The 57,671-nt window shown below is 35.3% G+C and carries 59 protein-coding genes, 2 pseudogenes and 1 other annotated feature (1 of these 62 cut by a window edge); of the genes and pseudogenes, 22 read left to right on the top strand and 39 right to left on the bottom strand.

Going from position 1 to position 57,671, the window contains the following annotated elements:
* Nucleotides 1-88: 88 nt before the first annotated feature.
* From JFL43_RS04670 to JFL43_RS04630, 9 genes and pseudogenes are all read right to left on the bottom strand, one after another.
* Nucleotides 89-1,966 carry a dynamin family protein gene (locus JFL43_RS04670; RefSeq protein ID WP_200748139.1) on the bottom strand — a complete coding sequence of 626 codons (1,878 nt, stop codon included), beginning with the start codon at nt 1,964-1,966 and terminating at the stop codon, nt 89-91.
* 276 nt (nt 1,967-2,242) lie between these two features.
* A pseudogene (locus JFL43_RS04665) lies at nt 2,243-2,679 on the bottom strand (ATP-binding cassette domain-containing protein); the annotation flags it as partial.
* Between the two features lie 303 nt (nt 2,680-2,982).
* Complete coding sequence (lpdA, locus tag JFL43_RS04660; protein WP_200748138.1) at nt 2,983-4,365, bottom strand: dihydrolipoyl dehydrogenase; 1,383 nt, start codon at nt 4,363-4,365, stop codon at nt 2,983-2,985.
* A 161-nt stretch (nt 4,366-4,526) separates the two neighbouring features.
* Nucleotides 4,527-5,123 carry a TetR/AcrR family transcriptional regulator gene (locus JFL43_RS04655; RefSeq protein ID WP_200748137.1) on the bottom strand — a complete coding sequence of 199 codons (597 nt, stop codon included), beginning with the start codon at nt 5,121-5,123 and terminating at the stop codon, nt 4,527-4,529.
* A 228-nt stretch (nt 5,124-5,351) separates the two neighbouring features.
* A pseudogene (locus JFL43_RS04650) lies at nt 5,352-5,652 on the bottom strand (hypothetical protein).
* 185 nt (nt 5,653-5,837) lie between these two features.
* Nucleotides 5,838-6,065, bottom strand: a complete 228-nt coding sequence (locus tag JFL43_RS04645) for a hypothetical protein (protein WP_200748136.1) — start codon at nt 6,063-6,065, stop codon at nt 5,838-5,840.
* 219 nt (nt 6,066-6,284) lie between these two features.
* Nucleotides 6,285-6,815 carry a GNAT family N-acetyltransferase gene (locus JFL43_RS04640; protein ID WP_200748135.1) on the bottom strand — a complete coding sequence of 177 codons (531 nt, stop codon included), beginning with the start codon at nt 6,813-6,815 and terminating at the stop codon, nt 6,285-6,287.
* A 244-nt stretch (nt 6,816-7,059) separates the two neighbouring features.
* Nucleotides 7,060-7,251, bottom strand: a complete 192-nt coding sequence (locus JFL43_RS04635) for a hypothetical protein (RefSeq protein ID WP_200748134.1) — start codon at nt 7,249-7,251, stop codon at nt 7,060-7,062.
* A 79-nt stretch (nt 7,252-7,330) separates the two neighbouring features.
* Nucleotides 7,331-8,512, bottom strand: a complete 1,182-nt coding sequence (locus tag JFL43_RS04630; RefSeq protein ID WP_200748133.1) for an MFS transporter — start codon at nt 8,510-8,512, stop codon at nt 7,331-7,333.
* A 69-nt stretch (nt 8,513-8,581) separates the two neighbouring features.
* Between JFL43_RS04630 and JFL43_RS04625 the strand changes: the two genes are divergently transcribed.
* Together JFL43_RS04625 and metG are read left to right on the top strand one after the other, a co-directional pair.
* On the top strand, nt 8,582-10,177 hold the full coding sequence (locus tag JFL43_RS04625; protein WP_200748132.1) for an ABC transporter substrate-binding protein: 1,596 nt from the start codon (nt 8,582-8,584) through the stop codon (nt 10,175-10,177).
* Between the two features lie 205 nt (nt 10,178-10,382).
* Nucleotides 10,383-10,637 (top strand) — a binding site (T-box leader).
* Nucleotides 10,638-10,688: 51 nt separating this feature from the next.
* Nucleotides 10,689-12,332 (top strand): methionine--tRNA ligase, encoded by a 1,644-nt coding sequence (metG, locus tag JFL43_RS04620; RefSeq protein ID WP_200748131.1) that lies wholly within the window; start codon nt 10,689-10,691, stop codon nt 12,330-12,332.
* A 188-nt stretch (nt 12,333-12,520) separates the two neighbouring features.
* Here the strand turns inward: metG and JFL43_RS04615 are convergent, their stop codons facing one another.
* The 4 genes from JFL43_RS04615 to JFL43_RS04600 all read right to left on the bottom strand — a co-directional run bounded on the left by JFL43_RS04615 (nt 12,521) and on the right by JFL43_RS04600 (nt 18,129).
* Nucleotides 12,521-13,687 carry an endonuclease Q family protein gene (locus JFL43_RS04615; RefSeq protein ID WP_200748130.1) on the bottom strand — a complete coding sequence of 389 codons (1,167 nt, stop codon included), beginning with the start codon at nt 13,685-13,687 and terminating at the stop codon, nt 12,521-12,523.
* Nucleotides 13,688-13,979: 292 nt separating this feature from the next.
* Nucleotides 13,980-14,180, bottom strand: a complete 201-nt coding sequence (gene cspC / locus JFL43_RS04610; RefSeq protein WP_010331195.1) for a cold shock protein CspC — start codon at nt 14,178-14,180, stop codon at nt 13,980-13,982.
* Between the two features lie 866 nt (nt 14,181-15,046).
* Nucleotides 15,047-16,603 carry a Vga family ABC-F type ribosomal protection protein gene (locus JFL43_RS04605; RefSeq protein ID WP_200748129.1) on the bottom strand — a complete coding sequence of 519 codons (1,557 nt, stop codon included), beginning with the start codon at nt 16,601-16,603 and terminating at the stop codon, nt 15,047-15,049.
* 302 nt (nt 16,604-16,905) lie between these two features.
* Nucleotides 16,906-18,129, bottom strand: a complete 1,224-nt coding sequence (locus tag JFL43_RS04600) for a GNAT family N-acetyltransferase (protein WP_200748128.1) — start codon at nt 18,127-18,129, stop codon at nt 16,906-16,908.
* Nucleotides 18,130-18,249: 120 nt separating this feature from the next.
* Between JFL43_RS04600 and JFL43_RS04595 the strand changes: the two genes are divergently transcribed.
* The 3 genes from JFL43_RS04595 to JFL43_RS04585 all read left to right on the top strand — a co-directional run bounded on the left by JFL43_RS04595 (nt 18,250) and on the right by JFL43_RS04585 (nt 19,833).
* The gene (locus JFL43_RS04595) at nt 18,250-18,681 is read left to right on the top strand and encodes a hypothetical protein (protein WP_200748127.1); all 432 of its coding nucleotides are present in this window, start codon (nt 18,250-18,252) and stop codon (nt 18,679-18,681) included.
* A 142-nt stretch (nt 18,682-18,823) separates the two neighbouring features.
* Nucleotides 18,824-19,411 carry a TetR/AcrR family transcriptional regulator gene (locus JFL43_RS04590; protein WP_200748126.1) on the top strand — a complete coding sequence of 196 codons (588 nt, stop codon included), beginning with the start codon at nt 18,824-18,826 and terminating at the stop codon, nt 19,409-19,411.
* Nucleotides 19,408-19,833, top strand: coding sequence for a DUF5367 family protein (locus tag JFL43_RS04585; protein WP_200748125.1), 426 nt, complete (start codon nt 19,408-19,410; stop codon nt 19,831-19,833). The genes JFL43_RS04590 and JFL43_RS04585 overlap by 4 nt, the downstream gene beginning before the upstream one ends.
* A 164-nt stretch (nt 19,834-19,997) precedes the next feature.
* Here JFL43_RS04585 and JFL43_RS04580 read toward each other — a convergent pair whose 3' ends face one another.
* From JFL43_RS04580 to JFL43_RS04565, 4 genes are all read right to left on the bottom strand, one after another.
* Nucleotides 19,998-20,732, bottom strand: a complete 735-nt coding sequence (locus JFL43_RS04580; RefSeq protein ID WP_234447591.1) for a CPBP family intramembrane glutamic endopeptidase — start codon at nt 20,730-20,732, stop codon at nt 19,998-20,000.
* Between the two features lie 418 nt (nt 20,733-21,150).
* Nucleotides 21,151-21,423, bottom strand: a complete 273-nt coding sequence (locus JFL43_RS04575; RefSeq protein WP_200748124.1) for a hypothetical protein — start codon at nt 21,421-21,423, stop codon at nt 21,151-21,153.
* Between the two features lie 3 nt (nt 21,424-21,426).
* The gene (locus tag JFL43_RS04570) at nt 21,427-22,305 is read right to left on the bottom strand and encodes a helix-turn-helix transcriptional regulator (RefSeq protein WP_200748123.1); all 879 of its coding nucleotides are present in this window, start codon (nt 22,303-22,305) and stop codon (nt 21,427-21,429) included.
* A gap of 312 nt (nt 22,306-22,617) precedes the next feature.
* Nucleotides 22,618-22,818, bottom strand: coding sequence for a helix-turn-helix transcriptional regulator (locus JFL43_RS04565; protein WP_100797824.1), 201 nt, complete (start codon nt 22,816-22,818; stop codon nt 22,618-22,620).
* A gap of 271 nt (nt 22,819-23,089) precedes the next feature.
* On the opposite strand from JFL43_RS04565, the gene JFL43_RS04560 reads away from it, so the two are divergent.
* On the top strand, nt 23,090-23,623 hold the full coding sequence (locus JFL43_RS04560; protein WP_200748122.1) for a GNAT family N-acetyltransferase: 534 nt from the start codon (nt 23,090-23,092) through the stop codon (nt 23,621-23,623).
* 222 nt (nt 23,624-23,845) lie between these two features.
* Here the strand turns inward: JFL43_RS04560 and JFL43_RS04555 are convergent, their stop codons facing one another.
* The 3 genes from JFL43_RS04555 to JFL43_RS04545 all read right to left on the bottom strand — a co-directional run bounded on the left by JFL43_RS04555 (nt 23,846) and on the right by JFL43_RS04545 (nt 26,791).
* Nucleotides 23,846-24,262 (bottom strand): VOC family protein, encoded by a 417-nt coding sequence (locus JFL43_RS04555; protein ID WP_200748121.1) that lies wholly within the window; start codon nt 24,260-24,262, stop codon nt 23,846-23,848.
* Nucleotides 24,263-24,694: 432 nt separating this feature from the next.
* The gene (locus tag JFL43_RS04550; protein ID WP_200748120.1) at nt 24,695-24,991 is read right to left on the bottom strand and encodes a hypothetical protein; all 297 of its coding nucleotides are present in this window, start codon (nt 24,989-24,991) and stop codon (nt 24,695-24,697) included.
* Between the two features lie 450 nt (nt 24,992-25,441).
* Nucleotides 25,442-26,791, bottom strand: a complete 1,350-nt coding sequence (locus JFL43_RS04545) for an FAD-dependent oxidoreductase (RefSeq protein ID WP_200748119.1) — start codon at nt 26,789-26,791, stop codon at nt 25,442-25,444.
* 333 nt (nt 26,792-27,124) lie between these two features.
* Between JFL43_RS04545 and JFL43_RS04540 the strand changes: the two genes are divergently transcribed.
* Nucleotides 27,125-27,445 carry an ArsR/SmtB family transcription factor gene (locus JFL43_RS04540; RefSeq protein ID WP_200748118.1) on the top strand — a complete coding sequence of 107 codons (321 nt, stop codon included), beginning with the start codon at nt 27,125-27,127 and terminating at the stop codon, nt 27,443-27,445.
* 19 nt (nt 27,446-27,464) lie between these two features.
* Complete coding sequence (locus tag JFL43_RS04535) at nt 27,465-27,704, top strand: hypothetical protein (protein ID WP_100797831.1); 240 nt, start codon at nt 27,465-27,467, stop codon at nt 27,702-27,704.
* A 523-nt stretch (nt 27,705-28,227) separates the two neighbouring features.
* On the opposite strand, the gene phaC is transcribed toward JFL43_RS04535, so the two are convergent.
* The 3 genes from phaC to JFL43_RS04520 all read right to left on the bottom strand — a co-directional run bounded on the left by phaC (nt 28,228) and on the right by JFL43_RS04520 (nt 30,723).
* Nucleotides 28,228-29,316, bottom strand: coding sequence for a class III poly(R)-hydroxyalkanoic acid synthase subunit PhaC (gene phaC / locus JFL43_RS04530; RefSeq protein WP_200748117.1), 1,089 nt, complete (start codon nt 29,314-29,316; stop codon nt 28,228-28,230).
* 64 nt (nt 29,317-29,380) lie between these two features.
* Entirely contained in the window at nt 29,381-30,163 is a 783-nt protein-coding gene (fabG, locus tag JFL43_RS04525; protein WP_200748116.1) for a 3-oxoacyl-[acyl-carrier-protein] reductase, read from the bottom strand.
* Between the two features lie 50 nt (nt 30,164-30,213).
* The gene (locus JFL43_RS04520; protein WP_100797834.1) at nt 30,214-30,723 is read right to left on the bottom strand and encodes a polyhydroxyalkanoate biosynthesis repressor PhaR; all 510 of its coding nucleotides are present in this window, start codon (nt 30,721-30,723) and stop codon (nt 30,214-30,216) included.
* Nucleotides 30,724-31,333: 610 nt separating this feature from the next.
* Here JFL43_RS04520 and phaQ point away from each other — a divergent pair.
* The 6 genes from phaQ to JFL43_RS04490 all read left to right on the top strand — a co-directional run bounded on the left by phaQ (nt 31,334) and on the right by JFL43_RS04490 (nt 35,478).
* Complete coding sequence (phaQ, locus tag JFL43_RS04515; RefSeq protein ID WP_200748115.1) at nt 31,334-31,744, top strand: poly-beta-hydroxybutyrate-responsive repressor; 411 nt, start codon at nt 31,334-31,336, stop codon at nt 31,742-31,744.
* A gap of 79 nt (nt 31,745-31,823) precedes the next feature.
* The gene (locus tag JFL43_RS04510) at nt 31,824-32,327 is read left to right on the top strand and encodes a hypothetical protein (protein ID WP_200748114.1); all 504 of its coding nucleotides are present in this window, start codon (nt 31,824-31,826) and stop codon (nt 32,325-32,327) included.
* A gap of 94 nt (nt 32,328-32,421) precedes the next feature.
* Nucleotides 32,422-32,784, top strand: a complete 363-nt coding sequence (locus JFL43_RS04505) for a MaoC family dehydratase (RefSeq protein ID WP_100798244.1) — start codon at nt 32,422-32,424, stop codon at nt 32,782-32,784.
* 857 nt (nt 32,785-33,641) lie between these two features.
* Entirely contained in the window at nt 33,642-33,824 is a 183-nt protein-coding gene (locus JFL43_RS04500) for a hypothetical protein (protein WP_200748113.1), read from the top strand.
* Between the two features lie 500 nt (nt 33,825-34,324).
* Nucleotides 34,325-34,657, top strand: coding sequence for a DUF3862 domain-containing protein (locus JFL43_RS04495; protein ID WP_157813058.1), 333 nt, complete (start codon nt 34,325-34,327; stop codon nt 34,655-34,657).
* A gap of 395 nt (nt 34,658-35,052) precedes the next feature.
* Nucleotides 35,053-35,478, top strand: coding sequence for a YugN family protein (locus JFL43_RS04490; protein WP_200748112.1), 426 nt, complete (start codon nt 35,053-35,055; stop codon nt 35,476-35,478).
* A gap of 275 nt (nt 35,479-35,753) precedes the next feature.
* On the opposite strand, the gene JFL43_RS04485 is transcribed toward JFL43_RS04490, so the two are convergent.
* A complete protein-coding gene (locus tag JFL43_RS04485; RefSeq protein ID WP_200748111.1) occupies nt 35,754-36,596 on the bottom strand; it encodes a hypothetical protein in 843 nt (280 codons plus the stop codon).
* 266 nt (nt 36,597-36,862) lie between these two features.
* Between JFL43_RS04485 and JFL43_RS04480 the strand changes: the two genes are divergently transcribed.
* A complete protein-coding gene (locus tag JFL43_RS04480; protein WP_200748110.1) occupies nt 36,863-37,969 on the top strand; it encodes a PRK06851 family protein in 1,107 nt (368 codons plus the stop codon).
* A 395-nt stretch (nt 37,970-38,364) separates the two neighbouring features.
* Nucleotides 38,365-39,216, top strand: a complete 852-nt coding sequence (locus tag JFL43_RS04475) for a YitT family protein (RefSeq protein WP_200748109.1) — start codon at nt 38,365-38,367, stop codon at nt 39,214-39,216.
* 353 nt (nt 39,217-39,569) lie between these two features.
* Here the strand turns inward: JFL43_RS04475 and JFL43_RS04470 are convergent, their stop codons facing one another.
* From JFL43_RS04470 to JFL43_RS04445, 6 genes are all read right to left on the bottom strand, one after another.
* Nucleotides 39,570-40,349: a YqhG family protein gene (locus JFL43_RS04470; protein WP_200748108.1), complete on the bottom strand. Its 780-nt coding sequence runs from the start codon at nt 40,347-40,349 to the stop codon at nt 39,570-39,572.
* A gap of 331 nt (nt 40,350-40,680) precedes the next feature.
* The gene (locus tag JFL43_RS04465; protein ID WP_200748107.1) at nt 40,681-42,213 is read right to left on the bottom strand and encodes a DEAD/DEAH box helicase; all 1,533 of its coding nucleotides are present in this window, start codon (nt 42,211-42,213) and stop codon (nt 40,681-40,683) included.
* Nucleotides 42,214-42,894: 681 nt separating this feature from the next.
* Nucleotides 42,895-43,494: a hypothetical protein gene (locus JFL43_RS04460; protein WP_200748106.1), complete on the bottom strand. Its 600-nt coding sequence runs from the start codon at nt 43,492-43,494 to the stop codon at nt 42,895-42,897.
* Nucleotides 43,491-44,414 carry a S8 family peptidase gene (locus tag JFL43_RS04455; protein WP_200748105.1) on the bottom strand — a complete coding sequence of 308 codons (924 nt, stop codon included), beginning with the start codon at nt 44,412-44,414 and terminating at the stop codon, nt 43,491-43,493. The genes JFL43_RS04460 and JFL43_RS04455 overlap by 4 nt, the downstream gene beginning before the upstream one ends.
* An 801-nt stretch (nt 44,415-45,215) precedes the next feature.
* The gene (locus JFL43_RS04450; RefSeq protein ID WP_200748104.1) at nt 45,216-45,629 is read right to left on the bottom strand and encodes a hypothetical protein; all 414 of its coding nucleotides are present in this window, start codon (nt 45,627-45,629) and stop codon (nt 45,216-45,218) included.
* Between the two features lie 258 nt (nt 45,630-45,887).
* Complete coding sequence (locus JFL43_RS04445) at nt 45,888-46,091, bottom strand: cysteine-rich CWC family protein (protein ID WP_200748103.1); 204 nt, start codon at nt 46,089-46,091, stop codon at nt 45,888-45,890.
* A gap of 310 nt (nt 46,092-46,401) precedes the next feature.
* On the opposite strand from JFL43_RS04445, the gene JFL43_RS04440 reads away from it, so the two are divergent.
* A complete protein-coding gene (locus JFL43_RS04440; RefSeq protein ID WP_200748102.1) occupies nt 46,402-46,800 on the top strand; it encodes a hypothetical protein in 399 nt (132 codons plus the stop codon).
* 91 nt (nt 46,801-46,891) lie between these two features.
* Here the strand turns inward: JFL43_RS04440 and JFL43_RS04435 are convergent, their stop codons facing one another.
* Complete coding sequence (locus JFL43_RS04435) at nt 46,892-47,488, bottom strand: hypothetical protein (RefSeq protein WP_200748101.1); 597 nt, start codon at nt 47,486-47,488, stop codon at nt 46,892-46,894.
* A 124-nt stretch (nt 47,489-47,612) separates the two neighbouring features.
* Nucleotides 47,613-47,891, bottom strand: a complete 279-nt coding sequence (locus tag JFL43_RS04430; RefSeq protein WP_200748100.1) for a phage holin — start codon at nt 47,889-47,891, stop codon at nt 47,613-47,615.
* A 249-nt stretch (nt 47,892-48,140) separates the two neighbouring features.
* Between JFL43_RS04430 and JFL43_RS04425 the strand changes: the two genes are divergently transcribed.
* Nucleotides 48,141-49,337: a YbfB/YjiJ family MFS transporter gene (locus tag JFL43_RS04425; protein WP_234447589.1), complete on the top strand. Its 1,197-nt coding sequence runs from the start codon at nt 48,141-48,143 to the stop codon at nt 49,335-49,337.
* Between the two features lie 238 nt (nt 49,338-49,575).
* Here JFL43_RS04425 and rnz read toward each other — a convergent pair whose 3' ends face one another.
* The 6 genes from rnz to mce all read right to left on the bottom strand — a co-directional run bounded on the left by rnz (nt 49,576) and on the right by mce (nt 55,878).
* A complete protein-coding gene (gene rnz, locus JFL43_RS04420) occupies nt 49,576-50,523 on the bottom strand; it encodes a ribonuclease Z (RefSeq protein ID WP_200748099.1) in 948 nt (315 codons plus the stop codon).
* Between the two features lie 11 nt (nt 50,524-50,534).
* Complete coding sequence (locus JFL43_RS04415) at nt 50,535-51,788, bottom strand: DNA polymerase IV (protein ID WP_200748098.1); 1,254 nt, start codon at nt 51,786-51,788, stop codon at nt 50,535-50,537.
* Between the two features lie 109 nt (nt 51,789-51,897).
* Entirely contained in the window at nt 51,898-52,152 is a 255-nt protein-coding gene (locus JFL43_RS04410; RefSeq protein WP_200748097.1) for a chemotaxis protein CheW, read from the bottom strand.
* A gap of 28 nt (nt 52,153-52,180) precedes the next feature.
* On the bottom strand, nt 52,181-53,299 hold the full coding sequence (locus JFL43_RS04405) for a M20/M25/M40 family metallo-hydrolase (RefSeq protein WP_200748096.1): 1,119 nt from the start codon (nt 53,297-53,299) through the stop codon (nt 52,181-52,183).
* A gap of 614 nt (nt 53,300-53,913) precedes the next feature.
* Entirely contained in the window at nt 53,914-55,461 is a 1,548-nt protein-coding gene (locus JFL43_RS04400; protein ID WP_100797860.1) for an acyl-CoA carboxylase subunit beta, read from the bottom strand.
* 6 nt (nt 55,462-55,467) lie between these two features.
* Complete coding sequence (mce, locus tag JFL43_RS04395; RefSeq protein WP_200748095.1) at nt 55,468-55,878, bottom strand: methylmalonyl-CoA epimerase; 411 nt, start codon at nt 55,876-55,878, stop codon at nt 55,468-55,470.
* A 124-nt stretch (nt 55,879-56,002) separates the two neighbouring features.
* On the opposite strand from mce, the gene prli42 reads away from it, so the two are divergent.
* From prli42 to JFL43_RS04375, 4 genes are all read left to right on the top strand, one after another.
* Nucleotides 56,003-56,098, top strand: coding sequence for a stressosome-associated protein Prli42 (gene prli42 / locus JFL43_RS04390; protein ID WP_157813061.1), 96 nt, complete (start codon nt 56,003-56,005; stop codon nt 56,096-56,098).
* Between the two features lie 139 nt (nt 56,099-56,237).
* Complete coding sequence (locus tag JFL43_RS04385; protein ID WP_200748094.1) at nt 56,238-56,507, top strand: hypothetical protein; 270 nt, start codon at nt 56,238-56,240, stop codon at nt 56,505-56,507.
* Nucleotides 56,508-56,807: 300 nt separating this feature from the next.
* The gene (locus JFL43_RS04380; RefSeq protein ID WP_200748093.1) at nt 56,808-57,110 is read left to right on the top strand and encodes an MBL fold metallo-hydrolase; all 303 of its coding nucleotides are present in this window, start codon (nt 56,808-56,810) and stop codon (nt 57,108-57,110) included.
* Nucleotides 57,111-57,125: 15 nt separating this feature from the next.
* Nucleotides 57,126-57,413, top strand: coding sequence for a hypothetical protein (locus tag JFL43_RS04375; protein ID WP_200748092.1), 288 nt, complete (start codon nt 57,126-57,128; stop codon nt 57,411-57,413).
* Nucleotides 57,414-57,659: 246 nt separating this feature from the next.
* On the opposite strand, the gene JFL43_RS04370 is transcribed toward JFL43_RS04375, so the two are convergent.
* Nucleotides 57,660-57,671 carry the end of a GyrI-like domain-containing protein gene (locus tag JFL43_RS04370; protein WP_200748091.1) on the bottom strand. The gene runs 471 nt beyond the window's last position, so the window shows 12 of its 483 coding nt (coding positions 472-483); its start codon lies beyond the right edge, outside the window — the gene reads right to left on this strand; it ends in the stop codon at nt 57,660-57,662.

The raw sequence follows: 57,671 nt of genomic DNA, 5'->3' as shown, positions 1-57,671 counted from the left end.
TGAAGATTTCATCAACTGATTGAAACTAAGTACATACAAAAAAGATACTTACGACCAGCTAATCCTGGGGTAAGTATCTCTTGTCTAGTTATTCTGTTATTTGGATTAATGCAGGGGGGGGTTCTATTTCCGACTTCATGTCATCTGGAGTCAACTTTAATAACTGTAAATGATATTTCGCATATAATTTTGCTTGCGTTTTTGATACTTCATCATTATTTTCTTCGATTTGAGCACTAGCGATTAGCGTTTGATGTGATAATCGGATGCCTTTAATCTTCACTAATATTTCAATTAGCGATGCACGCTCCCGTTTTGTTACAATAAGATGCTCCTGCCCGATGAGTTGCTCTACAAATGTTTCTACGAATTCTTTTGCCTCTACAATATTATTAAAGCTGTTCAGCTGCACAACTGCTGTTTTTAGCTGTTGATGCTTGTTCTTACGCTCTGTATGAATCCAACTAACCTTATTTAGTATTCGAACTAGCTGATTATTTGCCACATTGTTTAAATGCTTATGTACTTCTACATATTCGTTGAATAATTGCGTCTCTAATTCTAGAATTTTTTTGTATTGCTGCTCGATTGACGCTTGTAATGCCTGGAGTTTTTCAATCGATTTACTAAGTTGCTCGTTTTGTTGTTCATGTGCGAACATATTTTTCAACAAGCCAATGCCTGTTAAATGACGCTGTTGGGCATCGCTTTGGTTATATTCATGTTTATAAGCTTGATGCATTGTACGATATTCTCTGACTGCTTTCAAGTAGTCATTTGCATATTCGACAAAGACAATGACATCATAGCTTTTAAAATGCTTATTGTTAGAAATTACTTGAAGCAATTGATAAAGTGTTTGCACATCTTTAAATACAAGACTTGCCTCGCGATATTCCTTTTCATAAGTGCTTAACTTTTGATTTTCGATTTGTTTTCTTGAAGATTCCGTATGCTTCGCTAACTGATGCTGTACTAATAAGTTATAAGCTGAAAGATACGGCTCTCTTTGTGGTATTAACTCAACTTCAGTTTGGAACCTCTTTAACCACTTAATAAACCGCTCTATTATTAAATACACACGGTCAGTTTGGCTATCCTGTGATTTTTCTATTTCCTGCAACAGAGAGTCAAACTGGCTTTGTTGCCATTTTTCATCATTATATGACGATACTATAGCCTCTTCCGCATTCTTTACAGAGATGCCCAGCATTTTACGGAAATAGGGTGATAACACGTCACTTTGCTCAGCCATAAATTGGTCATAAGCTGTCTCATTAATATCTATTGCATTAATGATAGCAAGGGGTTTGACTTTACGTTTTTGTAATTTTTCAAGTAGCTTTAATTCGCCTTCTGTCGGCTTCGTTTCGCAGTGGAAAATCCAATACAAATCATCAGCGCGATTTAAAATAGATTCTTTTACATAAGCTGATTCATCCGTTATAGGCTCTAGAGGAGTTGTATCAATAAAGATGACCTTTTTTAGCAGATCATTATTCACATAAACTTCTATATAATCAAGGTGTTCGCGTAAAATTTCCGCGCTGAAAGTATCCGATGTCGTAAACAGCTCCACTTGATTAAGGTCAAAACTCGCTACTTGTCCATCAAGAAAATAAGCCTTTACTTCTTCTTTTTGACCGTATCGGATCATTGTATTGGCAGCTGTTGCCTTTGCCATTTTTGTCGATAAAACGGTTCTTTTAAGAAGGGCATTCACTAGGCTTGTTTTGCCTGTGCCAGTCATACCTATAAGTAAAATCATCGTCTGATTTTGGGCATCTTCTATTATTCGTGCCAAAACTTTATTTGTGCCTTTAACATATGTATTAGTAGAAAGGATCATATTCAAACTTTTTAGCTTCTCAACGAACTGTTGTAAAAACTCATTTGGCTCATTTTTGTTCCAACGAATAAGCGGTGTCTCTTCTATATGCTGTATTTTTCTTAGGTCCTTATCCATATTAACAAAACCCCATTTCTAATAGTTCTAATTATACAGCAAAATATTATCATAAGAATTAAAGAAAATAAATTCTAAAAAAAATAGGACGAAACATCGCCTGCACATTTCCATAAGCAAGACTAATGAACAATGAAATGAAATTAATAATAATAAAATTTTATCAAAATATCGTATTTCGACAAATTTATACTAAAAATAAGCTAATACCTCTTTATGTTAAATGATAAATAACTGCTAATAGGTAATAACGACTAAAATTATTCTCATTTCAATTTAAGATGATGCTGGTTGGATATCTAATTTCCTTTGTAATTCAGAATAAAACCCTTTTTGTTCTATAAGTTCTATATGATTTCCACGTTCTGTTATTTCACCGTTTTTAATTACAAGTATCGTATCGGCATTTTCGATCGTTTTTAAACGGTGAGCGATGACAAAACTAGTACGGCCGGTCATTAAATGCAGTAACCCCTTTTGAATTTGCACTTCCGTACGCGTATCGACACTTGAAGTTGCTTCATCAAGAATCAAAATATCCGCATCTTCTAAAATGGCTCTAGCAATGCTAACAATTGGCGTTGTCCTTGACTTAAATTCGTACCACTTGAGACAATTTCCGTATGATATTGCTGTGGTAAATATTTGATAAACGAATGGGCATATGCCACCTTGGCCGCTTGTATAACTTCTTCATCTGATGCATCAAGTCTATGTATTTGTTAGTGTAAAGATCGCATCTATGTCAAGTATTAATATTTGTTCATTCATATTTATCTTTCCTCTCTATGTTGGAAGTAGTTTGGTATAAAAAAAGAATCATTCTTTTAAAGAATGATTCCAGATTATCTCTGTATAATTAAGGAATTTCCCCCTACCATGAACTAAAATCTTTCCGCCTTTAATAGACAGTTGAATTTGGCTCAAGATGCCGTAAGATTACTTTTTAACTATTTATTAATCTCTACAAAAAAGACAGAAAAACTATCAAAATTTCGCTATTTATATAGATATATCTATTTTAATTTATAAAGTAATGCTTCAGCAGCATCCATAGTAATCTCACCTAATGTCGGATGTGCATGAATCGTCAATGCAATATCTTCCGCAGTCATTCCTGTTTCAATTGCAAGACCAATCTCAGCAATAATATCAGACGCATTTGGACCAGCAATTTGGCCACCAATTATTAAACCATCTTCTTTACGACTTACAAGTTTTAAAAAACCATCAGCATTATTTAATGCAAGTGCACGTCCATTAGCTGCAAATGGGAATTTAGCAGCAACTACATCAATTCCTTCTTCTTTCGCCTGTTTCTCATTATAACCAACAGTGGCTAACTCTGGTTCAGAGAATACAACTGCAGGAATTCCAAGATAATCTATTTCAGAAGGGTGACCAGCAATTGCTTCAGCAGCTCTTTTTCCTTCATATGATGCTTTATGTGCTAATTGTGGACCATCTACGATATCACCAATTGCATAAATGTTAGGTACATTTGTACGGCATTGTTTATCAATTTTAACAAGACCACGATTAGTCATTTCAATACCAACTTGTTCTAATCCAATTTCATCTGTATTTGGACGGCGACCAATTGTTACGAGTACATAATCAGCTTCAATGGTTTTTACTTCACCCTTAGCTTCATATTTTACAATTACACTGTCTTCGTTTTCTTCTACATCTTTTGCCATTGTATTTGTCACAATTTCTGCACCTTTTTTCTTTAAGTTACGCGATACAAGTGAAGACATTTGTTTTTCAAAGCTTCCAGCAAATAGTTCTGAGCTACCTTCAAGAATGGTTACTTTAGTCCCAAAATTAGTGTAAGCAGTACCTAGTTCAACACCAATAACTCCACCGCCAATAATCACTAATTTCTTAGGTATTTCAGGTAGATTTAGTGCACCAGTTGAATTAAGTACACGTTTTGAGTATTTAAATGTTGAAATTTCAACTGGACGAGAGCCAGTAGCCAGAATAGCGTTTTCAAATGTGTAAGTTTGAGTTGAATTTTCATCTATTACACGTAATGTATTCGCATCAATAAAGGATGCTTCACCTTTTACAATATTCACTTTGTTTCCTTTTAAAAGATCTTGTACATTACTATTTAATTTTTTTACAACTTTTCCTTTCCATTCTTGGACTTTAGAAAAGTCAACTTCAACATTTTTTGCAGTAATACCGATATCGTCAGAATGTATTGCTGTTTCGTAACGATGTGCAGCGGTAATTAGAGCTTTTGAAGGAATACAGCCAACATTTAAACATACTCCCCCAAGATCACCTTTTTCAATAATTATTACTTTTTGCCCTAATTGAGCAGCACGTATAGCAGCGATATATCCCCCAGGGCCAGAGCCAATTACAATCGTTCCAATTTCTTTCATATTCTATTCTCACTCCTCTATAAATTTAAGCTTTTTACCTTCAATAATTGGATTCACAACTTGATTTTCTCCTTTTCATGGTTTCATCTTAAGTTCTCTAAAAAACAAAGATCCCCTCAAAAGAAACCATTCAGTCTCTTTTTTGCGATAAAAAGAACGGCTCAATTGGCCGTTAATTGTTTTTTTATCTCAAAAAGAAGCTGAGAAGATACGGTATCAATATAGATCATATCTTGATATAAGCGTGACAAAGCAAGTGCGCCTTCAAGAGTAGAGATCCAGACTATAGCGATTTGCTTTACCTTAGTATCTGGTTTTAACTCTCCTTGTTCAACTCCATTTGTAATAATCCATTCAATCATTCCCAGTAATTGATTCATTGCTATCCGTGCTTGCTCTGCCAAAAGAGGATGGTAATCATCCGCTTCTAACATTACGTTCATGATAGGGCACCCTCCGGGAAATGGCTCTTTATGGACAAGAGTTTTAAGAACTGAAATAAATGCTTTTAATTTATCAATCGTATTGGAAGCATTTTTTATCTCTTCGACATAACGCTCAGCCAATTGTGAAGTAGCGTACTGGAATGCTTGAATAGCTAAATCATCTTTACTTTTAAAATGGCGATATATCCCTCCTTTTCCTAATCCCGTCTCCTGCATAATATCAGAAATCGAGGAACCACTATACCCTTTTATATTAAAAAGAGCAGAGGAACGTTCGAGAATCTTTTTTTTTGTTAATTCACCTTTGCGCATGATAGCCTCCTACAAAAAACCAATCGGTCTCTTTTGATTATAAACAAATAAAAAAAGATTAGCAAGATAAAAACAATAGCGATTTTTTATCAATCTTTTTTAAAATTATCGAACTTTATCACAAATTATCAACCTTTACTTAAGAGCTACAATTCCCGATAAAAAAAGACCTAACCCCACTTTAATAACTATTGCATGTGGAATCTGACCTTTTTTCTCATGTCATCATTATTTTTTCAATATACCTAAATATTCTTTCCAAGGGCCAACGTCCGCCCTGTATCTCTCCGCCATTACCCGTACGATTTGAGCAATATGCGTTAAATCATGAACAACCCACGTAGAAAGCAATTCTCTTAACTTAACTACACCAAATGCAGGATGTGACCCCGTCAATTCAAGATGCAATTCAGGTTCCTTCCCCTTCATTGCATTGCAACCATTCAACAGATAAACCAGATAAAAAACACTCCAATGTAGGTGGTGTACGCTCCAGAACCTCAATGGCTTCTTTCAAATTAAAATTCATATAACTGCTCCTTTCTATGATTAATCACGAACTACTCTCCCTACTCCTGTTGTTCAATCACACCCGTTGGTAACAAGTACGACAGCGCCTTTTTGTAATGCTTCTTAAATTTCTAACCACGTCAAATCAACGACATAATCTTTAAAAATTGAATACAGGAATCCTCCGCTTCTTCTTCATGGTTATTATTTTCGATACCTTTCCGGAATGGCTAAGCCAATTTTTTCATCATCCCAAGCTATTGAGCTTATCTTCCAACCACAGGGTGTGCGAATGAACTGCATCGTTTTCATGCCCATTGTATCAAATGCTTCGCCAGCCAACACACCTATTTTTCGATACAGGCTGAAGCGATGAGCGATATTTCCAAAAATCTCTGTAATTTCGTACACTTCCTCTTCCTTGAAATTCATCAAGTTTCCTTCTCTTAATAGTTTCTCTCGGGATTCGATAAACTGCTGGAGACTGTATATAATAGGAGCGCAATCTGTATTTTTAATGATCAGTGCCTCTGGAATAAATAATTCGGAGAGCGCGCGTACATTCAGTTTATTTCCATTTTTATTGGTAAACGCATCAAAAAAGGAGGAGGTTAATCGATCTAGAATCACTTCTGTTTCTGCTGATTCCCACTATTTTTTGATGTGGTTTTCTGTTTTATCAAATACCAAAAGCTTAAGCTCTTCGGGGTCATTGGCCAGCTGAATCAATCTCTCAAATCGAAACCCTAATTTTTCGAGTAGACTGGTTGAAGCTTGATTCTCTTGAGCAGTGATTGCTACAACGCGAGTTAGTCCTAATGTGTCTTTTCCATATGACATTACTGCGGAGGCTGCTTCATAGGCGTAGCCTTTTGACCAATACTTTGGTAGAAAGGCAAACCCAATATCCACATCTTTCAAGGAATCTCTTTTTATCAGACCGCAAATTCCAATCTGGGCATGATCCTCCTTTCGTTCCACCAAATAAAGGCAGAAACCAAATTGTTCATACATGCGAACAGGTCCATTCAAAATATAGGCCCTTGCGTCATCCAGCGTTCTCACACAGCGATCGCCTATGAACCGCAACCAGGAAGGATCGTTCAAAAGCTCAAGGATAAACGCCGCATCGTCGGTTGTTTGCAGGCGAAGGATAAGTCGATCAGTTTCAAGAATTTTCAATAAAATTCACCATCCTTTAGTATTTTTCCGATTTTCTCGTGTAAGAAATAGATGGATTCATCAACTTCAAATTTGTTACTCGTTTGGGATTCACTTTTCTTTTTGTTGCATACTGATACCTCTACTACTTTTTTCTGTTGTAATATCCGTCTTAGCCCTCTACTTGCAGCCTAATCTTGTTCAATGGCGCATTTTAAATACCCAACAACTTTTTAATGCTCCCCATGTCAATCCGCCCTTGCGTTTAATCTATGTTCGATTGAATACGTTCTTCAGAATAAGACTCAATTAATGAATCAGAAGTTTTTTCATTAAGTCCCCAACCTATTAAAATGCTCTTAATTTTAAATTGAAGTTCGATATACCCTCTCACGTCAATAACTGGATTTTGTTCACTCTCAATAACATTTAGAGGGATAATAGGTTCGGCCTTCATATGGCGTAATGGGCCAGCTTCACATTCTTTTGGCTGGGTGTATTCGAGCGTTTCATACTGTTTATATTAAATAAGCTCCCTAAATTTCAACTTTAAGTAGGCTAATATTCTTTAGTGTAAAGCTAAGTACCACCAAAACAAGTATACTAAAACTAATTAATACACCACCTGTTCCTAACACCCCAATTAGTACACCCGTACTTAATGCACTTGCAACTTTAACCAATGAAGCCAAGATTGTTCGAACCCCCATCACACGCCCGATTACTTTTTTCTCAGTATACAGTTGAATAAGGGTTTGAATGCTCGCTAAATGTGCCATCGTACTAAGCCCCAAAATGAAAATACAAAAGAAAAAAAGGAATGGACTTGAACTAATTGATAAGCATAAGCTGGAACTCGTCATACCAAACATCGTCATATAAACGACTTTATGTTTATAGTTTTTTAGTAACTGAACGACAACCAATCCTGCTGTAATGCCACCAACCGCAAAGGTAATTTCAAAAGCTGCATATAGCTTACTCCCACCATCAAATGTCTCTGCTAATGGTAAAAATAAGGTTGTTGCCATTTGAATGCTTATACTATTGATGACAGAGAGTAAAAGCAAATAAGATAAGCCGTTTGTCTCCCTTACATATTGCAAACCGCTTTTGATTTCCTCAAAATAGTGAAAAGATACTTTCTCCTGCTTCGGCAATCCGTCCATCGTTTTCATAAAAAAAATCAGCACGGAGGAAAGGCAAAACAGCAATGCATTTATGATAAAGCAAAGCGTCAGTGATAGATTAATGAACAACAAACCTGCTGCACCGATACCTAAAATCAAAGCAAGCTCACTTAATGATGTCGATTTTCCGAGCACATTGGGAATATCTTGATTCGAAAAAGTTTCTTTTATAAATGACTGTGAAGCTGGCTTATAGACGCTATAACAAAACGCCAGGCATAGCTGAAGGGCACAATACAGAAGAAATGATTGCCACTGAAAATACATGGACAATGCCATTATGAATAAAATGGCTGCAAAACATACCTCTATTATCAACACCAGTTTTTTTGCTTCATGATAGTCGACATACACCGATGCGAACGGCGTAATTAGCATACTCGGTAAATAATAAAGAGCTAACAAAAGCCCAATGGAAGCGGCACTTCCGGTTAATCGATAAACAAGCCAAATCATTGTGACTTGGCGAATGCCTTCTCCAAAATTACTACAAAAAATACTCCATAAGTAAAGCGATTCATTTTTCATTTTGTCACCTCTTGCTTAGAAGTATATACTGGACATATGAATCTAAAAATAGACAGTTGAGGGGATATAATGTCTACCTTTTTTTCGCAGCATAAGCAGCTCTATTATCTATTACACCTTTATCAGCTATACCAGAAACAGCAACCGTGGAATCACCACCAGTTAGCAGAACAGCTGGAGCTTAGCACAAAGCAATTCTCTCGTTATTTAAAGCGATTTAAAGCACAAGGCTACTTCCACTATACACCAGGAAACGGTCGTTCCAATACCTCGCAGATCCATTGGAACAAAAATATTCATGAAGTTCTTCTAAACGCTTTAAAACGAGCCATACAGCAATTACCGATTGAAGAGGTGAATGCATTATTTGAAGATGATTTCTTAATATCAACATTCAAGTCTGAGCTTGCTATTCACTATTTTAAACAATTCAGTTCGCCTAGTAATCCCAATGAAACCCTTCTCATCCCTATTCATAAGCCTGTTCACACGATCCATCCACATCAAGCGAAGGATATTTATTCTATGCAGCTTATTTACAATGTGTACGATCGATTAGTATCCATTGAACATCATGAAACTGTGCCCGGTCTCGCTCACCGCTGGGAAACAAAAGTAGGTGGTACACGCTTTTATTTACGCAAACTAATCTATTTACATAACGGAGTAATATTAACCGCTGAACATGTTAAAACATGTGTAGCTCCATTATTAAACCGAAACAGCTGGCGTTTTATTCACGACATCGTTGTAGAGAGTGAAACCGTCATTTGGTTAATGCATGACGTTTCTGAAACCTATTTACTACATCTACTAAGCACGCTTGAAGCAAGTATTTTTGTGGAAGGTGAAAAGCTTACTGGTTCAGGACCGTATGAAATTGTCAGCTTTTCGGATGAACAAATTCGGTTACAAGCCTTTCCCCATTATTTTGGCTATACTGCCTTTATCGAAAATATTGAGCTGAAGCTTGTGCCATCATCGATCCAACGTATATTAACGATGGACAATCAGCCTCCTTCTGATATAAAGGTCTTATCATATCCAAATGGCGATTGTATGCTATTATTTAATCCTAATCGGCCTTATTTTTCGGCTAAGCAACATCGTCAACTATTTAAACAACAGTACCATTCTTATTTACGGGGCGTAGCGGACGCACTACCAAATGCGATTGCACCGCTTCATGAGGAACCTTTTCATTTGAATATTGGCATCTCAAAAAATAAAGTTGTCCTAAACGCTCGACTAAAAGAAGTCTTTGAACATTTAGCCATTCCTTATAAGCTAACTCAATTAACATTAAATGATTATATTGAAATGGATTCGATTGAAGCATATGATGCAATTATTTACACAAATGTATCGTTTGAGCAGTCGCCATTTCATCAGCTACGTGATTTACTGGATGAATATTCGTTTTTTTCCCATTTCCACCAACATAACGGCCTATTTCAAATGATTGAACAGTCGATGATGGTAAACGATTCTCCTAAATGGCAAAATGATTTCGATACCCTCTCTCAATTTTTACAACATGAAGTATATGCTTTACCTTTATTCACACATATTGAACAATTGCCATATAGTCACGCGTTGCAAAATCTATATACACTCGACTATTCGCTCATTCCCTTTGCACAAATTTGGTATAACGAAAAGTAGCTAGCTTGTATAACAATCCCTAATTTCATCGCATATAAATTGTGAATATCTCTTTTAAACATCAAATTAGGAATTGCATAATATTACTTAGTTTCCGTAAATTAGATAATTATATCATATTGATGAAGAGTGTTTTTACACTACAAGTAATTATTTTATACTTGATTTTCCATTAGTACTGTTTTATACTAATTTTCAGCATAAGAAATTAGCGTTGATGAGGAAAAGTAAAATAAATTAAGTTGTCTAGAGAGCTTCTGTCGGTGGAAATGAAGCGAACTTAACTATTTGAAAATGACCTCTGAGCTTCGTACCGAACAACTTGTTTAGTAGGCTACGACGAGAACGGCACTCGTTACAACAGCTGCAGTATCCCTTACATGGCGTACTGATGAAGGCAAATAGTGAGAGCTATTTGTAAATGAAGGTGGTAACACGGGTATATATCCTCGTCCTGATCAATTATTTTGATTAGGGCGAGGTTTTTTTGTATTTTAAGGAGGATTTATTCATGAGTATTGTTATTGGGGGAGCTTGGCCATATGCCAATGGTTCATTGCATCTAGGACATATTGCCGCATTATTACCGGGAGATATTTTGGCTAGATATTATCGGTTAAAGAAAGAAGAAGTTCTTTATGTATCCGGTAGTGATTGTAATGGAACACCTATTTCCATTCGTGCAAATCAAGAAGGCGTAACGGTAAAAGAAATTGCTGATCGTTATCATGATGAATTTACAGCAAGTTTCAACAAACTCGGTTTTACTTATGATCTCTATACGCGAACGGACACCGAGCATCACCACGTGGAAGTTCAGAATATCTTTTTAGCGCTTTTAGATAACGGTTTTTTGTATAAAAAATCGATTGAACAAACGTATTGTGAAAATGATAAGCAATTTTTACCTGATCGTTTTGTGGAAGGTTTCTGCCCTGTATGTGGTAGTAAAGCACGTGGAGATCAATGTGATCACTGCTCGACGATATTAGATCCACTCGATTTAATCGATAGACGATGTAAAATTTGTGGTAATGAGCCCATCGTGAAAGAAACTGAACATTTTTACTTTGCACTAAGTAAGCTGCAAAACGCACTAGAACATTACGTTGAAAATGCAAAAGAACAAAAAGTATGGCGTCAAAATGCCATCGATTTATCACAGCGATACTTGGCAGATGGAGTCCCTGACCGCGCTGTTACTAGAGATTTACTAAATGGCGTTGATGTTCCAATTGACGGCTTCGATGGTAAGAAAATTTATGTCTGGATTGAAGCGGTATCGGGCTATTACACAGCCAGCTTAGAATGGGCCAAGCAAAACCAGAAGAGTGTGCAAGACTATTGGCACCAAGATACTATCTCTTATTATGTTCATGGGAAAGATAATATCCCCTTCCACACTATCATTTGGCCAGCTATTTTAATGGGCATAAACAACCCTGCCCTACCTACGCATATTGTGTCAAATGAATATTTAACTTTAGAAAAACGAAAGCTCTCTACAAGCCTAAACTGGGCGGTTTGGGTGCCGTATATAATTGAAAAATACGATGCCGATACTATTCGCTATTTTTTAACGATTAATGCGCCCGAAAACCGTGATACAGACTTTTCATGGCGCGAATTTATTTATAGCCATAATAGTGAATTACTCGGGGCTTACGGAAATTTTGTCAATAGGACTTTAAAATTCATCGAAAAATCGTTTGATAAACAAATACCAAAAGGAATTGTCAATCCATTGATTCAACTACAAACGAAAAAGCTCTATGATGAGGTAGGCTTTGCGATTGAACAAAGTCATTTCAAAGCACCACTTGAAGAAATCTTTTACTACATCCGCTCTGCCAATAAATACTTCGATGAGCAGCAGCCGTGGTTACAAATAAAAGAGAATACAGAGGCATGCGCTAACACACTGACAACATGTGTCTATATTATTGCGAATTTATCACAACTACTAGATCCATTCATACCTTTTTCAACGAAGAAAATACGCGACATGCTCGGAATTACAGATATTACATGGCATGAATTAGTAGATTTACCTGTCTCTATTCACTATGTAGAACCGCTGTTTCAGCGATTAGATGTTGCTTTAATTGAAGAGGAATTTAACCATTTAGTAACACAAAGTAATACAAATGTATAAACAATAGCGTAGAGCGCTAGTATACACCCGACACCACTTAGTGAGAGTAATCAGAGCTGGATGCAGCCAATACCTTGTAGAATTGTTATCCACAATGCAAGTTTTTAATTTCCTTAACAACAAAAAAGCTTTCGATAAATGGCTAATCCATTGGTCGAAAGCTTTACTCTGTAAAAATATAGTTACGATCACTCTTTTTGCACCTTGCCATACTTCCCTCCGCCGCCAACTTCTATTAATAATTCCCCTTTTCGAGCCTGATCAATATAATTCACTAATTTTTCGGGCACTACTTCAGCTAGCTCTTTATAAGATGCCTTATGTAAAATATTCATCTCTGTACCAACTGCAAGTAGCAATTTTTCTAACGATTTCGGACCAAGCCCTGGAATGAAATCGAGAGGAACTTGATGAATATACGGTGGGCGCGAGCGCAAGTTCTCCCCTTCTTCGGATAACTCTTTAATTCTCGTTGCAACACCTTTAATAATATGGTGCCCATGACAGACAGGACATTCCGTGATACCATCATTTACTTGCACTGCACAGCCGCCACAAACCGTTTGATGGTATTTACCTAGCAATGGATTCAAGCCATAATTAGCAATAACAGCACGTCCATCTTGTTCTTGAAGGGCTTTTTGCAATTCATTAAAACTCGCATGATCAAGCCTCATTTTTTGGTATTCCCTTGCAATTTTGCCTACTGAATGAGCATCTGAATTTGTTAAAAAGGTATACTGCTGCAATTCTCTTATGCCCCTTACCATATACGTATCAGAGCTTAAGCCAAGTTCTATTGCATCGATACCGTCCGGATCAAACACCTCACTTAAGCTCGATAGAACACCTTTCCCATAAAGACTTTTAAAAGGAGTAAAAACATGGGCAGGGATAAACAAACCACCAAGCGATTTCACCTTATTTTGAAGCGTAATGCCATCACAATATATACGTTGAGAGCTTAAATTAATATTCTTCACATAGCCACTCATCCACTTCGAAAAAGACTTCATAATTTTAATTGTAGGAAAATAAGCGAGAACATGAATCGGTCCGTGACAATGCTCATCATAAATTTCAATTTCAGCCCCAGGAATCAAAGTTGTTTGCTCAAAACGCAAGCCACCATCCTCAATTTCTTCCACCTCACCAAGTTGAATCAGCTCTTCAATTTCCTCGATTACTTCCGGAGAATGACAGTCAATGATCCCAATCAAATCAATGCCCTTCCGCTCACTAGCGGCTTCCAAAATACGATGTAATGTTAATCTTTTACTACCTGTAATTTTAACCGGCCTACCACTTTTTGTTCGACCGATATGAATATGTAAATCTGCGTAAAATTCCCTCACTGATTTTCACCCCCTTTTTAGTTAGGTTTTTCATTCTGCAATTGGAATCGCTTTTTTACAGACAAAAGAATTCGTTGAATTTGCCATTTTTTACGGTATTCATATGTTTCACTTATCTCATACATATTATACATATGCTAGCTGGAGCAACCAGAAATGCTCTAAAGCTCGTAATATCGATTTGTGAGCTATCTAGTAAATGCACCATTGCAATCCATACTATGGATAATAAAAAAGACAATAAAAAAACCGACTCTAATTAAAGAGTCGATTTTTCGACAGCTAGTTCAAATTAAGCTTTTTGAACGTTAGCAGCTTGAGCGCCACGAGCGCCTTGCTCAACGTCGAAAGTAACTTTTTGACCTTCGTCTAAAGATTTGAATCCTTCACTTTGGATTGCTGAGAAGTGTACGAATACGTCATCTCCGTTTTCGCGTTCGATAAATCCAAAACCTTTTTCTGCGTTAAACCATTTCACTGTACCTTGTTCCATTATTGTTGCCTCCTAGTGTGATATCCACACATTGTATTACTATCCTTGTCCAAAGTGATGGTCCAGACGACAAGTCAAACTTATACTGCCCTTTGCACCGAACAAAAATAACTAACTTCATAATACCATGCATATTTAAGATAAGCAAGCGTTGTAACGAATAAAAATCAAAATAACTAAATTCCACCGTGCTTTTCTAAGTTTTATAAACGCACAAACATTGATACAGCAGCCTTTTCATCAAAAATTACTTTATTTAAAAATTTTTAAAATAAATTAAAATATTCCTCTTTTAAAAGTTATTTCCTGTATTTTGAGACTTTATCTGTGTATAAACATTTTGAAATCCTACTATTTCAGCATTCCTTAGTTGAAAACTTCTGCAAATATAGTATGGTTTTTTCCTTCTTTATCATACCAATTTCATACGTCCATAAGAATCTGTTGAAAATTATTCCACTTCTTTAAGCATTCTTTCTATATTTATGATACGTTCATTCATATCTGCTAACATTTTCTTTTACATATGTAGATTTTCAGGTTCTATTTGTAATTATTTCATTACAGATATACACCAAAATCAACTTCAAATAAAATATCTACACAGGTGTGTTGATTAGGGGAATATTAGGATGTTATTTACCGTTAAAATGGTTTTTTTATGTGCAATACTAACGTATGTTACTACTTTTTTTTGATTGTAGCGGAGGAAGCCGCTCGGTGCTTGACCGCGGAAAGCGAGCATCCCGTAGCGGAAATCAACCTACCACTTTAATAGTAATAGTTTAAATTGGTTGATGAACACACCTGATATCTACAAATAAAACCTCAAAAAGGAATCCCATTATCCTTTTTGAGGTTCTTCTTTATAAGTTACGTTTCGCTTCCACTAACCGTTGAAATTCACTCTCTAGTTTCTGATTAGGCTCTATGCTGAGTCGGCCTAACACTTCAGAAATCTTTAAATTTAATATTAGTAATTCATTTTCTTTGCTATCAGGCTTTTCCTTTTCCTGCGCTCTTTCTTTTAAGGGTCCTTCAAATAATTGAATTTGCTTATTTTCAATCACTAACTGGCGAGTTGAAATATTTTCTACAAAACGTCGATCATGTGAGACGAAAATAATCGTTCCTTCATATTCTTTTAAGAGTGATTCAAATGCTTCAACTGCCCCTATATCTAGAAAATTAGTCGGTTCATCTAATATCAACGTATTAACATCGCTAACGAAAATTCTGGCAAGTGCTACCTTTACCCGCTCGCCTCCACTAAGTATAGCTACTTTTTTATACACATCTTCTCTTTTAAAGTGGAGCCTTGCTAGCACGGTTCTTATAAACGTCTCATCTTGTATAGACTTTTCACTCACATTTTCTAAAATGGATTTCTCAACATTTAGTACATGCAAGTTCTGACTAAAATAACCGACTTTCACTGCAGGTGAGATCGTAACTCCTTTTTCTTGTTGGAGGATTTTCTTCAATAAAGTTGTTTTTCCACTACCATTATTCCCTGTAATTGCGAGTTTATCTCCTCCACGAATTTGGAAGTTGCTTTTCTGCCAAAGCATACGCCCTCCGATTCGACCTTCAACACCTTCAACTCGAATAGTAATTTTCCCTTTCACTGTTTCGCCGTTTGGTAACGCCATTTTAATCGCTGCCGATTCTCTTACTTTCTCCACTTTTTCAAGTTGCTCTAATCTCGTTTCAATCGCCTTAGCCGTTTTTTGTAATTTCTTTTGTTTTTTTGCGAAATACGGTTTTGCTCCAGTAATGGACGCTTCCGATCGACTTACCGTTTTCGGAACTTTTGTTGCTTTTGCTGCTTTCTTTTCTTTTAAAACTAAGGCGTCTTCTAATTGTTTTTTCTTTCGTTCATATTTTTCATAAGATGCTTCCTGCTGTTTTTTCTCTATTTTCTTTTGTTCAGCATAGTCGGAGTAATTCCCTTTATACTCTTTTAAAATGCCATTTTCAAGCTCCCATATTTTCGTACAAACTGCATCTAAAAAGGCACGGTCATGAGACACGATTACGAATGCTCCTCCCTTTTTTAATAGCTCCCCTTCAAGCCATTCCACATGATGCGTATCTAAATGGGTCGTTGGTTCATCTGTTAATAGTAGGCGGGCATTTTTTGATAACGTTCCTTGTATATATGCCTTTGTTACTTCCCCACCGCTTTTAGTTGACGTCGATTCCTTTAACTGCGGCATAAGTTCCAACGTACTGTAAGTTTTCACATGCCCGCTCTCTGGTTCTTTGATCCCTGCTAACACTTCAAGCAAAGTCGTTTTCCCACAACCATTCCCACCAATTAAGCCAATGCGGTCTTGGTCGTTGATTTGTAACTTTTCTATGTTCAAAATTTCTCTATCCTTGACTGAATACTGCAACTTGCTAGCTTCTAATAACATCATAATAATCTCTCCCCTCATGTATCGGGGCAAAAAAAATGCCCCCTATTACAATCAGAATAGGAGACATGGGTGCACTGAAAAAAGAGTCCTCTCTTTTTTGTCCAACACATGAATGACAATCCTATTCTGAAAACACAGGAATGAAGGCATTTTGAAAAAACAGAGTAATTCCTCTGAATTTTAAATACGATTCATTCTTAGCTTTCGAAAAAATAGGATTAGTACTTCATGTAATTGGGTCACCCTTTCGTTTTTAGTTAGTCTTAATATACAAAATTTTACTCAAAATGTCCATTTGTAATCTAAAAATAATCGATAAAACTTGGCACTGCATTTGGAATGATGCCCTCAAGTAAGGAAACTGATGCTACGCCACCTTTTAATCTTTCTATACTATGCAAATACGTTGGACGCTTATACCCTAGGAACATCGTAACGAAAGTTTGAACCGTCATCTTGACTGTACCTGGCTCAATTTCCTTACATATTTTTGCTACCATTACTTCACCAGCTTGAGCAGTAATTTCAAATGTACCATGATTCCATTCAAGAAGTGAGTCTGTGATTGCTAGTCGAATATGGAAGGAAGCCTTTGTAAAAGGAAAACGCTCGAGAAACTTTTCGACGTCAATAATTCTTGCCATAAAGTAAGGCGAGACATTTTGTTTGATCTCACTATCTTCCATTAAGAAAGCAATGGCCTCATTACCCGAAGTTTTGCCGAACACATTATAGACCATTGAGCTATGAGCATGTACAAAATTCCATAGTGCCTTTCGTGCAACCTCTTTCAAATAGACGAGCTCATCGATATAAAAATTCTCCTCCATAATCCGGTAAAACATATAGCCAAGTGCTAATCCATCATCGTCATAATATACGGCTGCTTGTAATTTTGTATCACTACCTTCAAACTTCTCTTCCCAGTAGGATTCTTGAAATTTCTCATTCCAAGCAATAGCATTCCGCACCATTGCACCGTGTACGTTGCTTGCATATCTATTATAAACATCGCGAAGATCCGAAAAGTCATCCTTTATACGTCTTACTTGTCCAGGTATATCTCTATAGTAAGGTAGCTGCGTATCCTTCACTTGATATTCTAGAATATCACTCATAATTTCAAAGCCCTTTTTGCGATAATAAGGAATCGAATATGGAAATAAATACGCGATATATCGTCCCTCTTCACGCATTCGCATCATACTCTCAACCATTAAGTCATGCATTAACCCATGCCTCGAATATTCCGGATATGTACCCACCGCAGTCATGCCACCCATTTCATAAATGGTGCCATGAATATTCACTTGAAACGGCAAATTTAAGATTTGCGCGACAAGTTGTTCTCTGTCAAACCAAGCCAGCGCTAGCCCCTCATCAAACTGCTTACTTTTGGCATTAACAAATAACCGGTCCTTATTTATAGATAATGAAATTTGAAACACATAATTTAATAGCTCTATCGACTGAGCAATTTCTGACTGTGGAATTTCCCGCATGACTAATTCTTTGGACCTTCCCATTTCAAAGCCCCCTTATCTCTTCAATTCTTATTTAAAATATAACCAAGTTTACTTCATTTTGTTCTAATTTTCACATTATATTATGTTAAACTAGGAAAAATCCCTTAAGGAGGAATTTTTTTGAAATTAAAAAAGATTATTACTCTCTTTATCTTCATTTGTTTAATGACCATACCCAATCATTCCTCTGCTACTAAATGGGGATATTCACTCGTTACGTGGGACGGCTATGTTTATGAAGTAACGGATGAACTTGTCACTGAAGTAGACAAAGAAATTGGACATGTCACGAGTTATTCAGATATGGAACCACTTGGTGGGAACTTTTCGAATACGTATAAAAAAGGAACTAAATACTTCTCTATTAATGAAATTAGTACGGATCAAGCAATTGCCGTTCAAGTAAAGGATGACCAGTTTTTAAAAGCGGTTATGAGGCACGAGCAACAGTCAACTTTACTCAACACGATAAGAGAGCTCTTTTTTCCTATTTCAGCTGGATTTATCATTTTAGGATTGATAATCATCATTATTTCAAGACGGTTTAAATAGAAAAATGCCAAGAGCTACATATTGTAGCCTTGGCATTTTGTTTATATTATAAAACGAATTACACTTGAGTTAAATATACATAAATGGTAATATTTATTTAAAATTAGTTAGTTAGTTGAATAACTAAATGCGAGGTGAGTAAATGGCTAAACCAAATGTTATTAAAAAAGAGGATTTAATTACAGCTGCAAAGGAATGTTTAGTTGAAAAAGGAATAGAAAAATTTACTTTACGAGCAGTTGCAGATGTAGCAATGGTGACACAAGGTACTATATATTATCATTTTCGAACAAAGGAACAATTGCTATTAGAAGTTGTTAAGGATATTTGTGATGGCTCTTGGAAAGAATTATCGCAAATCAACGAGGATGTCATAAGCCAAGCGATAATTTCCGCTAAAAGTCGCTGTTCTCATGATTCATTTTTTCATAAATTATTTTTAACATTAGTTGTTACCGGTTTTAATAATGACAAAATAAGAGAGCAACTTGGAAATATTCTGATGCAAGAAAATGAAGCTCTTTCCAAAAGCATATTAAAATTATGGACTAAATCACCTATTGAAGGAGTCTCAATTGAAACATGGGGTGTTTTTTTAAACGCTATTGTAGACGGATTAGCTCTACAAGCATTGGTATCAAAAAATTGCTCAATAGAAAATACTTTTGAAGAGCTTGAACAATTGATTATTGGGCTAGATCGATTAACTAATTTGGGGGATGGCAAATGAAAGAATACTTCAAAACAGCATTATGGGGTATTTTAATATGGGTCTTTGTTACAGTATTTTTCATTTATTTTGGAGAACATGTTCTCTTCAGTCCTGGAACAAATTCATTTGTAATAAGCTTATTTTTACTTTTAGTTGGAACGGGATTTTTATTAGTTGGTGTTACATGTTTGTATTTGCTATTTGATAAATCAGACAATTCACCACTTAAATTCGGATTGGTTGGAACAACTATCGGTTTAATATTAGATACATTTTCTTTATCTAATCATCATTTTATTTTCCCAGAACTAGATGATTCACAAGTTATTGCTTTTGCTGCTTGGATGTCTTTTGCTTACGCTTTATATTTACTCATTCCAACTTTAATTTATAAACTTAGGAAAAGAAAGAATCATCGCATTCAAGCAAATCTTTCCTAATGAACTGTTTTCCTATATCCAATAATCTCTAGAATCTGGAAAATGCAACATTATACGTACCTAGTATCTTGCACAAATATATAATACAATATTATTTCTTAACCCTCAAAAATGCCAAGAGCTGTATAAGCAGCCTTGGCATTTTGTTTATTTGCGGATAATCACTAACTAATTAGATGGAGTTGCCGGAGTTGCGTATCTTTCTTCTTTACTCGTCTCCATAGGAAAATCATATACACTAATAAAACAAAAAAGATTATATAAGCTGATGTTATTGAACTTTCAACATTCCCCATAAAGTTGAAAAAGTTATTAAAGCAATGGAACAGTATCGTAATAATAATCGAATGCCCATCCATCACTAGCAAAGCTAAAACAAGTCCTACAACAAACGCATATAAAATTTGGATAATCGTGTCCGAAAGCGATTGCCCTCCTATTAACTGCAGAGAATGTGTCACTCCGAAAAGTATGCTAGAAATCCAAACTGCTGTAAAAGTACCCTTTGCCGATACTATTCTCAGCATCATTCCTCTAAAAATCGTTTCCTCGATAAATCCAACGATAAATAACTGCATTATGAACATGGCGATTAAATTAGAGAAAGACTCAGAATTTAAGCCATTAGTGCTAAATAGAATGATACATAATACGAGAAGAAGCGGTGAGTATAATAAAAGATTTTCTTTATTGATATTTACCTTTACAAAAAAGTAATTTCTCCATTTCTTTTTGTAAGCTATAAATAAGAAGAGACCTAACGCTAATGGTATAAGCATGACAAATTGCAAATACTGGATAGAAGGTTCCGTAATCGTTGCATAGGCGCCATTTAATGCATAAAAGAACATTAGGAGCAATTCTAAGCCAATGACTTTAAAGACGATTTTTTTATTCAATTTGTTAATTCCTTTCTCAGCTAATTTTCTTAGATCGGTACATTTTATGAAATTAGATTGGCAGAGTATTCATCCCAAAGATGATTCTTTTCACTTAGATGCCCCCTTTTCCGATATTCTTCTATCTTTAAAACAGCCTTATCAACGTATAATTTGAGATCTATCTTAATAATTAAGTGAAAGATACACAGCTACTCTCTTTTCAAATCCTCTTTATTTAATAACAAGTACGTACAAACCCATAAAATTACGGAAACAATTAATAGCAAGCCAAAAGGGAGAAGCTCCAATAAACTTAGATGTTGATTTAAAGCGAAATTAAAAATAGGCTTGGTTCTATCGTGATAGAACCAAGCCTATTTTCGCTTCAGTTATTTCGAATGTCGAATGTTCAACAAACGTACTCCAAACCTACAATTCACACCAATTCTAAACGACTTATTTTCATTTGAATCAGCTCTACAACATATTTTGGATCCACTCTATCTTTTACGTTTAGACGAAGTAATGCTTCACTTAATTCTTTATCCTTTTCGATAAAAGTTTGGTATTTCCCGTAATATATTGATACTTCAGGATAGTCCTTCGCCAATTTTTCTACTTTGCTGTTTATTTTATATTCATTCGTTCCGTAGCCGAGAGATACGTACAATTCAACTAATAACTCTACAATCAATTCAAATAGGAACATGTATCACTCACTAAAATCTAAATTACTTGGTTGTTTTGGAAAATGCTCCTGTGAAAGCATATTTGTCGTAGCTACTTTTTCGTTCACTTCTTCAAAACGAAAGCCATCTGCCCATACTTTCCCAGTACCAATAAGTAGAACGCCAAAGTGAATGGAGGCACTTTCTTCTGGAACATCTAAAATAATTGAATAGTGATTCCAATCTGTTGTTTCTTTAATGGCGCGATTATCCATATTATCAAATTGGATGGTATCGCCAGAATTGTTATCAATTCGAAGCCATGCACCGCATTTTGTAACGTTTTCTGTTTTTAAAAAGCACGAAAGCTTTAATCGTTTTCCTTTGTAATCATGTGCTTGGAAACCTTGCATGATTGTTGCAAACTGCTGTACGTTTGCTTCACCTTTTGCAAAAAGTAACCCTGATTTTGTCCCTGTGTGAAATACATCCCCGTCTACTACAAAGTCATACAACTCTGGATTAGAGCCACTTAAGCTCCACCCTTTAATTTGTTCGCTTGTATTCATTGTCTTCTCCTCCTCTATCATTCGTACTGCTTGCATTAACTTTCGATATTTCCCAGGTGGCAAGTCATACACTTCTTTAAATGCTCTTGTAAACGCCTCTTGAGATTGAAATTGAAGTAGGAAAGCAATCGTTAATATTGATTCATCTGTGTGCAATAGAAGCGTTGCAGCCATTGCTGTTCGACGTAAACGAATATATTCCCCAATGGACTTCCCTGTTTCTTGTTTAAAAATCCGCAATAAATGATATTTCGAATAACCGATAACAGAAGGGAAAGTATCAAGTTGAATTTCTTCCGTCAGATTGCTTTCGATATAAGAAATTGTTTTTTGCGTTACTTCGCTGTAATACATCTTGCTCACCTCGTAATCATCATACCGAATATTGAGAAAGTTTTTTTGATAAATATTGCTAAATATAACTGCCTGCTTGTGGAAAAACTCTCCGCCTTCATTATACATTATTTGGAAATATATTTCAGAGCCGCACCAAAATCATAATCCATAATTTAACGCTTGTGCCTATTTCTTAACGAAAAAATGCCTCTTAAGTCCATTTAATGACTTAGAGGCACCTCAAATTTTGCAATTTAACTTACTTTTATATTCTTTAGTTTTTACTTTGAGCAACTGCTGCACCTATCAAGTAAGATAACATGTCTTCCATTACTTTTCCTCTTCATAAATAAAAACATCTTCAATTGAACAGTTGAATAGTCGAGAAATCTTAAAAGCTAAAGTAATTGAAGGATTGTATCGTTCCTTCTCCAACGAAATAATGGTTTGTCTAGATACTTCTAATTTTTCCGCCAAATCATCTTGCGTATAATTATATTTAGCTCGAAATGCTTTAATGTTATTTTTCATTTTCGCTCCATCTTTCGAGTAAAGTTAACTTTACACCAAGTCTACTTGACACCTTAATTGAAGTCAAGTTCACTTAACTCTTATATATAAAATTATTCACGTCACTATAAATACAGCTATACCCCTTGTCTAGAAATTTTAATATGGCGTTTTCTCTTTACATATTTTCCACAATCCAACTAAATGAATTATTTACTATTATTGTATTTAATGAGAATATATTATTAGAAGCCGCTTCATGTCATCATTATATTTAAAGGGGATGGAAAAATTGTTTCCAATTTTAGAAACAGAAAGACTAGTCTTAAGAGAAATCATAAAAGATGATAAACCTGCAATTTTCGATTACTTTTCAAGAAATGACGTTATTCGTTATTACGGTATGGAAGCATTGACAAATATTGAACAAGCAGAACAATTAGTTAATGCATTTGCGAAAAATTATCAAGATAAACGCGGTATTAGATGGGGAATTGAATTAAAACATCACGCTGGGTTAATAGGAACAATCGGATTTAACGCTTGGTCTTCAATGCATAAAAGAGCAGAAATAGGCTACGATCTTCATCCCGATTTCTGGGGTAAGGGCTATGCATCGGAAGCGGTTACTGAAGTTGTATCCTATGGCTTTAACGTTCTAGATTTAACTCGTATTGGAGCGGTGGTTTTTATTGAAAATAAAGCATCTAATACATTATTAACAAAATTAGGATTCGAAAAAGAAGGTATTTTAAAGAACTATATGTATCAAAATGGCGATCCTTATGATACGAATATGTATTCCTTATTGAAAAGCAGATTTTAACAGTAGACTCTAATTCATCAAAATAAAAAGGACATGTTTGCTGTCCTTTTTCCAGGTTTCTTCTTCATCTAAAAACCATTTTTAAATGAAGAGTACAATTTTTTGGTTCAATACCAAAATCTGTTCTTGTTAAAATTACAATCATCTCAAGATACTGTGGATTCTCAGCAATTTCTTAAAAACAAAGAGATTGACAAGATGGAGAAATAGACAACTATTTCGTCAAGTACATGTTATGGTGAAGACCCAATTTTTTAAAGCTTTTTTTATTCCAAATCCTATCCATCTGCCATCAATATCTTCAATCACAAATTCTTTATTATTATAATCAGTATTAGATAATGCACGTACTATTTTCACACCGGCGTTACGGAATTCTTCTTGAAGTACTTCTTGATTGTCTGTAATGAAGTATGCATCATATCCATAACCATATAAATTTCTATTTGGAATTACTTCTTGTCCGATTGACGATGTTAAAATAATTTCGGTTGAATCACGATATAAACAAATATGAGGTTCTTCTGAGTCCATATAATGTTCGGCATTAAACCCCATTTTTTGTTCATAGTAATTTGCAGTTTTTAATATATCCGCGGTCGGAAAGACACAGTGTGACATTAACAACATTTTTTCCATACGATTTCTCCTTCCCTCCTATTGCTAATAAAAGTGCAGTCCAACTCGTTTCCTCCATATATTGATCTGTCAATCTCTCCCTATTCCTTCTGATTATTTTGATCAATGATATTATATTTCCATATTAAAAACGACTATCCAAACAGAAAGCAACCACACCAAATGCTAATGATAAAATACATAAAAACATAAACACCATAGCCAAAATCCTCGCATTGTGCGTACTTTTTTTATGTTGAAGATTTTTCATGAATTTTAGCATATTGTCTATGCATAATGCCCCAAATAATGGCGCTAGTATAAAGAATGTGAAAAACTCCATTGTTAAACACCTCTAGTTTTAATCTAACTTTACCAGATATCAGAAAATAAAAAAGGATGTATTTTAGCTACATCCTTTTCCTCACTTTTCTTATTTTCCCGAGTGCTTTTTCACTTCATCCACATTATGCAGTTCAGTTGGCAAATTTGCACGGAAAGTTGACAATCTAATATGTGCTCTTGCATCCAGACATCATGTGATCTGTATGTTGTTTGCAGTTCTCTAACCACTTCTTCAGCTTCTGCTCCCTGCATATGCACTTCACGAGCATTTGCAAAAGTTGCTAGCTCAACAGACAAGAGAGACAATGTGGAAGACGGATAGCGTAATTTATCTTCAACAAATGCGGTAACCATCTTTTGCGCTTTCTCCAGTAACTTTTCATCACCCGTCATCAAACGCTTCATCCGACCATTTCCAACCAGTTCAATTGATTTGTTTCGTGCTACTTCAAATAGGAACTCTTTGATTTTATTAGCCAGTTAAATTCATTTGAATATCGATTTTGCTGTAAATACTGTTGCAAATGCAAGCACGCAGTCTTCCTTCATTTAAGGTTAGCTTTTTATCGATATTCATGCAAATTTAGTTGTTTGTTGCTCAAATTGGTGGGTTTGTTGCTGAAGTTGGGGTGATTGTTGCTTAACTTAGTCGGTTTGTTGCTGAAGTAGGGTTGTTTGTTGCTTATCTACTTCTATTCTCTACTGAAATGTCTTTCTCACTCTCATAAATGCATAAAATAATTCGCCAATAAATGTAAACAGTTTTCTACTAAATTCAAGAAAAACCTTATCTACACAAGATAAGGTTCGGAAATGCCCTTCTGTCTTTTATTGAACGCTTTAATTATTCACTAATTAAATCCATCTATTATAGGGAGGGATACTTTGAGGGAATTTAAATAGATTGAATGAATCATATTTTGTTTTCACTTCTCGAAGCCTGTTAAAATTTTTTCCATAGTATGCTATTGGCCAATTTTTAATATACTGATCCGGGAAATTCACATAGTCACCAGTTGTGAAAGATGACAATGTATTTCTTAATTCTTCTATCCACCTAATATTTTGCTTTTCTTCTTCAGAACTTTCCCATGTAGTAAGGTACTCCTGGGCAATGATGGCGTCCCTATAATAGTAAGCCGTGTCATGTGAGGTAATCTTGCTTACTGTACCGCCAAGAGATTGATGCCAAATACTCGAATTTCGATTTGGAGCATTTGCTAATAAATGCTTCATCCTATTGATTGCTTTAGGTGGGAAAGGTTTTTCAATAAAAGAGCCTGATCTCTTACGAAGTGCTGGTTGGTTTCCACTTGGTACGTCAAAGAATCTCACAGCTTCAATGTATGGAACTTCCTTTACCCATACACTTGTTGGTGAGCCGGCAGTCGTTATGGGCCGTAGCAGTTTCTTTAACTTGGATGCAGATCCAACAAATATCCCTTGAGAAATGATTTCGCCCGCTTCTTTTGATTTTAATTCAATTTGTGTAGTTAAATTTTCATCCGTTTGAGGTGCCCAATTTTGCCATGCATCAAAGGCAGCCTCGAAATCCTTCCACTTCCATGAAACTGAGAAGAGAGATACATTTGAAATATTGTGCAGTTTAAATGTTAGGGAAGTGACAATACCAAAGTTTCCGCCACCGCCCCCACGACAAGCCCAAAATAGATCACTATTTTCATTCTTGTTTGCTTTAATTAGTTCTGCACCTTTATGTCCACTTGCTCTTACCATTTCGATTTCAATCAGATTATCACAAGTAAGTCCGAATGGTCGTGTTAACATCCCTATTCCTCCACCGAGTGTAAGACCAACAATACCCACACTGCTTTCGGTTCCTGCTGGAATGGTCATGCCATATTTCCATAACTTTTTATATACTTTGCCTATTCCAGCACCGGCTTCTATTCTTGCCGTCATGCCTTTATGGTCAATCGTAATTTTATCCATTTCACTGACATCAATAATTAGACCACCATTGACTAATGAATAATTTTCATAGCTATGCCGACCACTTCGTATCCGGAATGCTTCGTTATTTTCCCTTACCCACCTCAATGCATTTAATACATCTTTAGTTTTTTGACAGAATACAATTTTACTCGGGAATTTTGGAATGCTTAAATTGTTATTTATTCTTGCCTGTTCATATTCAGAATCTTCAGGGGTAACAATTCGCCCTGTAAGCTTTGTCCTCTCCAAAATATAACTCCTTTCTCAAATGATTTAGCGTATATTTAACATACTATGCAATACCTTTGAGAAAGACATATATTTAATGATATTGGGAATTTATTTGAGATCTAGCTTAAAAATCGATTAAGAAAAAAATGATTTTATACCCTGATTTCTTGGAACATTGCTTTGTGTACTCCCTCAGCTGTCGTTAGCTTATTTTTCATGAATCACCCCTAAAATTCTTCAAGAAAATAGCTATTTCATTTTAGCATAATGGCAAGATGCATTTTCTTGAAGTAAAGCTCCTAATAGAAAAAAAGTTGACGCCATTCATTACCTGTAATAAAATCATTACATATGATATATTTTAATTCTGGAGATGAATTACTTCTTGTCCTTGAAGCTTTATCAAATCAGCAACGTTTGAAAATTATTGCTGTACTTTCAGAAGGGAAGCAATATGTAAGCCAGCTTGCGAGAGAATTAGGCATTAGTAGACCACTTCTTTATCTTCACTTACAAAAGTTAGAGGAGGCTAAGCTTGTTTCAAGTGATATGGAAATTTTAGAAAGTGGAAAAGCAGCCAAATACTATATGCTTAATCCGGTTCAATTTGAAATCAATGAACAAATGATTCACGCACTCGCACCTTCATTAACGATGAAAAAGAAAAACTAACACAAAGGGGATTCTTACAATGAGTGAAACAACAGTTTTTAACTTGGGGGATATTATTGTAACAGTATTCACGTTAGGTTTTGCGATTATCCCTATCATCATTATTTTTGTTACCTATAAGGCTTTTAAACGTAGTGAAAAACGTGCAAACGAAAAATTACAACTAGAAAGGGAAAATACAGTGTTATTACAAAAACGTATAGACGATCTCAATGAACGCTTAAACGTTATTGAAAAAATGCTAAAAGAAGTTGATTAACATAAAAGACGAGTACAGCAAACTTGTTGTATTCGTTTTTTTATTTCAGCCATTTCTGCCCATTCGTTTAATAACAGTGTAATTACCCCCTAAACAAAAGTTAAGCGCGTTAGGATAGTCCTCAAAATATCCAGAGTATAAATCCTATATCTCAATTCAACCATTATTTCTTTTGATATTTTGGGATCAAAATTTTCATCATGTAATTTGCCTAATAACTCAAACCGTTCTCCATTTTTTCTATTGCTGTAAGTCTTCCTCAGGTGTCAGTTATTGATTATTTGTCAAAAGCATCAAAAAGTGATCAATTAATCTTGTAAGCTGCTTATGTAGACAGGCAATGTAATGCCAAAAGTGTATTAAAGAAAGTTGCCGTTATAAGTGGATGACCTCAAAAAAAAGTAGCCAGAAAAGACTGGGCAACAATCACCATCTGTCTTTCTGACTATGGATTTTAAATGTACTTAATGCACAATTATTTTAGTGTCTATTTCTGCGAGCTTGACTACTGGAACCAACATCGTTACACGGATGCTTCGCGCAACCAGTTTTCAATGAACGGATGGATTTCGTTAATTGCTTTTCGTCCCGCTACAACAGATACATGACCGGTATCTACGCGGTGTAGTGTTTTATTTTTGCTGGAAACTTTATCATTGAGCGGCTCAATCTGTTGCGGTAGAACAATATTATCACGTGATGCTGAAATATTTAACAGATTGGCTTTAATGTTGGATAGTTCGACTTTGTGTCCGCGAATATAGAGTTCATCTCTGATTAATTTATTTTCTTGATAAAATTCTCCAATCCACTGTCTGTATGATTCACCTGGGAACGGAATCCCATCGTTGAGCCATTTTTGCATGAGCTTCCAGTTTAATACGAAATTTTCATTATCTACACGATCTGCTAGGCTGATGTATGGTCCATATACATTCGAAATTGGACTTAGCAGTTTATTGCCATAATCAATCATTTCAAAAGGTACATTACCAAGCGTATCAACCAATTTATCTAAATGGAAGTATCGTTTATCTAACCAATTTGAATAGTGTCCAGCATCTTCAAAATCAATTGGACTCGTCATTAAAATAAGATTTCGAATTGGCAATTGCGGATGTAGTGCAGTGAAAATAGCCGTCATTGTACCTCCCATGCAATAGCCTAAAAGAGAGATTTCTTTCGCCCCAGAAGTCTGAAGCACTTTTTTTACAGCACGCGGTATATAATCTAATATATAATCGTCTAGTTTCATATTTCGGTCTTCATAGCCAGCTGTGCCCCAATCTAATAAGTAAACATCATGCCCCTGATTAGTCAAATGCTCGATTAAGCTGTTGCCCGGATAAAGATCCAATATATAGGGTTTATTGATCAGTGCATAAATCATGAGAATCGGAACTTTATTCGTTTTCTTCATTGCAGGTTGATAACGATATAGTTTTGTTTTGTTTTTTGTCCAGATTACCTCTTTTGGTGTCTGGCCAACTTGAGGTTCAGGTTCAGTCGTTATCACTTCTGTCAAACGTTTGAAGCGATTAAAGCTATTCTTAGAATCTCCTTGCAAATGGTTGATCCAATCTTCTAATTCTTTCGTACCAACATTCATCATGCGATCCCTCCTACAATATCGTCCACTTATAAAAAGAGCTTCTCTAGGAAGCCCTTTCCATTTGTCACATATACAAGCCACCATTTACATTTATTTCCTGACCGGTAATATAGCTCGAGTTTATAAGGAATAAAACCGTATCCGCCACTTCATCGGTTTGACCTAAACGTCGCATTGGCACTTTGGCAATAATAGAGTCTTTCACATCTTCCGGCATCGCAGCAACCATCTCTGTTTCGATGAAACCAGGACAAATAGCATTCACTGTAATACCATTCTTTGCCGTCTCTAGCGCTAGTGATTTCGTAAATCCTAGTAATCCAGCTTTAGAAGCAGCATAATTTGTCTGGCCGAATCCGCCGGCTTGACCTATTATTGAACTGATGTTGATAATTCGGCCAGATTTCTGTTCAAGCATATGATTGATTACTTCAGATGTCGTCTTAAATACACTATTTAAATTGACATCAATTACTTCTTCCCATTCTTCTAATTTCATTTTCCGGAATGTTCTGTCTCTTGTAATTCCAGCATTATTGATAAGTATGTCAATTTTGCCGTAGCGTTCTAAGACTTCCTCAATAAATTTATGGACATTATCCGCCACCATTACATCTGCCTTGAATGCAAATGAAGTGCCACCTTCTTGTTCAATTTCATTGACGATGGCATTCGCTTTATCCGAACTATTTTGATAGTTAATCGCAACTCGTGCTCCATTTCTTGCTAACACCTTCGCGATCTCCGCACCAATGCCACGTGATCCACCTGTGACAACCGCAACTTTTCCTTCAAGTGGCTTTACATAATTTGTTCTTTCTAAAACGTTTGGCTGCAAATGTACCATAATTTAATTCACTCCTAATTCTTAAATGATATAAAAATGAGAATCAATCATTATTTCTTTGTATCTGTTGCAGGTTTTACTTGTGTCGATTGTGTTGCTGACTTTGCCTCTGGTTGTATATTTGCGGTTTCCGTTACAACCATGGCATCTCCTGTTTGGATTTTTTTCTCAAGCGTTGCTAAAGCCTCCAACACCTTGTCGAATTTTTTATCCAAGTTACTAACAGTGCGCTTCAATTGGTTAATATCTTTATTCATCGTTTCACTATTTTCATATAATTGATCATCCATATTATCGATCTTTCCTTCTAAATTGATGACAAGCGAAGCGACATTTGCGATTTCATCACGTGTTGGAATATTTGCTTGTTTAAAATAGGCTTCAGTCAAGTTATTAACCAATTCATGGTATTGTAAATAACTGTATTGAATTTGCCCTAATCCTTCAGAGAAAGATTCTTTTCCAAGCGTATCCTGAATGACATCATGCCAAGCCTTTTCAGTTTTTTCATACATATCCTTCCACATCGTAAAAGGTTCAAATGGGGTTTTTTGCGTCATTAGAAATCACCTCCTTTTAATTACTTATCCAATTATAGCATAAATTACCTTTTTTATTACAGAATTAACCACACCAAAAATACTAAAAATCCCTTAAAAAGGATATTAAAAAAAGAGTTTCTTAACCATTTTCAAAACAAAAATGTCCATTTCGTGAACAAACATAAAATGGAATATAAGTAAATTGATGATTAGTATTTCCCTTCTTAGTCATATAAGCTGAATATGAACCTGATAAATGGTCCGGCAACCCTCTCTTACATAAACAACTGTTTTATAGTTATGATAGTGAAGCAGTTCAAACTGTTTATCTATGAAAATGCACCTCCGTAAATTGGTACTTTAGGTTGTTTGGTCACTGCCACTTTACAATTTTTTGTAAAGGTACATTTTTATTTTTCATTAAATTAATTGTTTAAGATAACGATGTAGCACTAAATACATACAATCATTACTTATTTTGAGTTAAATCATAAAACGATTTTTGGGTTTATGGAATAATTTGATGGTATTTTAAAATAATTTACCTTAATTTCCTTTACTTGACATTATAAACATATAGGTGTAATTTACATGTATAAGTATTTTTAAACTAGGTAGGTGGCTAAACTTGGAATCCAAACAAGAACAAACGAAAAAAAGCAAAACAACAAATATGGGTACACCTAAAAATTTCCTTATACCAATTATGTTGTTACATTTACGCGATTGGAATAGCCATGGCTATGAATTAATGGAGAAGATTGCGCAATTTGGAATCGAATCAGTTGATCAAGGAAATTTTTACCGTATGCTACGACAACTTGAAAAAGATGCTTTGGTTTCCTCCGAATGGGACGTTTCGTCAGGCGGTCCTGCAAAACGCATTTATTCAATTACCGAAGCCGGTGAACAGTATTTGGAGGTATGGGCGGGATCACTGAGCCATTATCAAAAAATGTTGGATCAGTTTTTCAATTTATATAATCCGTTTTTCTCCCCTTATAAATCTTCTTCTCAAACGAAGGAAGACAACGATTAATGCCAGGATGTTATGCAAAACTTTGCATTCATTATACATTTCATGAATTTAGGGAACTATGTTAAAGGAGGAATTATTGATGACGAAAGTACAAGAGACACAGCCCGTAAACCCGGTGGACTTGATGTGGGACGGTTGGCTTAACAATCTTAAAACAGTGCAAAGTTTCCAAGAGGATGTGCAGCAAAAAGCACTTCAGGCATTTTCTAACCAAAAGGAACTGCTCGACTCTTCAGTAAAGACATTGAGTACGATCGAAGAAGAGTCTAAAAAAGTTACAAAGGACTGGAACGAGAAAGTACAAAGCAACGTGAAGCAAAGTAGTTTCAAACAAAGTGAACAAGTTTCCGATTGGTTGAACAACATTCAAGACATCACAGAAAGAGTCCAAATGCTTTCTTGGAATCCAAGCCATGCTATGTTGGACTTGTTCATCGAATCACAAAACCAATTAGAAGCGACTATGAAAAAAGCGCTGGATTATCAGCAAAAAGATCGTAGTGAAAATTTCAAAAAAATAGAAGAGCTGACTGAGCAAATGAAGCAAACTCATAAAGGCATCGTAAATCAGACCAAAGCTTAAATTCCTTAACGATTTAAATCCTTACTACAGGATGAATTTGGAGGTGTTGTAAGTGCCAAACTATGAAGATATTCACATAGGTGATAAGGCTAGTATGACGAAAACCATTTCTGAATCAGATGTCTATCAATTTGCAGGAATTACGGGTGATTTTAACCCGGTCCATGTGAATTCTGAATATGCGAGTCAAACCGTGTTTAAGGAACGAATCGTACATGGAATTCTAACAGCGGGATTCATCTCAGCCGTTCTAGGGACGAAACTCCCGGGAACGGATACGATTTATCTGTCACAAAAAGTGGATTTTAAAGCACCTGTCAAATTCGGTGACACCATAACAGCAGAAGTTGAAGTCTTGGAGAAAAAAGACCGAAAAAAAATAATTCGTCTCCGTACAATTGTCAAAAATCAATTGGATGAAATTGTCGTAGATGGAGAAGCAATTGTCATGAAATGATTAAGCAAAAGTAGACGTTCGTTCCTAGTTTAAGCAGGAACAACGTCTACTTTTGTGTTGGTATTGAGTTATAGCATTGCACTATCTTGTGACAATTCTAAGCATTATACTTTTTTTCGTTGGACATTAGAACCGTTTATGACTTATTAAGATCACCTATTTTTTAAAATAACATTAGGTTTCATAGTAAATTCCGATGTTTGATAATTAGGCAACCATTGAACTCCAACTGTAAAAACATTGGCTTAAATTCCTGCACATGTATCTGCATCACTATTCCCAATAAAAATTGCCGGGCGTGTTGATTAACCAATTTTAACCATAACTATTAAAGTCGTAGGTTGATTTCCGCTACGGGATGCTCGCTTTCCGCGGGCAAGCACCGAGCGGCTTCCTTCGCTACGCTCCGTGCAGGGTCTCGGTTCGCTTGCATTTCCCGCAGGAGTCGAGCACCCTCCGCTACAATTCAATATTAGTTACTACATTTTTTTATCGAACATAAAAAACCATTTTAACGGTAAATAACAACCTAATATTCCCCTAATCTACACACCTGAAAAATTGCATCACTATTTTTTACACCTAACAATGATAATACTTTAATTAACCCTTCTGGATGAGGTTTTGGTACAGTCACATCATCACGTGTATTGATTATCTAATTTTCACCAATTAAGTTGTCGTTAATATGGTGCCTGCACGCATACAATTCATTCTCCCAATCCCTATTATATTATTTCTACTAATATTTTACATAAATAAATTTGCATTCCATAAATAGTTAATATATACTAATACATGAACATTCTTTAATAAGATAGTTTTTTCAAAAATACATATCGTGGAGTGTGATTTAAATGGCGAAGAAAACGAAAAAGAACAAAATTGAAGAAGAATTAGCAATCAAGAAAGATAAGAAAAAGGCTGACAAACAGAAAGCAGAGAAAAAAGCAGACAAAAAGAAAGATAAGAAGAACGTAGCAAAGAAGAAAGTTAAAAAAAATGTAGCTAAAAAGAAGAAAGACAAAAAAGCTGCCTAACGATGTAAAACCTCTAAGGAAGAATTATTTTCCTTAGAGGTTTTTTGTCGGTGCCAGGAACTCACACCATTTTAATTTCTCCTTATATATTATGCAATCCACACTAGGTTTATAAAAATTCGCACGAAATAAAGAGAATCCATTATATTCGAAATATAGTAATAAAGGCGAAGGTCTATTTTTGAGAGGAGGAAATTAGTAATGTCAAAAAAACATTATTATTTTATATGAAAAATTGGAAAAAATATCTTCAAAATGATAGTAAACTTCATTCAAATGATATGACACTTTCCTAAGAACTTCCCCTTTTCCTAATTTAACGACCATTTTCTAACCACCTAAATATTTGTAAATAACCAATTTAACTTAACCATAATTCGCCTTGTTTATGTGATTTTACAGATTATACATATACTCATTATTTTTATTTTTCTTTAATCACCATAAATTTAATGTATAATTATGTATTGTGAGGAAAATATAACTTGGATGTTAGTTAGATGAAGAAAATTATTAAAGGTTTATTAGTAGCAAGTTTATTAACAGTTGGGGTGGCTACACCAATTGCAATTGACGGACAAGATGTAGCATACGCAAAGTCAAAAGTAACAATAACAAAAAAAGAATTCAATAAAATCAAAAATGGAATGTCTTATAAAAAAGTACAGAAAATCGTTGGTGGTAAAGGAGAATTAATATCTGAAGTTGGTCAAAAAGGAGATCCGTATTACACTTATATGATTATTTATTACGGGAAAGATGGAATATCAAATGCTAACTTTACATTTCAAGGAGGAAAATTACAAATGAAAGCACAGGCATTATTAAAGTAATCGTTAAAAGATAAGCCCCTTCTCATAGAGTTGGGGTTTTAAAATTGAAAATATTGTATTAAGTGGAGTAAGAATTGCTTTCTCATAGAAAATTTATTTAAAAAGAGATGAATTAAAATGTCTACTCCTTTTCATTCTAATCGTCTGTTACTTATGGAAAAAACATATCATGGTAAATATACGCTTGAATACGTCATCCATCTAAAATAATTGGTTTGTATAAGATATCTTTCCGGTCATCATCCTTCACACTCCCTCTTCCTCTTCTATAATCACAACTTTTAATGAATCTCCTCTAGACTTCATTATTATTTTCCTTCTCCCCTCTTTTTTTGTATTATTTTCGTCTTATAGTTAAGAATAGTAACAGCCTATATTAAGAGGAGTGAACATTATTGATTAAATTACAATCACCTATTGAGGGAAGAAGAACTTATTTTGGTTATACGCGCGACATATTTGAAAATTACGGATGCAATTTTTCCAAGAATTTCGAATATGATCAAGGGCAATTTGACACTATTTTATGGCGTGATGAGGGAGAAACGATTTATTTAAGAATGCCATTTCAAGTAGTAGATGGTGAATTAGATCAGTACAATGCCGTAATAACGTTTGAAACGCCTTATGTTATCAAGCACGTTGTTAATATTGGCTTAGATCGTGATGGGGATTCATTAGCAACTGTTGCTGGACTTGGCCAGTTTCAAGAGCCCTTAGATAAAGATGGGCATATTCATGATAAAAGTAGATGGGTTCAAGCTGGTGAAAAAACAATCGACAAATTATTATATTCCATGGATGAATCATTAAGTTCCTAAATTCAAGTGTACAACGACAAAACCGCTTGAATCTAACATTTATTCAAGCGGTTTTAGTTTCAACTTTTTTATAGAATCATTTTTAAACAAATACTTATTTACATTTTAATAACCCCATTCTATTAAGTTAATTCAACCATCGTTTAGTTTGTTAATAGAATTTTTTCACTAAAATACCGAGCCTTTGCCCCTTAAGCAAATTACAAAAAGTCGATTTCCTTTAACATTAAGGAATCGACTTTTCGTATTAATTCTTATTCCACCAAAGCACACGTTTATTTTTTCTTGTTCTCTAACCTTTCCTTTAAATCATTAAAGTCTTGGACTACATCTGGCATTGGTAATTTTTTTGCTAACAATATCCCTTTTTTAATCGAGTTAGAAGCTTCTTTTAACTTATTTGCTTTAATCTGGGCATCTGCAAGGCAATACCAATAAAACCAGGCATCCATTTCTGAAATTTTATCTTTATAAAACTTTTTGATTATCGGATAGTATTTAGAATATAATCCTTCATCATAAACCATTTTTTCACCATTCCACTTTAATACATCCACTAAATAACTATCACCAATATACATTTGCCAAACAGCTAGACCGAGCTTGTGATTTCCATTCACAAATTCAAGTTTATGATAAGGAACTTCTGCAATCTTTTTGAATGAGTGATCCATCCATTGGATTACTTCAAGTTCGCTTCCCATTGCTGCACCAATTGTAACACCGAATAAATATTCTTCTGTACCATCACCAGTAATATCAGCTAGACCCGAATAATCCAACTCAACTCCTTGAATCTTTGTTTCCCAAACTTTTTGCCAATCAGTTTCATCCTTTTTCAATATTATTACCCCATACTGTGAAGGAGCAGGTTGTTTTTTTGCTTTTATTTCAAAAGTAAAGATTATTTCTTTCTGCCCATCATGGTTAAAGTCATAGAGTTGAATTGGCTGTGTGGAGAAAGGTTTTTTAGGACTTACAAGTAATGCATTCGATGGCATAAATCCATTTACAATTTTCATTAAGTCATTTTTCTGATTCTCTTTAGCGTGAACAAACAACGAATTATTGTTTAATGTTACGACCGAAAGTAGAAGAAGTAGCATTATTTTCTTCATCAACTTATCCCCTTTTTATATTGGGAGCAAAGATTATAGTTCCCTTCAATTACTTTATGTAGTATGGACGTATTTTAGAAAAATAATTATTTAGCGAATTTGTCCCGTTAGTATAATAAGAAAAGTTTCGGCCGCAGCAATTCCTCATTTGACTACTCAATTCGATTTTAACGTTATCAAGTAAAATAGGCATTCACCTATGCCTTTCCTTTCGCATATCTTATTTCTATAGAAACACATCTAGTTATAGAGGAGAGTTGTATAAGGTGAGCGGAACAGCATTACATTATTTTTCTGGGGGAAATACGGCACGAGGCTACTTCAGTCTATTTGATTCAAATTTTACTGGTTTAGAAAAAGTGTTCATTTTAAAAGGTGGACCAGGAACTGAAAAATCGATTTTGATGAAAAACATCGCAAAGGACTGGCAAGAAAAAGGGTATGATGTGGAGCTCGTTCACTGTTCTTCAGATTCTGACTCCCTTGACGGTGTGATTTTCCCTACATTAAAAATAGGCATTGTTGACGGAACGGAGCCACATGTCATTGAACCAAAGGCACCAGGTGCAATTGAGGAATATGTGAATTTAGGAGATGCGTGGGATTCACTGCAACTGAGCGCTAAAAAGGATGAAATTATTCAGCTGATCAAGGAAAGAAAAGAAGCGTATGATAAAGCCTATCAAACGTATGCCGAAGCACTAGCCGTTCATGATGAATGGGAAAAGATTTATATTACTAATATGGATTTTGAAAAGTTAAATAAGGTAACAGAGCAGTTAAAAACGACCTTTTTTGGAGAAATCTTTTTAAATAAGCAAGCCAATATCCAGCATCGATTTTTAGGAGCAGCTACTCCCAAAGGTGCAGTGGACTATGTTCCTAATCTAACCGAAAACATTCGTAAACGTTATTTTTTAAAGGGAAGACCAGGGTCGGGAAAATCAACTCTTTTGAAAAAATTAGCTTCAGTAGCTTTAAATAGAGGTTTTGATGTTGAAATATACCACTGTGGTTTTGATCCAAACAGCTTGGATATGGTCATCCTACGTGAACTTGACATAGCGATTTTCGACAGTACGGCACCACATGAATATTTTCCAGATCGGGAAGGCGATGAAATAGTTGATTTATATAAATTAGCGATTGTACCAGGAACGGATGAAAAGTATGAAGAGCAAATCAAGAAAATTTCCACACGTTATCGAAATAAAATGAATGAAGGAACCTCATGCTTAGCCGAAGCGAAAAAATCTAACGATAAACTTGAAGGGATTTACCAAAAAGCGGTTGATTTCACGATTATTGTAGATATTCAAAAAAAGATTGAAACTACCCTAGTTGAGTTTACAAAAGAAACAAATGTGGATTGATAAGATAGAGACAAAGGCGGATTTGTAACATTAAAGACAAGTAATTGTACTTGATAATTTATCTCATCATGACTTGTTCTTAATGTCGCCCATATTATGAATGAATGTACATTACTAAGTAATTTTAGTAGTGTACATTTTTAATTTGAAGAAATACGGAAGTGGAGGATGTTAGAATACCTTCATGATGAATGAAAAACGAAAGAGTATGACCGTTATTATTAAAACGAATTATTTTTCAGTTTTTCTTTCCTTCATTTAGCGTATCTGTATCATCTTTTCGAATAGTTAGTGCTTGCTCTATTGACAAAAGGGCATCCTAGAAATATATATAATGTTTTTATTTCGTTTTATGTTAAGATAGCAGTGTTATTTAAGAAAGGATAGGGTTAAAGATGGCGAAATATATTACTCAGAAAAAATTATTCATGGAATACTTTTCTATTATCATCGGTTCTATCTTAGTTGGTCTAGCGTTTAATATTTTTCTATTACCTGCTAGGCTTGCAGCAGGCGGTGTTTCAGGTATAAGTACTATTCTTTATGAACTATATCAGTTTAATCCCGCTTATGTACAATGGATAATTAATATTCCGCTTTTTATTATTGGTCTTATACTCCTTGGGAAAGACTTTAGCTTAAAGACGTTAGTAGGTATCTTTTTTGTACCGTTTACCATTTGGGTTAGTGCCGATATTCCCTTTAAAATCGATAATCCTTTGCTATCTGCTATCTATGGGGGAATCCTTTTAGGAGTTGGCCTTGGAGTTGTCTACCGTGGAAAAGGATCAACGGGAGGATTAGCTACAGTCGCACAAATTTTAAAAAAGTATACTGGATTATCTAGTGGTTATTCACAGTTAATCGTTGATGCTTTTGTTGTTTTCAGTTCAGCTCTTGTTTTTAATTTGGAACTGGCTTTATATGCGATGATGTCAATTTATGTGACGAGCAAAGTGATAGACTTTGTTCAACTGCAAACCTCACCATCAAAACTTGTACTCATTATTACAGAACAAGAAGAACACATTCAGTCTATTATTAAAAATGAAATTGATCGAGGTTTTACAAAAATAAGCTCGATTGGTGGCTTTACTAATAAGGAAAAAACAATGATTCTATGTGTTGTTGAGCAACAGGAAGCTATTTATTTGAAAAAAGTGTTGCAAGAGCAAGAACCTACTTCTTTTGTTGTATTCCTCAGTGCCTCCGAAATTCTTGGACGAGGCTTTTCTTTATCTAAGTAAAATGGATCAGCAAAATAGTAGTAATGGATTGGATGTTATTTTTATGGATTTTATAAGGGGCTACACTCAATGGGTTAAAGCCTTCTCAAAACGGTGCAACTATATTACAAATGCTTTAACTTTGTTCTAAATAGACACCTGCCCTTGAGTTGAATAACATACATGCAGTATTTGATTTTTATTATTCTATATATGTTCTGAAAACTCTATATATGCAAAACAAAAGCGTAACTAAAATAAAACCTTTAGTTACGCTTTTATGTTATTCATAATAATGTTGCACATTCTTTCAACTGTGTTCATGTAACAATGATTCTCTATTCAAGCTTTTTTAGTAGTCAAACCTGCACGAATCATTTCATGTAAAATAATCCACCATTTACAATTTCAACTTTAATTCTAGTGTCGTACTGTTCTTCCATTGCTTTCTTCTCCAACTCATAACATTCTGGCTTATTTTCTATCCCATCATAAAAGTATTCTAATACTTGTTGATCTTTTCGCCATCTTTTTTTTGCTTCTTCGGCCCATGTGTGGTCATCTTGTTGAATGATATTTTCTATTGCCACATTTAATCGCTCTAAGGCGCGAAGGGGCTTAATAATATACGGAAGATGAAATGCATTTTCTGGCATAACTGATACTAAATCCACGCCACTTAATGATTCTTGAAAATCATCTATTAGATTTCCTGTCATTAAGTTAATGCCAAATGAATAAAGCATTTCTTTCGTTTGATCACTGTAATAAGACACTTTATAATTCACACCTAGCCAAGGGGTTAAAATGATTTTAATTTCAAGTGCATCTACCCTCTCAAACATTTGTACAAATGCGCCCAACTCTTTAGTTGCTTGAAATAGTTGATTGAGCCGAGGAGAACCGAAGTGCACTACTTCACCTTTAATATTGTCATCAAGCTTAATTTGATCCGTAATCAAAGTTAATTGAGCAGGATTTGGCACGCCATTTGTACTTTCTAAGTATCTCCAATAGAAAGGACGGTTCATAAGTCTTTTATCCATATCAATCGTTAGCTGAACGGTCATGTAGTGGTCACTATCATTTACAATTTGACACTTGTTTTCTTCAAAAAAATTTCGCAAGTAACCATGAACTTGTTGTGGGAACATGTACACCCTCCTCTATATGTCCCTGCCGCTTCGCTTTCGGGCAAGAAAACATGTGTCCCTGCCGCTTACGCTTTCGGGCAAAGAACATTTACCGCTGCTACTTCCACCCTATACCAGGCGTGTTTATTAACCAATTTTAACCATTACTATTAAAGTGTTAGGGTGATTTCCGCTACGTGCAGGGTCTCGGTTCGCTTGCATTTCCCGCAGGAGCCGAGCACCCTCCGCTACAATCAATTAAAAATGTAGCAACATACGTTAATATTGAACATAAAAAAACATTTTAACGGTAAATAACAACTTGATATTTACCTAATCAACACACCTTATCCTAAACGGATTTCTTGAAAGCTGATAAAATGTCATCTAACTCACCCACTACTTTTTCAAAAACATCAAGTTTAACATAGAGCAAGTCCAATATATCTTTTTCAATGGTGTTATCAATAGCAAGATTGTAAATATGGACGTCATTTTCTTGTCCTAACCGATGAACACGTCCTATTCGTTGCTCTAACTTCATGGGGTTCCATGGCAAATCATAGTTTATGACGTGGTGACAAAATTGAAGGTTAATTCCTTCTCCTCCAGCTTCTGTCGCTATCAGTACTTGTGCTTGTTCTTTAAATAAATGCTTCATCCAATCTCGTTTATTTTTTTTAAATTGTCCGTTAAAGAGGACACTTGTGATTCCTTTTGAATTTAAATACCATTGCAAATAGATTTGACTCGCTCGGTATTCGGTAAAGATAATGACCTTATCATTTGCCTGTGAAATAATTTCATAAGCTTTTTCTGCTTTCGAATTTATTTCCAAAGACATTAGTTTTTTAATAATACCTTCAACAAACTTAGCCTCATCTGGATCTGTTATGTTTTGATGCATTTTTTCTAAGGTCAAGCAAGTTGCTTCCTTACTACTGCACATTTCTTTTTGCAGAGTAATCATAGAGAAGCTACTCGAAAATACAGTCGAAACATTTTTAAGTTCCAATATCAAATCGTAAACTTCTCTTTCCCCTTTTGTAAATTCGATTGGGATAATTTGAACATGACGATTTGTCCATTCAATCCCAGTGTCTTGCCTCCTATTTCTCACCATTACTTGATTAACCAATTCTTTCAGATAATCATCGTGTTCTAAATTATGTTTACTAGCCGAAAACGAGGATTGAAACATCTCGTAATTACCTAGGTGCCCTGGTTTTAGTAAAGAAATGAGATAAAATAGTTCAAACACATCATTTTGTATTGGCGTGGCAGTTAACAACAAACAAAACTTTTTCTTTAAACTTTGGACAAACTCGTAAATTTTTGTTTTATGATTTTTTAGTTTGTGTGCCTCATCAATAATAATCATGTCGTAATTTTCCGCATATATGCGCTCTTTATGTGGGCTCTTTTTGGCCGTATCCATACTCATTACTACTACATCGTAGTTTTCTATTTGGATGTTTTTTTTATAAGGAATAGCTGGGATGTGAAATTTATAGTTCAGCTCTTCGACCCATTGATTTATTAGAGAAGCTGGTGCCAAAATTAACGCTTTTTTTACAAGCCCTCTAATTAGGTATTCTTTCAATATCAAACCTGCTTCAATGGTTTTACCAAGCCCAACTTCATCTGCAAGAATGGCTTTTCCATTCATTCTTTCGATGACCTTTTCAGCCACTTCCAATTGATGAGTAAGAGGGGTTAGATTGGGTAAGTATTTAGGAGATTGGAGACCCGAAAATTCAGTGATTAAGTTTGTTTTCGCTACTTCATAACTCATATTGTAGAGTGTCCAGCTATCCCACTCATCATTATTTTCTAACCTTTTTATGAAGCCTTCTTCCCATTCAGACGACCTTTCAATAATCATGATCATCACCTCATGCGATATTTTCTTACTGTATGTTGTCCAAAAAAGAAATACCTATGATTATTTATTAAAAAAAGCTGAGTTAGAGTGATGGTAATGAACTTAGAAGATATTTTTCATGAATTTTAAAAATTGAATCCTAATGATAACTTAAGTATATTTCCACATTTTGGGGTACTCTTAGTTTCATGACACGACAAGAAAAAAAGACTGCAATTTATTCTCTGTCTTTCAAAAAAAGTTATACGACATAGCAAATTAAATAAATAATTTCAACCGTCAACGCTATTGTTGGAAAGTAGTATAATCTTAAATTTTTTTAGTTTTGAATGAATGAACCCGCTGGTTATTGAATTGATTAGTTGCTGCCACTGCATCGCATTATAAAAAACTATCAGAACTGATAATATCTATTCCATCATATTTAACATTTGACATTGCTATTTTTTGCTCAACCGCTTTAATGTACTTTTGTTCTAGATGTTCCAAACAAAACAATACTCTCATTTATAGTTTTACCTACCTTTCTAAAAAAAAGAACTGCTCCATAGACATATACGAGAATATATGACTGAATTGAGCAGTTCTTGCCTTTTAATATATGAATTTAACTTGTATTAGAATATATCACAATCTTTATTTATGATTCATTTAATATTTTAGATATCCATATAACAATATCTATTTAATCTCATGAATCAAATCGTCTTCAGCAGAAAGTCCAATAATTCGGTTCACTTTAACAGCCCCGCCAAAACTAATTTCTGTAAAAGTTTTCTGCCCATTGTTTAAGTATGTCGCACTCATTTTCGCATTGTCATAATATACATACACTTTTTCAATGCTTGGATCATTAATATATCCTAATGTAATTTGAACTTCTTGGTTTAACTTCAATCCGATGTTTCCATTATAGTCCATTACCTCAAAAGGCTCTTTTTTCAATAACTTATGATGTTCCATATCACCAAAAGTATATTTTTTCCCTTCTTTGTTTGATAATAATAAAAATCCAAAGGTATCATCTTCTTCATCTCTACCTTTAACAAAAGAGATAATATGTAAATAATCAAGATTTGTAGCTTCTGAAATTTCAATGGTTGAATCATCTTCAAGAAGAGGTAATACCTTTTCATCGAAAATCTCTTTCGCATCATCGATTAATAACTCTGCATTAACAACACGATCATCATTTTCACTATTACATCCAGCTAGTAAAAAAATTAAAACTAATAAGGTAATTTGAATAAGTGCCTTCTTATTCGTAAAGAGTAGGTTCATGATTTCCCCCCGCATGATAGTAATGTATCTTTGTAGTCGAGAATCCTAGCATTCACATCTTTACTCTGCCATTTTGTCATAAATGGAGTAGCACTGCTAACAATCATTCGTTCTATCTCGACTGGCGATAATTCCTTGTTAGTACACTTTACTTTCATTAATACTACTAGAGCTGTGACTATAGGTGCCGCTAAAGATGTCCCACTATAAGCTTCAACTGAACCAGTTGCTGAACCTAGAGAAAAGACATTTTCACCTATTGCCCAAACATCAATCGACGTATTGTAAGTAGTTTCATTTAACAAATCATTATTCTTACCCAGTGCTCCAACTAAAATAAGACCTGGTATATTGTAAGAAGATAGGAAATAATCAGTATTTTTAGGATAATTTCCAGATGAAGAAATAACGACTGTACCTTGTGTTATCATTTGTTGAACCATATTATATAAAGCTACATCATCATATGGTGTAGCCAAACTGATATTTACTACATCTAATTTTTCATTATTCATAACTTCTAATGCTTGTGTAAGAGCTTGTGTAGATAAATCATCAGAAGATAGATTATAGGTATAAATTGTAACACCTGGTAAGATACCTGTAAAATTATTATTTCCTCCGGCATGTGCGGCAATTATTCCAGAAACAATATCACCATGCTTAACATCTTCAGAGTCACTGAATGTCTTGTTCAAAGGAATTGATTTAATATTAGGATGGTTATTAGTGATGCCAACATCTACAACACCAATTTTAATATTTTCTTTCATAATTAGCGAAGTGTCAACATTTTCAATATTCATTAATTCATAAGCTTGATTATTAAATAAAGAATTCCCTGTATTTGTTTCATCTATATTGATTAAAAAGAATAATGCTGTTAAGAAGATAAATAAATATAGAAGAATAATCCGCAAGACGATCAGCTCTTTCTTTAAAGAAGTATATGATAAAGAGGTCTAAACAGGAACATATCCCGATTAAACCTCGATTGTTAAATACAATGTCCAATTAGAAATATGTCCCCGCTCAACAGAATCTGCGTATAATTGGAAAGAACTTCTCACAGAACTGAAACAAAAGCACTTAAAAATCCAAAAGTGATGATCTACAAGAAAAGGTTGAATTGTCATTTACACAAAATTATTGACACTCCCATACAGAGTGCCAGATTGGTATAATCAATTTAATAACAATAAATATCATTATTGTAAAAGAATAATTGAAGTTGTACACTATACATAAATATATGTTCTAAACTACTTGTAAGAAAGGGAAGAATAAGTGAGAAATCTAAAATTTTTTCTTAATAAAGAAAATGAATTCCTTAGAAATATTTTAATATTTACAACTTCATTACCTTTAGGATTATACAATATCTTTGTATTATCAAAAGATCGTTATACAGCATTAATATTGGGGATAGTCTGTGTTATGGCTAGTTTTGTTGTTCTATATGACATTATTACCTCTTTAGTAACTTATAAAGATTATAAAACATTAAAATTGAATAAATAATTGATATGCATTCAACAATTATTTGTAATTTTTCTTTCAGGCCCAAAACCTACAGTAAAAGAGTCAATTTCCTGTTACATAAAGAAATTGACTTTTCGTATTATTTCATTCACTAAGCTCCCATTAGAGAATGAAATAATCATATATATGCGTATACTAATAGCTATTTTCAACGCGTTTTAATTCCCCAAGAGTTACGGTTACCAATCCGGACTATCATCATTTCTCACTCTAACTTTAAATACTTTTGGATCCAAATTATTTTTTTTGACCAACTTATTAAAAATAGATTTTACCTCTTCTTGTTCCTTTTTAGTAGCCTCTCTGTTTGTTAATGCAAATTTCACCCAAGTTACACCTTTAGGATACTCCGCTATTAGCATCACGTGGTCGTACCCTTCCTTTCTCAATTTTTTATGTACTTGTTCGTAGAAACCACCCTTTTTATATAGGTACTCTTGAAAGTCATCAAATTTTTTTATAGCTGCTTCACGTTTCTCTTGAGATAATTTAGAAAACTCATCATAGGATTCTTCTTTTGCTACTGAAAATTTGTTGAAAATAAATAGAGATGTCACGACCAGTAAAAGTAAAGCAACTACAATTAGACCCATTTTCTCCTTCTGCAGCAAGACCACTCCTAATGTTTTTGATGTTGTACCTATATATATTGTTCAATATCAAGTGGTATGAACTAAAGAAAAGCCATTACATGAAAAAAGTCGAATTCCTATAGCCTCAAGGAACCGACTTTTCTTATTTATTACAATAGCATTAGCTAGTATTACATAAATCAATACTAAGCCTGCAATTAGCAAAATAATATGCATTTAAGGATTATTTGATGGATTTTCAGGGAGATCTGGTCTTCACTATTTTTTCATTTCCGTTTCTTCCCTATATGTATCGACACATTTTTTGCATATACAATGCTTTGCTTTACTCTCTGGAGGAACTAACTCAAAAATCCCTTTTGGAAATTCCCCTTCTATATAACACCAGCAGTTACCTTGGCCTTCGATTCCTGCCATACATCTGTTTCCCTCTCCACATAAAGGGAAATTTTTGTCAGTCATTCATAGCACCTCTAATTCTTTCACCATATAAGTTAAGTATTACATAGATGGGAACATTTTTTGTGAAGAATTACAACCTCTTAAGAAGCTGCAAATTTCAACAATTCCTCATAATACTTCGCAGGATCACTTATTTTATTTTCTACGAAAAATTTTGCCATAGTTTGAATCTCAGCAATATAATCGCTTTCTAAAATTTGCTCTCCCCCTTTGAAAGTTGTTAATTTAACAACATCCTTAACACTTTAATGTCGGATTCTAGTAATGACAGTGAATAAAACAACAAAGCTAACCATACTTTGTATTGGAGGTGTCTAAATTTAAAAAAAGAATAATTGGTATTGTACTTGTAGTTTGCGTTGTAATTGGCGCACTTATCTTCGTTAATAATCCTTTTGAAAAAACAAATTACCAATCTACTGAGGTAGTAAATAATGAGGCAATAAATAGCGAGTTATCAACTCTAACGTTAAATATTCTAAAAGGTTTAAGTGATTCAAAGGCCGTCTTGACCATAAAAACAGACTATCAAAAGTCGATTACTATCGAAACTTCTATAAAAAATTCTGACAAAAATGCTAAGAAACTTGCTATAGATATTGAGGATAGTGTAAAAGAAATATTGGAATCTGAGGAACTTAATTCGATAACTAAAATAGAGTCTTATAAGATATTTGTGATGGATAGTGACGGAAAAGCGATAGATTAAGACATATGAAAAAGCGCTGAATTTCAGCGCTTTTTCACATTTTAAAAGGAGGATAGCGTAGTGAAAATATTATTTATTATTATTTTAAACTCTAATGTCGGTTACTATTTGGTAAAACAACTGTCACATTTGTATCGTTGAAAATGATGATGATCTTAAAAGATAAATCATAGTATTTTTTTGCATCTGTATAAGTTAGCTCTTTTTCTATAAATTTTCCGTTTGATATTTGGTTTTTCATATTTCTTAATTCGTTAAACGTTGTAAATGTTTCGACATTAATTAAGTTGTTTTCTTTTAGTAACTGGATGTCTTTATGTGAATGGGTTAGCTCACTAGTAGGAAAATTTGGGCCAAGGCGATTTATTGTGGATCGTAGTTCATTTTCAACCTTTCCCCAAGTCATTGAAATAGACTTACTTGGGGAAATTTTTGCCATCGTTAGAATTTCACCATCCTGATGTTCCTTTACGGAAGGATCATTCTCGGTTACATTAGGGTGACCTAGTTCTTTTTCTAGATGATCTATTTTTTCGCCAAAATCAAGCTCTATATCGTTGAAGGAGAATTTTGTTAGATTCATTAAAATAGAGGAAATTTGTTTTCTAAATAATACAATAGCTAGTATTATCACTATTGGCCAGATCAAATCATCAACTAATGCAGCTATAAATTCTGTTACATTCATTGTATCCCTCCCATCCAAATTGGCTGCTATTACTTTAAATAGTGCTATTCCCCCTTTGTTTAATGTATTAAGAAAATATTATTGTGTGTGGTTCACTTGTACAACATATTTAAAGTACTTTTTATTAGTCATCACATTTCACCTTTGTATAGCGCAGCGCTTGTTTACTATCATTAATACCTCTTGTTGTTGGATCAATGACAGAATTATAAACAGCGACTACCACAGAAAACAGTACGAATGGATTTGAAACGGCTTGCTGTAATACATCAAATAACTTTGGCCAAGTACTTACATCTTGACCTGTAATACCAAGATAACCCCCAATTGATGATGCGACCGCTAAAAACATATGGAACCAAAATTGCGGGTTTTTAAATCGAATTGTCCAGTTAATCTTCATTTTCATTCCCCCTTAGTTAATTATTCATATGTTCTGCACAGGGCTTTCTTGCTTGGAGAGTTGGTTTAATTGTTTAGAGAATTATTTTCCGAGAGTTGTTTTGTGCTACTCGGAGACTGGTTGGTACTACTCAAAACCAAATTTTTATACTCTTTTAAATATTTACAATACTTTCTATATCAAATATATCTTCTCTAACTTATACTGATATCAATGCTTTATGTTGTTTTTTCTACATATGGGGGTGTTTTGATAAATAGACAGCATGCGGGGATGATTATTGGAGGGATTTTGTTTTTAGTTGTGGCGATGGGGATCAGTCGTTTTGCACTCACGCCCATTTTACCTTTTATGCGAGAAGATACTGGTTTATCTGTAGAGACGGCGGGGATGCTGGCATCTGCAAATTATGTTGGGTATTTTATCGGGGCATTATGGGCCGGATTTATTAGCCAACATCCGAAAGCGATACTCGGCTGGTGCGCGCTCATCAATGTGCTTTCTATTTTTGGTATGGGGCTCCTTGATGGATTATGGGTTTGGCTTGTTTTACGCTTAATTGCTGGCATTACGGGTGGGTTGATGTTCGTTTTAACCTCTAGTATGCTGATGGATTATTTGGCTGGATATTTATTGACAAAGTGGTCGGGCTATATCTTTAGTGGCATTGGATTAGGTATTGCCCTGTCAGGAATTTTCGTACCGGTTTTGGCATCATCTTTTTCTTGGCAAGAGGCTTGGGTTGGACTTGGGGTATTGTCCGTGTTGTGCGTGTTGACGACTCTGTTTTTATGGCGTAAGTTGACACCTTATGAACAAGATAAGAAGGCTTTTGTTTCTGAGAAGATTTGGAAGGGTTTTATGCCTTGGATTGCGATTGCATATGCATTAGAAGGGCTTGGTTATATTGTTACCGGGACGTTTTTAGTTGATATTATTCATGAAATTCATGACTTGAGGGACTATGCTGCATATAGTTGGGTGGTTGTGGGCATTGGTGCTATTCCATCTGCACCTGTGTGGATTATGTTAATGTCAAAATATTCACCAGTCCGAATGATTTCTGCGGCGTATGTGCTACAAGTTATCGGTATAGTACTTCCAATTGTGTCACCTTCTATTTTTGGTGTCATGGCGTCCGCATTTTTATTTGGTATGACTTTTGTTGGGATTGTAACGATGACTACTTCTTATGCTAGGCAGCTATTTCCGACAAAAAGCGCGAGTGTCGTTTCTTCACTTACGACTGTCTATGCCTTGGGGCAAATTGTCGGTCCTTTGATTGCTGGAAAGCTTGCTTCTTATTATAAAAGTTATGATGTTGCCCTGCTATTTGCAGGCGGAGTTGTAGCATTTGCACTAATTCTAATGTTGTTCGGAAAGTGGAAGACGACGGAGAGAGAAGATGCAGAAAGTTATGTTGCTGTTAAAAATATAGCGAAATAATTATTCCAATTGATTCTTTGAAATAAAATTTGATGAGATTTCTGTTAAGACTTTTATTAAAAGAACCTATAGAAAGAGCATGTTTTGAAAGATTGGTCAAAACATGCTCTTATTTATCAAGAAAAACGCGCTACTTAAAAAAGTTGTATTATGTTCTTTACTTTTTCTATAGACGTATTAAAAACAGAATAGGAAAAAAAGCTATCCACTTTTATAAATGGATAGCTTTTTCTTGTTTCTATTCTTGAATATAGAGAGACAATTTATCTTGATACCATTCATATTCTGCAAAATCTTCTACGATATGGGCATTTTCAAACTCGGCTTGTACTTCTTGTAGCATGTTTTTAATATCTTGTGGAAAAAATCGTGCGCTTAAATGATTGAGCAGTAAGTTTTTTGCACCTGCTTTGATGGCTACATTGGCAGCGTCCATATTTGTGGAATGTCCATAGTTTGCAGCTAGTGTTTCCGTAGCATGATTAAATGTTGATTCATGAACGACGATATCGGCATTTTCACTAAGTAAAATTGCGTTTTCACATGAGCGTGTGTCCCCTAAAATTGTGACGATAAAGCCCTTTTTAGGTGGCCCTGTCACATCACTACTTTTCACAATGCGACCGTCCTCTAATGTAATGTCTAAACCTTTTTTAAGTTGACCTAATAACGGACCATTTGGCACGTCTAATTCACGTGCTTTTTCAATTTGTAATGTACCTGGTAAAGGTTTTTGTACAATGCGATAACCAAAGCAAGGTATGACATGCTGAAGTGACTTTGCTGTAACAATAAAGTCTTCATCTTCAAATACGATTCCTTCCATAACCTCAACAAATTCAATTGGATAATTAAGATGCGTTTGTGACAGCTGGAATGTGAGCTCTACCCATTGCTTTAAACCGGCTGGGCCATAAATCGTAAGCAGTTCCTCTCCACCTTGGAAGGAGCGTGAACTAAGCAAGCCAGGGAGTCCCAATATGTGATCTCCATGTAAATGAGTGATGAAGATTTTCTCTAATTTTCTTGGCTTTAATGTTGTATGTAAAATTTGATGTTGCGTCGCTTCTCCACAATCAAATAGCCAAAATGTGCCACGTTCTTCTAATAATTTAACGGCTAATGCACTTGTATTACGCTCTTTAGATGGCATTCCTGCACCTGTTCCAAGAAATTGTATTTGCAAAAGGATCCCTCCTATTCTTTATGATGATCGTCCAAAAAGTCCTTACTAAAACTCGTTTGTGATTCGTACGTGGGCTTTTTCTTGTCATTCATGCCCTTGGAAATGATTGCTTTGCCGAATTTCTGTTGTAGCTGTGCAACAACTTGGATAATCGGCTCCTCTTTTGCATGCTGTTCAAAGTTAAAAATAGATAGTTGTTCGGCTGTTTCTTTGCGATCAATAACATTGCTCATTGTCACACCAAGTAAACGAACGGGTTCGCCGTGCCAATGCTTTTTTGCTAAACTCTCCGCTGTTTCTAGTATGTCTGATTTATTGAAAATGGCATTTGCAGTTGTTTTGCTACGACTTGAGTTATGCCAGTCAGCATCTCGAATTTGGATGGATACGGTATGCCCTGCTAAATTTTTGGCAGATAGACGTTTAGCGACCTTTTCACAGAGGCCATCAATTGTATTACGGAGTTCGTCCCATTCGACTAAATCAACAGGCAATGTTGTGGAATTGCCTACACTTTTTGTGTCATAAATCGCATTGGGATCAACTTCTCTGTTATCGTTACCATTTGCTCTGTCTTTTAGTCTTACGCCATTTTTACCTAGATTGCTTTTTAAAAAGCCTTCTGGGGATTGTGCTAAATCACCGATTGTGTTGATTTTCAACTCGTTTAGTTTTTTTGCTGTACTTTCTCCAACACCGTGCATATCAATAACTGGCAATGCCCATATGGTTTTAGGCAGTTCACGCTTTCTTAAAATAGTAATGCCCATTGGTTTTTTCATATCAGAAGCAGTTTTGGCCAAAAATTTATTCGGTGCAATACCGATGGAAGATGGAAGATCAAGCTCACTTAAGATGCGCTGTTGCATAGTTTCTGCCAGTTCTATTGCTTCCTTCCCTTGTACAAGATCCGTTACATCGATATAGCCTTCATCAATTGAAACCGGTTCTACTAGTTCGGTATATGTTCGTAGTATATCAAACATCGCCTTTGAAGCGATGCGATAACGTTCAAAATTGGGTGGTAAGAGGATAAGCTCAGGGCATTTACGCTTCGCTTCCCACACAGCCATTGTTGTATAAACCCCTTTTGCTCTTGCTTCATAAGAGCAAGTTACAAGAATGCCGCGTCGCTCCTTTGGATTTCCTGCAATGGCGACTGCCTTTCCTTTAAGCGTTGGATCATGTGCTTGTTCAACAGAGGCATAGAAACAATTCATATCGATATGAAAAATAATACGCCCTTTTTGTTTCCGCTCCGCCATCACACATCTCTCCTGCTTCATTATTATGTATAGTATACCAAAAAAACGAACAGACGTTGCGTTTTCCTACTCTAGTAGGCTTTAGTAATGCAAATTTTTTTTCAGTCCATTATAAAAGGGCATCCTCTGTTTGCAGTACGATAACGCGTACTTGATCTCCTAATGCTTGACCTTTGTATAGGATTTGTTCGAAATCTAATATCGGTATTAGTTCCCCGCGCATTCTCATTAAACCTGTTACATAGCTTGGTAAGTGTGGAATGGGATTGATATGCTCCATTTTCTCAATGGATACGACGTGATCAACGGGAACGGCGTATTCTTCTTGGCCACATCGGAAAACGACTACTTTACTACTAGACATTGGCTTCTTCCTCTTCTTGTAAAATATATTATTTAACTTCAGCAGCGCATTTTACAACTTCCACTAATAAGTCCGCAAGTTTTTCCAACTCTTCAACTGGAATGCGTTCTTTTGTTGTGTGGATGTCTTCATACCCGACAGCAAGATTGACTGTAGGGATGCCAAAACCTGCGATAACATTTGCATCACTACCACCACCACTTGTCATAATCTCCGGTGTTCGACCAATTTTACTTACTGCATCTTTGGCTACTTTTACGACTAAATCATCTTCTGTAAAATGGAAGCCTGGATACATGCGCTTAATAGTTACTTCGGCTTTCCCGCCCATCTTTTCAGCTGTTTGTTCGAAAACTTCTTTCATATGCGCTGTTTGTACTTCTAATTTTGCTGCGTTAATAGAACGTGCTTCAGCTAAAATATGTACTTCATCACAAACGATATTCGTTGCTTGTCCGCCTTCGAAACGGCCGATATTCGCTGTTGTTTCTGCATCTAAACGTCCTAATTTCATAGCTGCAATTGATTTTGCAGCTATTGTAATCGCTGAGATTCCTTTTTCAGGAGCTACACCAGCGTGAGCAGTTTTACCATAAATGACAGCATCCACTTTTGCTTGGAAAGGTGCTGCAGTTACGATACCGCCGACTTTACCATCACTATCAACGGCAAAGCCATATTTGGCAAAGATTTTCGATGAATCTAACTCTTTTGCTCCCGCTAAACCACTTTCTTCACCAGCAGTGATGATGTACTGGATATCACCATGCGCGATATTTTGTTCTTTTAAACGTTTTGCTAATTCAAGCAGAGCTGCTATTCCCGCTTTATCATCGGCACCTAAAATAGTTGTACCATCTGAATGGATGTAGCCGTCCTCTTTGATGATAGGTTTAATACCTTTCCCCGGAACAACCGTGTCCATATGTGATGTAAAGTAAATCGATTGTGCGTCTATTGATCCACGCAATGTACATATTAAGTTACCTGATGCATGACCATTACGGCTCGCCGCATCATCTTCTTCTACTTCAAAGCCCAAAGCTTCTAATTTACTTTTTAATACAGGTGAAATTTTCTCTTCATGAAATGTTTCAGAATCAATTTGTACAAGTTCTAAAAATTCTTCTACGATTCGGCTTGTCATAATACAAGAACTCCTTTATGTAATAGATTTTTTATCTTTATACTCCTTATTTTAGCATAGAATAGCAATGAACTCTTGTAATTTACTTAGGCACTCTATCTTTCCCATTACTTCAGAAATATTAAATTCAGCTAGTCTATTCGGTCATTTATCTGGTGAATTTTTCATTACCAGTTCTAGCACTCCAAAACAAATATTATTTTGACATTTTACGCTCCCACGGACTATTTTCTACAATAAAAAATAGTTCTATGCTTGTCTATGCTCGAATTTCATGGTTCTATGCTCGTTTAGGATTTTTTCACTAAAATAAAAGACTACTCCGCACTTATTAGTGTGAGTAGTCTTGGAAGATGAGTTTACTTAGTATATCCAGCTTCAAGCGCTAGACTCTCGAGGTCACTTCCACTTTCTCGGACAAAAGCTGAAAAGATGCTTTTGTTTCGAAAGTTACAGTGCTTGTCGAGTCTGAACGAGCGCTTTCAGCATTTACTCAGATATCCAGCTTCGGACGCCAGCTGCTCGGGTCACTTCGGTCTCTCGGCACAAGACAAAAAGCGTCTTGCGTTCGAGCCCTCCAGTGCCTGTCGTAGCTAGACGGGCGTCCTCAGCATTTACAGTGGAATATTTCCATGTTTCTTAGCTGGTCTTGTTTCTTTTTTCGTTTTCATCATATCAAGGGCTTGGATTAGTTTGATACGTGTTTCGCGTGGGTCGATTACGTCGTCCACTAGGCCGTGTGAAGCGGCTACGTATGGGTTTGCGAATTTTTCACGGTATTCTTCAATTTTCGCTGCACGTGTTGCTTCTGGATCGTCACTGTTATCAATTTCACGAGCGAAGATGATATTTGCAGCTCCGTTTGGTCCCATTACAGCGATTTCAGCGTTTGGCCAAGCAAATACCAAATCAGCACCAATCGCTTTAGAGTTAAGTGCTACGTATGCACCACCGTATGCTTTACGAAGGATAACTGTAATTTTCGGTACAGTTGCTTCTGAGTATGCATAAAGAATTTTCGCGCCGTGACGGATGATACCGCCGTGCTCTTGTTTAATCCCTGGGAAGAAGCCCGTTACGTCTTCAAACGTGATGATTGGAATATTGAATGAGTCGCAGAAACGGATGAAGCGAGATGCTTTATCAGATGAGTCAATATCAAGTCCACCAGCCATTACTTTTGGTTGGTTACATACAAGACCTACAACGTCGCCTTTAATACGCGCCAGCCCTACTACGACATTTTTCGCAAATTCTTTATGCACTTCCATAAATGAACTTGGATCAACGATTTCTTCGATTACTTTACGTATATCGTATGGACGTGTAGCTTCAACCGGTACTAATTCAATGATATTCCCTAAATAATCATCATTGTCTTGTGGTTCAATGCTAGGTGGTTTTTGTTCGTTGTTTTGTGGTAAATATGCAAGTAAATCTCGTACTTGATTAAGTACTTCTTCTTCAGTTGGTCCGCGGAAATGAGCAGCTCCACTAATTGAGTTATGTACTTTTGCTCCACCTAAGTCTTCAGAAGAAATCTTCTCTCCTGTCACTGTTTCGATAACTTTAGGTCCAGTAATGAACATTTGGCTTGTCTTATCTACCATGAATACGAAGTCAGTAATTGCTGGAGAATATACTGCACCGCCTGCACAAGGCCCCATGATTACTGAAATTTGTGGAATCACACCAGAATAGATTGAGTTACGGTAGAAAATATGGCCATATCCATCAAGAGATACAACACCCTCTTGTATACGGGCACCACCAGAATCATTTAAGCCAACGAATGGTGTACCATTTTTAGCTGCTAAATCCATAACATTCGCAATTTTCATAGCATGCATTTCCCCAAGTGCACCGCCGAAAACTGTAAAGTCTTGTGAGAATAAGTAAATTGGACGACCATTTACTTTACCGTAACCGGTTACAACGCCGTCACCAGGGCCTTCTTTTTTATCCATACCGAAGTCTACTGTACGATGTACAACGAAAGGATTAATCTCAACAAAGGTACCTTCGTCTAAAAGTAAGTCAATACGTTCACGAGCAGTTAGTTTACCTTTTTCATGTTGTTTTACGATGCGGTCATCACCGCCACCTAATTCAATTTCACGTTTCTTGTCATATAGTTCATTGATTTTATCGTACATATCCATAGATGATTACTCCTTCGATTCACTTTTATCGTATAACTCGTAAAGCACTCCATTAGAAGATTTCGGATGAATAAAAGCCATTTTAGAGCCTCCAGCGCCTGGACGCGGCTCATCAGATAGTAGGCGAACGCCCTGTTCACGAAGATCTGTCATCTTGCTTTCAATACCAGTAACACCTAAAGCAACGTGATGAATGCCTTCGCCTCTTTTTTCAATAAATTTAAAGATAGCGCTTTCTTCACTCATCGGTTCAAGTAATTCAATATGTGTATTCCCTGCATCTATAAATGCAACACGAACTTGCTCGGTAACTACTTCTTCAATTTTCAGCAATGGTAAGCCTAGCACATCTGTGTAATATATAATTTGTTCATCAAGATTACGGACTGCTATACCGATGTGATCAACGTTCTCCACTTCTCCCCAACCCCTTCTTTGTTATATAACACAATTGTACCTAATTTTATTTAATAATTCTAGCACTTGTGTAATTTTTCAAATTTGATAAAATATTTGTAGGAAAAGAAGGAGCGAGCGAATTATGGGAAATAAGAACTTTCAAAAAACTGTTGTCTATGCAATGATTATTATCATGGTAGTTTCTACACTAGCTTTCGGTTTAGCAGCAATGCAGTAATTCACTTTGCCTATGCAAACTTAGACAATGGATTTGCAAAAAAACAGCGTAGTCGTGAATTTAATCACTACTATGCTGTTTTTTTATATTGATACCCTTAAAGGATTGTTTAATAGCTAAATAATGGTCCATTTCTTCGATGAATAGTATCGATACTCCATTACGGCTATTAGAATTCTACCTTTCTTATCGTTCCCCTTCTATCAATATAATTCATGGTCAATTCATTGTTTGGGGGACTTTCTGGTGGTTGTGGGGGACTCGCAACCGGAACGAAGAAGAAATACAGGTATTTATTAAAGAAGGGCTATTGAAATACTTTGTTAAACCAGAAGGTAAACGTGGTGAATGGATAATTTCAACCGTAGCTATGGAAAAGTGGTATGGTGAAGAACCTATAGAAAAATAAATGTTTCCCCGTCCTTATTATATTTTGGGATGGGATTTTTTCATTTTGGTATTTCGTAAATCGAATATTTAACTAAAGCACCCCGTTCAACAACAAATACTCATCTCTTTCGTAAATGTGAAAAAAAGAAGGGTATGGATTTTCTTCATCAGTAATCCCTTTTTGCACATAAATTCCATTTTCAAAGTCTAATTCAGGAAAGAATGTATCCTCCTCTTTATCCCCAAGGCACAAATAATTTCTACATCTACTACACGTGAAATTATGACCACATTTAGAAAAAACAGGTTAGCCCAGCAGTTGTCAAACCCAGAACCGATTTATCAGGCTATCGACGAACTCGAGGAGAAAATACAACAAGTGACGTACGAAAAGTTGAAAAAGGAAATGCAATGGGAAAATGCTAGTGATCGTGGGTACATGAAGATACTCCCTAATTTGATATATACACTACCAACGATAACATTTGATCAACAGATGATTATTCGTGGTAGTGATCAGACCGTGCAACTCATCACGTATGGTGGCGGTAACAAGCAAAGTGATGCATTCGTGTACTTGCGTGAAGAAAAAATTTCAGTAATGGGGGATCTGATACTCTAGAAGCATCATCCTGTAATGATTAATGCAAATCCACAGGAATGGCTAAATATTTTGGATCAAGTCGAACTACTTGGTGTAGAAACTATCGTACCGGGGCATGGCGAAGTTTGCTCAATGAAAGAACTTCATGAGGTGAAAGGTTACATAAAAGATATTATTGCATTGGTGACGGAAACCGTTCAAAGTAAGAAAAGTATTGATGATATTTTAGTACTAAAAGCTTATCAAGACTGGTATTTTACTACATATTTTAAAACAAACTTGAAAATAGTTTATGATTTGATCACTAAATCAGGGGATTAAGAAAACGGCAGCTTTTCTTGAACAAGAAACTAAAATAATTCATTCCCTTAAGTCTATTAAAAATCAACAAATCCAACCTTTTTAAATAGAAAGTTGGGATTTGTTTTTATAAAATAATCTGTCTTCTTTCTTAAAGCACTACACTACATTTAAAAATTTTCTTTATAAAACTAATTAAAAAAGCATGATTAAAAATAATGCTTATCACCGAAGACAAGAATCTTTTGTTTTTTAGATTTGAAAACTTCATTTAATCGG

It is taken from the genome of Viridibacillus soli, from assembly GCF_016612995.1.
GTDB lineage: Bacteria > Bacillota > Bacilli > Bacillales_A > Planococcaceae > Viridibacillus > Viridibacillus soli.
The sequence above is the reverse complement of the archived record's forward strand: the minus strand, read 5'-3'. Positions and strand labels throughout refer to the sequence as shown.

Bases quoted from the DNA above. Each gene is read 5' to 3' on its own strand.
- JFL43_RS04670 (WP_200748139.1), bottom strand. From the start codon at position 1,966: ATGGATAAGGACCTAAGAAAAATACAGCATATAGAAGAGACACCGCTT.
- lpdA (WP_200748138.1), bottom strand. From the start codon at position 4,365: ATGAAAGAAATTGGAACGATTGTAATTGGCTCTGGCCCTGGGGGATAT.
- JFL43_RS04655 (WP_200748137.1), bottom strand. From the start codon at position 5,123: ATGCGCAAAGGTGAATTAACAAAAAAAAAGATTCTCGAACGTTCCTCT.
- JFL43_RS04645 (WP_200748136.1), bottom strand. From the start codon at position 6,065: ATGAATTTCAAGGAAGAGGAAGTGTACGAAATTACAGAGATTTTTGGA.
- JFL43_RS04635 (WP_200748134.1), bottom strand. From the start codon at position 7,251: ATGAAGGCCGAACCTATTATCCCTCTAAATGTTATTGAGAGTGAACAA.
- JFL43_RS04630 (WP_200748133.1), bottom strand. From the start codon at position 8,512: ATGAAAAATGAATCGCTTTACTTATGGAGTATTTTTTGTAGTAATTTT.
- JFL43_RS04625 (WP_200748132.1), top strand. From the start codon at position 8,582: ATGTCTACCTTTTTTTCGCAGCATAAGCAGCTCTATTATCTATTACAC.
- metG (WP_200748131.1), top strand. From the start codon at position 10,689: ATGAGTATTGTTATTGGGGGAGCTTGGCCATATGCCAATGGTTCATTG.
- cspC (WP_010331195.1), bottom strand. From the start codon at position 14,180: ATGGAACAAGGTACAGTGAAATGGTTTAACGCAGAAAAAGGTTTTGGA.
- JFL43_RS04605 (WP_200748129.1), bottom strand. From the start codon at position 16,603: ATGATGTTATTAGAAGCTAGCAAGTTGCAGTATTCAGTCAAGGATAGA.
- JFL43_RS04600 (WP_200748128.1), bottom strand. From the start codon at position 18,129: ATGGGAAGGTCCAAAGAATTAGTCATGCGGGAAATTCCACAGTCAGAA.
- JFL43_RS04590 (WP_200748126.1), top strand. From the start codon at position 18,824: ATGGCTAAACCAAATGTTATTAAAAAAGAGGATTTAATTACAGCTGCA.
- JFL43_RS04585 (WP_200748125.1), top strand. From the start codon at position 19,408: ATGAAAGAATACTTCAAAACAGCATTATGGGGTATTTTAATATGGGTC.
- JFL43_RS04575 (WP_200748124.1), bottom strand. From the start codon at position 21,423: ATGTTCCTATTTGAATTGATTGTAGAGTTATTAGTTGAATTGTACGTA.
- JFL43_RS04570 (WP_200748123.1), bottom strand. From the start codon at position 22,305: ATGTATTACAGCGAAGTAACGCAAAAAACAATTTCTTATATCGAAAGC.
- JFL43_RS04565 (WP_100797824.1), bottom strand. From the start codon at position 22,818: ATGAAAAATAACATTAAAGCATTTCGAGCTAAATATAATTATACGCAA.
- JFL43_RS04555 (WP_200748121.1), bottom strand. From the start codon at position 24,262: ATGGAAAAAATGTTGTTAATGTCACACTGTGTCTTTCCGACCGCGGAT.
- JFL43_RS04550 (WP_200748120.1), bottom strand. From the start codon at position 24,991: ATGAAGCGTTTGATGACGGGTGATGAAAAGTTACTGGAGAAAGCGCAA.
- JFL43_RS04540 (WP_200748118.1), top strand. From the start codon at position 27,125: ATGATATATTTTAATTCTGGAGATGAATTACTTCTTGTCCTTGAAGCT.
- JFL43_RS04535 (WP_100797831.1), top strand. From the start codon at position 27,465: ATGAGTGAAACAACAGTTTTTAACTTGGGGGATATTATTGTAACAGTA.
- phaC (WP_200748117.1), bottom strand. From the start codon at position 29,316: ATGATGAATGTTGGTACGAAAGAATTAGAAGATTGGATCAACCATTTG.
- fabG (WP_200748116.1), bottom strand. From the start codon at position 30,163: ATGGTACATTTGCAGCCAAACGTTTTAGAAAGAACAAATTATGTAAAG.
- JFL43_RS04520 (WP_100797834.1), bottom strand. From the start codon at position 30,723: ATGACGCAAAAAACCCCATTTGAACCTTTTACGATGTGGAAGGATATG.
- JFL43_RS04510 (WP_200748114.1), top strand. From the start codon at position 31,824: ATGACGAAAGTACAAGAGACACAGCCCGTAAACCCGGTGGACTTGATG.
- JFL43_RS04505 (WP_100798244.1), top strand. From the start codon at position 32,422: ATGACGAAAACCATTTCTGAATCAGATGTCTATCAATTTGCAGGAATT.
- JFL43_RS04500 (WP_200748113.1), top strand. From the start codon at position 33,642: ATGGCGAAGAAAACGAAAAAGAACAAAATTGAAGAAGAATTAGCAATC.
- JFL43_RS04495 (WP_157813058.1), top strand. From the start codon at position 34,325: ATGAAGAAAATTATTAAAGGTTTATTAGTAGCAAGTTTATTAACAGTT.
- JFL43_RS04485 (WP_200748111.1), bottom strand. From the start codon at position 36,596: ATGAAGAAAATAATGCTACTTCTTCTACTTTCGGTCGTAACATTAAAC.
- JFL43_RS04475 (WP_200748109.1), top strand. From the start codon at position 38,365: ATGGCGAAATATATTACTCAGAAAAAATTATTCATGGAATACTTTTCT.
- JFL43_RS04470 (WP_200748108.1), bottom strand. From the start codon at position 40,349: ATGTTCCCACAACAAGTTCATGGTTACTTGCGAAATTTTTTTGAAGAA.
- JFL43_RS04465 (WP_200748107.1), bottom strand. From the start codon at position 42,213: ATGATTATTGAAAGGTCGTCTGAATGGGAAGAAGGCTTCATAAAAAGG.
- JFL43_RS04460 (WP_200748106.1), bottom strand. From the start codon at position 43,494: ATGAACCTACTCTTTACGAATAAGAAGGCACTTATTCAAATTACCTTA.
- JFL43_RS04450 (WP_200748104.1), bottom strand. From the start codon at position 45,629: ATGGGTCTAATTGTAGTTGCTTTACTTTTACTGGTCGTGACATCTCTA.
- JFL43_RS04445 (WP_200748103.1), bottom strand. From the start codon at position 46,091: ATGACTGACAAAAATTTCCCTTTATGTGGAGAGGGAAACAGATGTATG.
- JFL43_RS04435 (WP_200748101.1), bottom strand. From the start codon at position 47,488: ATGAATGTAACAGAATTTATAGCTGCATTAGTTGATGATTTGATCTGG.
- JFL43_RS04430 (WP_200748100.1), bottom strand. From the start codon at position 47,891: ATGAAGATTAACTGGACAATTCGATTTAAAAACCCGCAATTTTGGTTC.
- JFL43_RS04415 (WP_200748098.1), bottom strand. From the start codon at position 51,788: ATGGCGGAGCGGAAACAAAAAGGGCGTATTATTTTTCATATCGATATG.
- JFL43_RS04410 (WP_200748097.1), bottom strand. From the start codon at position 52,152: ATGTCTAGTAGTAAAGTAGTCGTTTTCCGATGTGGCCAAGAAGAATAC.
- JFL43_RS04405 (WP_200748096.1), bottom strand. From the start codon at position 53,299: ATGACAAGCCGAATCGTAGAAGAATTTTTAGAACTTGTACAAATTGAT.
- JFL43_RS04400 (WP_100797860.1), bottom strand. From the start codon at position 55,461: ATGGATATGTACGATAAAATCAATGAACTATATGACAAGAAACGTGAA.
- prli42 (WP_157813061.1), top strand. From the start codon at position 56,003: ATGGGAAATAAGAACTTTCAAAAAACTGTTGTCTATGCAATGATTATT.
- JFL43_RS04385 (WP_200748094.1), top strand. From the start codon at position 56,238: ATGAATAGTATCGATACTCCATTACGGCTATTAGAATTCTACCTTTCT.
- JFL43_RS04375 (WP_200748092.1), top strand. From the start codon at position 57,126: ATGATTAATGCAAATCCACAGGAATGGCTAAATATTTTGGATCAAGTC.